General features: G+C 61.6%; 56 protein-coding genes (1 of these 56 running past the window's edge). 24 read left to right on the forward strand and 32 right to left on the reverse strand.

Going from position 1 to position 54,770, the window contains the following annotated elements:
• Positions 1–274: 274 nt before the first annotated feature.
• The 4 genes from bchO to crtA form a co-directional block, all read right to left on the reverse strand.
• On the reverse strand, positions 275–1,147 hold the full coding sequence (gene bchO / locus AC53L6_RS22405) for an alpha/beta fold hydrolase BchO (protein ID WP_496909441.1): 873 nt from the start codon (positions 1,145–1,147) through the stop codon (positions 275–277).
• Between the two features lie 2 nt (positions 1,148–1,149).
• Positions 1,150–2,793 (reverse strand): magnesium chelatase subunit D, encoded by a 1,644-nt coding sequence (locus tag AC53L6_RS22410; protein ID WP_496909442.1) that lies wholly within the window; start codon positions 2,791–2,793, stop codon positions 1,150–1,152.
• Between the two features lie 166 nt (positions 2,794–2,959).
• On the reverse strand, positions 2,960–3,967 hold the full coding sequence (gene bchI / locus AC53L6_RS22415) for a magnesium chelatase ATPase subunit I (protein WP_496909443.1): 1,008 nt from the start codon (positions 3,965–3,967) through the stop codon (positions 2,960–2,962).
• Positions 3,964–4,677 (reverse strand): spheroidene monooxygenase, encoded by a 714-nt coding sequence (gene crtA, locus AC53L6_RS22420; protein WP_496909504.1) that lies wholly within the window; start codon positions 4,675–4,677, stop codon positions 3,964–3,966. Before crtA ends, bchI begins: the two co-directional genes overlap by 4 nt.
• Positions 4,678–4,774: 97 nt before the next feature.
• Here crtA and AC53L6_RS22425 point away from each other — a divergent pair, with 97 nt between their 5' ends.
• The 3 genes from AC53L6_RS22425 to tspO are packed head-to-tail and all read left to right on the forward strand — an operon-like array spanning position 4,775 to position 7,820.
• On the forward strand, positions 4,775–6,301 hold the full coding sequence (locus AC53L6_RS22425; RefSeq protein ID WP_496909444.1) for a phytoene desaturase: 1,527 nt from the start codon (positions 4,775–4,777) through the stop codon (positions 6,299–6,301).
• On the forward strand, positions 6,298–7,332 hold the full coding sequence (crtB, locus tag AC53L6_RS22430) for a 15-cis-phytoene synthase (RefSeq protein WP_496909445.1): 1,035 nt from the start codon (positions 6,298–6,300) through the stop codon (positions 7,330–7,332). Before AC53L6_RS22425 ends, crtB begins: the two co-directional genes overlap by 4 nt.
• 5 nt (positions 7,333–7,337) lie before the next feature.
• A complete protein-coding gene (gene tspO, locus AC53L6_RS22435) occupies positions 7,338–7,820 on the forward strand; it encodes a tryptophan-rich sensory protein TspO (protein ID WP_299606217.1) in 483 nt (160 codons plus the stop codon).
• Positions 7,821–8,168: 348 nt separating this feature from the next.
• On the opposite strand, the gene AC53L6_RS22440 is transcribed toward tspO, so the two are convergent.
• Positions 8,169–8,612: a Dps family protein gene (locus AC53L6_RS22440; RefSeq protein WP_496909446.1), complete on the reverse strand. Its 444-nt coding sequence runs from the start codon at positions 8,610–8,612 to the stop codon at positions 8,169–8,171.
• Positions 8,613–8,737: 125 nt separating this feature from the next.
• Complete coding sequence (locus AC53L6_RS22445; protein WP_496909447.1) at positions 8,738–9,574, reverse strand: cysteine hydrolase family protein; 837 nt, start codon at positions 9,572–9,574, stop codon at positions 8,738–8,740.
• A gap of 128 nt (positions 9,575–9,702) precedes the next feature.
• Here AC53L6_RS22445 and AC53L6_RS22450 point away from each other — a divergent pair, with 128 nt between their 5' ends.
• Entirely contained in the window at positions 9,703–10,623 is a 921-nt protein-coding gene (locus AC53L6_RS22450) for a helix-turn-helix domain-containing protein (RefSeq protein WP_496909448.1), read from the forward strand.
• A gap of 162 nt (positions 10,624–10,785) precedes the next feature.
• Here AC53L6_RS22450 and crtC read toward each other — a convergent pair whose 3' ends face one another.
• Together crtC and crtD are read right to left on the reverse strand one after the other, a co-directional pair.
• Positions 10,786–11,703 (reverse strand): carotenoid 1,2-hydratase, encoded by a 918-nt coding sequence (gene crtC, locus AC53L6_RS22455; RefSeq protein WP_496909505.1) that lies wholly within the window; start codon positions 11,701–11,703, stop codon positions 10,786–10,788.
• On the reverse strand, positions 11,655–13,193 hold the full coding sequence (gene crtD / locus AC53L6_RS22460; RefSeq protein ID WP_496909449.1) for a 1-hydroxycarotenoid 3,4-desaturase CrtD: 1,539 nt from the start codon (positions 13,191–13,193) through the stop codon (positions 11,655–11,657). The genes crtC and crtD overlap by 49 nt, the downstream gene beginning before the upstream one ends.
• Positions 13,194–13,291: 98 nt before the next feature.
• Between crtD and AC53L6_RS22465 the strand changes: the two genes are divergently transcribed.
• The 13 genes from AC53L6_RS22465 (at position 13,292) to dxs (ending at position 26,637) form a co-directional block, all read left to right on the forward strand.
• Positions 13,292–14,173, forward strand: coding sequence for a polyprenyl synthetase family protein (locus AC53L6_RS22465; protein ID WP_496909450.1), 882 nt, complete (start codon positions 13,292–13,294; stop codon positions 14,171–14,173).
• Entirely contained in the window at positions 14,170–15,297 is a 1,128-nt protein-coding gene (locus tag AC53L6_RS22470) for a methyltransferase (protein WP_496909451.1), read from the forward strand. Before AC53L6_RS22465 ends, AC53L6_RS22470 begins: the two co-directional genes overlap by 4 nt.
• A 132-nt stretch (positions 15,298–15,429) precedes the next feature.
• The gene (gene bchC, locus AC53L6_RS22475) at positions 15,430–16,365 is read left to right on the forward strand and encodes a chlorophyll synthesis pathway protein BchC (RefSeq protein ID WP_496909506.1); all 936 of its coding nucleotides are present in this window, start codon (positions 15,430–15,432) and stop codon (positions 16,363–16,365) included.
• 1 nt (position 16,366) lies between these two features.
• Positions 16,367–17,368, forward strand: a complete 1,002-nt coding sequence (locus tag AC53L6_RS22480; RefSeq protein ID WP_496909452.1) for a chlorophyllide a reductase iron protein subunit X — start codon at positions 16,367–16,369, stop codon at positions 17,366–17,368.
• Positions 17,365–18,933 (forward strand): chlorophyllide a reductase subunit Y, encoded by a 1,569-nt coding sequence (gene bchY, locus AC53L6_RS22485; protein WP_496909453.1) that lies wholly within the window; start codon positions 17,365–17,367, stop codon positions 18,931–18,933. The genes AC53L6_RS22480 and bchY overlap by 4 nt, the downstream gene beginning before the upstream one ends.
• A gap of 208 nt (positions 18,934–19,141) precedes the next feature.
• Positions 19,142–20,665 (forward strand): chlorophyllide a reductase subunit Z, encoded by a 1,524-nt coding sequence (gene bchZ, locus AC53L6_RS22490; RefSeq protein ID WP_496909454.1) that lies wholly within the window; start codon positions 19,142–19,144, stop codon positions 20,663–20,665.
• Entirely contained in the window at positions 20,662–20,892 is a 231-nt protein-coding gene (pufQ, locus tag AC53L6_RS22495; RefSeq protein WP_299209948.1) for a cytochrome PufQ, read from the forward strand. Before bchZ ends, pufQ begins: the two co-directional genes overlap by 4 nt.
• 186 nt (positions 20,893–21,078) lie before the next feature.
• Positions 21,079–21,234, forward strand: coding sequence for a light-harvesting antenna LH1, beta subunit (pufB, locus tag AC53L6_RS22500; RefSeq protein ID WP_039688894.1), 156 nt, complete (start codon positions 21,079–21,081; stop codon positions 21,232–21,234).
• A 9-nt stretch (positions 21,235–21,243) separates the two neighbouring features.
• Complete coding sequence (gene pufA, locus AC53L6_RS22505; protein ID WP_189371632.1) at positions 21,244–21,402, forward strand: light-harvesting antenna LH1, alpha subunit; 159 nt, start codon at positions 21,244–21,246, stop codon at positions 21,400–21,402.
• Between the two features lie 142 nt (positions 21,403–21,544).
• A complete protein-coding gene (gene pufL / locus AC53L6_RS22510) occupies positions 21,545–22,408 on the forward strand; it encodes a photosynthetic reaction center subunit L (RefSeq protein WP_299555622.1) in 864 nt (287 codons plus the stop codon).
• Between the two features lie 4 nt (positions 22,409–22,412).
• A complete protein-coding gene (pufM, locus tag AC53L6_RS22515; protein WP_496909455.1) occupies positions 22,413–23,405 on the forward strand; it encodes a photosynthetic reaction center subunit M in 993 nt (330 codons plus the stop codon).
• Between the two features lie 2 nt (positions 23,406–23,407).
• On the forward strand, positions 23,408–24,496 hold the full coding sequence (gene pufC, locus AC53L6_RS22520) for a photosynthetic reaction center cytochrome PufC (RefSeq protein ID WP_496909456.1): 1,089 nt from the start codon (positions 23,408–23,410) through the stop codon (positions 24,494–24,496).
• A 209-nt stretch (positions 24,497–24,705) separates the two neighbouring features.
• Positions 24,706–26,637, forward strand: a complete 1,932-nt coding sequence (gene dxs, locus AC53L6_RS22525) for a 1-deoxy-D-xylulose-5-phosphate synthase (RefSeq protein ID WP_496909457.1) — start codon at positions 24,706–24,708, stop codon at positions 26,635–26,637.
• A 126-nt stretch (positions 26,638–26,763) separates the two neighbouring features.
• Here dxs and AC53L6_RS22530 read toward each other — a convergent pair whose 3' ends face one another.
• The 4 genes from AC53L6_RS22530 to AC53L6_RS22545 are packed head-to-tail and all read right to left on the reverse strand — an operon-like array spanning position 26,764 to position 30,317.
• On the reverse strand, positions 26,764–28,116 hold the full coding sequence (locus AC53L6_RS22530) for a tetratricopeptide repeat protein (RefSeq protein WP_496909458.1): 1,353 nt from the start codon (positions 28,114–28,116) through the stop codon (positions 26,764–26,766).
• Between the two features lie 10 nt (positions 28,117–28,126).
• Complete coding sequence (locus AC53L6_RS22535) at positions 28,127–28,918, reverse strand: alpha/beta fold hydrolase (RefSeq protein WP_496909459.1); 792 nt, start codon at positions 28,916–28,918, stop codon at positions 28,127–28,129.
• Positions 28,905–29,909 carry a P1 family peptidase gene (locus tag AC53L6_RS22540; protein ID WP_496909460.1) on the reverse strand — a complete coding sequence of 335 codons (1,005 nt, stop codon included), beginning with the start codon at positions 29,907–29,909 and terminating at the stop codon, positions 28,905–28,907. Before AC53L6_RS22540 ends, AC53L6_RS22535 begins: the two co-directional genes overlap by 14 nt.
• A gap of 57 nt (positions 29,910–29,966) precedes the next feature.
• Positions 29,967–30,317 (reverse strand): cupin domain-containing protein, encoded by a 351-nt coding sequence (locus AC53L6_RS22545; RefSeq protein WP_496909461.1) that lies wholly within the window; start codon positions 30,315–30,317, stop codon positions 29,967–29,969.
• 189 nt (positions 30,318–30,506) lie between these two features.
• On the opposite strand from AC53L6_RS22545, the gene AC53L6_RS22550 reads away from it, so the two are divergent.
• Positions 30,507–31,433 carry a DMT family transporter gene (locus AC53L6_RS22550; protein ID WP_496909507.1) on the forward strand — a complete coding sequence of 309 codons (927 nt, stop codon included), beginning with the start codon at positions 30,507–30,509 and terminating at the stop codon, positions 31,431–31,433.
• A 100-nt stretch (positions 31,434–31,533) separates the two neighbouring features.
• Here the strand turns inward: AC53L6_RS22550 and AC53L6_RS22555 are convergent, their stop codons facing one another.
• Genes AC53L6_RS22555 through AC53L6_RS22595 form a run of 9 tightly spaced genes read right to left on the reverse strand, consistent with a single transcriptional unit; the run spans position 31,534 to position 39,747 of the window.
• Entirely contained in the window at positions 31,534–32,274 is a 741-nt protein-coding gene (locus AC53L6_RS22555) for an SDR family oxidoreductase (RefSeq protein ID WP_496909462.1), read from the reverse strand.
• The gene (locus AC53L6_RS22560) at positions 32,264–33,121 is read right to left on the reverse strand and encodes an alpha/beta fold hydrolase (RefSeq protein WP_496909463.1); all 858 of its coding nucleotides are present in this window, start codon (positions 33,119–33,121) and stop codon (positions 32,264–32,266) included. Before AC53L6_RS22560 ends, AC53L6_RS22555 begins: the two co-directional genes overlap by 11 nt.
• On the reverse strand, positions 33,121–33,837 hold the full coding sequence (locus tag AC53L6_RS22565; RefSeq protein WP_496909464.1) for an SDR family NAD(P)-dependent oxidoreductase: 717 nt from the start codon (positions 33,835–33,837) through the stop codon (positions 33,121–33,123). The genes AC53L6_RS22560 and AC53L6_RS22565 overlap by 1 nt, the downstream gene beginning before the upstream one ends.
• A gap of 39 nt (positions 33,838–33,876) precedes the next feature.
• Positions 33,877–35,319 (reverse strand): aldehyde dehydrogenase family protein, encoded by a 1,443-nt coding sequence (locus tag AC53L6_RS22570; RefSeq protein WP_496909465.1) that lies wholly within the window; start codon positions 35,317–35,319, stop codon positions 33,877–33,879.
• Between the two features lie 18 nt (positions 35,320–35,337).
• The gene (locus AC53L6_RS22575) at positions 35,338–35,793 is read right to left on the reverse strand and encodes a hypothetical protein (protein ID WP_496909466.1); all 456 of its coding nucleotides are present in this window, start codon (positions 35,791–35,793) and stop codon (positions 35,338–35,340) included.
• Entirely contained in the window at positions 35,790–37,346 is a 1,557-nt protein-coding gene (locus tag AC53L6_RS22580; protein ID WP_496909467.1) for an ABC transporter ATP-binding protein, read from the reverse strand. Before AC53L6_RS22580 ends, AC53L6_RS22575 begins: the two co-directional genes overlap by 4 nt.
• Positions 37,343–38,158 carry an ABC transporter permease gene (locus tag AC53L6_RS22585; protein ID WP_496909468.1) on the reverse strand — a complete coding sequence of 272 codons (816 nt, stop codon included), beginning with the start codon at positions 38,156–38,158 and terminating at the stop codon, positions 37,343–37,345. The genes AC53L6_RS22580 and AC53L6_RS22585 overlap by 4 nt, the downstream gene beginning before the upstream one ends.
• The gene (locus tag AC53L6_RS22590; RefSeq protein ID WP_496909469.1) at positions 38,155–39,102 is read right to left on the reverse strand and encodes an ABC transporter permease; all 948 of its coding nucleotides are present in this window, start codon (positions 39,100–39,102) and stop codon (positions 38,155–38,157) included. Before AC53L6_RS22590 ends, AC53L6_RS22585 begins: the two co-directional genes overlap by 4 nt.
• Before the next feature lie 12 nt (positions 39,103–39,114).
• Positions 39,115–39,747 carry a TetR/AcrR family transcriptional regulator gene (locus tag AC53L6_RS22595; RefSeq protein ID WP_496909470.1) on the reverse strand — a complete coding sequence of 211 codons (633 nt, stop codon included), beginning with the start codon at positions 39,745–39,747 and terminating at the stop codon, positions 39,115–39,117.
• Between the two features lie 68 nt (positions 39,748–39,815).
• Between AC53L6_RS22595 and AC53L6_RS22600 the strand changes: the two genes are divergently transcribed.
• Both AC53L6_RS22600 and AC53L6_RS22605 read left to right on the forward strand, forming a co-directional pair.
• On the forward strand, positions 39,816–40,385 hold the full coding sequence (locus tag AC53L6_RS22600) for an NAD(P)H-dependent oxidoreductase (protein WP_496909471.1): 570 nt from the start codon (positions 39,816–39,818) through the stop codon (positions 40,383–40,385).
• Between the two features lie 38 nt (positions 40,386–40,423).
• Positions 40,424–41,515 (forward strand): acetoin utilization protein AcuC, encoded by a 1,092-nt coding sequence (locus AC53L6_RS22605; RefSeq protein WP_496909472.1) that lies wholly within the window; start codon positions 40,424–40,426, stop codon positions 41,513–41,515.
• 68 nt (positions 41,516–41,583) lie between these two features.
• Here AC53L6_RS22605 and AC53L6_RS22610 read toward each other — a convergent pair whose 3' ends face one another.
• Together AC53L6_RS22610 and AC53L6_RS22615 are read right to left on the reverse strand one after the other, a co-directional pair.
• Entirely contained in the window at positions 41,584–41,979 is a 396-nt protein-coding gene (locus tag AC53L6_RS22610; protein WP_299209788.1) for a (R)-mandelonitrile lyase, read from the reverse strand.
• The gene (locus AC53L6_RS22615) at positions 41,976–43,433 is read right to left on the reverse strand and encodes an ABC transporter substrate-binding protein (RefSeq protein WP_496909508.1); all 1,458 of its coding nucleotides are present in this window, start codon (positions 43,431–43,433) and stop codon (positions 41,976–41,978) included. The genes AC53L6_RS22610 and AC53L6_RS22615 overlap by 4 nt, the downstream gene beginning before the upstream one ends.
• Positions 43,434–43,639: 206 nt before the next feature.
• Between AC53L6_RS22615 and AC53L6_RS22620 the strand changes: the two genes are divergently transcribed.
• The 3 genes from AC53L6_RS22620 to panC all read left to right on the forward strand — a co-directional run bounded on the left by AC53L6_RS22620 (position 43,640) and on the right by panC (position 46,164).
• Positions 43,640–44,395: an SDR family oxidoreductase gene (locus tag AC53L6_RS22620; protein WP_496909473.1), complete on the forward strand. Its 756-nt coding sequence runs from the start codon at positions 43,640–43,642 to the stop codon at positions 44,393–44,395.
• 78 nt (positions 44,396–44,473) lie between these two features.
• Positions 44,474–45,307 carry a 3-methyl-2-oxobutanoate hydroxymethyltransferase gene (panB, locus tag AC53L6_RS22625; RefSeq protein ID WP_496909474.1) on the forward strand — a complete coding sequence of 278 codons (834 nt, stop codon included), beginning with the start codon at positions 44,474–44,476 and terminating at the stop codon, positions 45,305–45,307.
• The gene (panC, locus tag AC53L6_RS22630) at positions 45,304–46,164 is read left to right on the forward strand and encodes a pantoate--beta-alanine ligase (protein WP_496909475.1); all 861 of its coding nucleotides are present in this window, start codon (positions 45,304–45,306) and stop codon (positions 46,162–46,164) included. Before panB ends, panC begins: the two co-directional genes overlap by 4 nt.
• On the opposite strand, the gene AC53L6_RS22635 is transcribed toward panC, so the two are convergent.
• The 4 genes from AC53L6_RS22635 to AC53L6_RS22650 all read right to left on the reverse strand — a co-directional run bounded on the left by AC53L6_RS22635 (position 46,165) and on the right by AC53L6_RS22650 (position 49,434).
• Complete coding sequence (locus tag AC53L6_RS22635) at positions 46,165–46,650, reverse strand: type II toxin-antitoxin system death-on-curing family toxin (protein WP_496909476.1); 486 nt, start codon at positions 46,648–46,650, stop codon at positions 46,165–46,167. It lies immediately after the preceding gene.
• A gap of 153 nt (positions 46,651–46,803) precedes the next feature.
• On the reverse strand, positions 46,804–48,072 hold the full coding sequence (locus AC53L6_RS22640) for an acetylornithine deacetylase/succinyl-diaminopimelate desuccinylase family protein (protein ID WP_496909477.1): 1,269 nt from the start codon (positions 48,070–48,072) through the stop codon (positions 46,804–46,806).
• Positions 48,073–48,163: 91 nt separating this feature from the next.
• Entirely contained in the window at positions 48,164–49,039 is an 876-nt protein-coding gene (locus AC53L6_RS22645; RefSeq protein WP_299209812.1) for an MBL fold metallo-hydrolase, read from the reverse strand.
• Entirely contained in the window at positions 49,036–49,434 is a 399-nt protein-coding gene (locus AC53L6_RS22650) for a rhodanese-like domain-containing protein (RefSeq protein WP_496909478.1), read from the reverse strand. The genes AC53L6_RS22645 and AC53L6_RS22650 overlap by 4 nt, the downstream gene beginning before the upstream one ends.
• 157 nt (positions 49,435–49,591) lie before the next feature.
• Here AC53L6_RS22650 and AC53L6_RS22655 point away from each other — a divergent pair, with 157 nt between their 5' ends.
• The gene (locus AC53L6_RS22655; protein ID WP_496909479.1) at positions 49,592–50,287 is read left to right on the forward strand and encodes a fumarylacetoacetate hydrolase family protein; all 696 of its coding nucleotides are present in this window, start codon (positions 49,592–49,594) and stop codon (positions 50,285–50,287) included.
• Here the strand turns inward: AC53L6_RS22655 and AC53L6_RS22660 are convergent.
• The 5 genes in view from AC53L6_RS22660 to idi are tightly spaced (at most 25 nt apart) and all read right to left on the reverse strand, a layout consistent with a single transcriptional unit that may run on beyond the window.
• A complete protein-coding gene (locus AC53L6_RS22660) occupies positions 50,284–50,895 on the reverse strand; it encodes a cysteine hydrolase family protein (protein WP_496909480.1) in 612 nt (203 codons plus the stop codon). The two genes, AC53L6_RS22655 and AC53L6_RS22660, sit on opposite strands and share 4 nt — an antisense overlap.
• Positions 50,895–52,367, reverse strand: coding sequence for a glycerol kinase GlpK (gene glpK / locus AC53L6_RS22665; RefSeq protein WP_496909481.1), 1,473 nt, complete (start codon positions 52,365–52,367; stop codon positions 50,895–50,897). Before glpK ends, AC53L6_RS22660 begins: the two co-directional genes overlap by 1 nt.
• Positions 52,364–53,941: a glycerol-3-phosphate dehydrogenase gene (gene glpD, locus AC53L6_RS22670; RefSeq protein ID WP_496909482.1), complete on the reverse strand. Its 1,578-nt coding sequence runs from the start codon at positions 53,939–53,941 to the stop codon at positions 52,364–52,366. The genes glpK and glpD overlap by 4 nt, the downstream gene beginning before the upstream one ends.
• Before the next feature lie 25 nt (positions 53,942–53,966).
• A complete protein-coding gene (locus tag AC53L6_RS22675) occupies positions 53,967–54,596 on the reverse strand; it encodes a LysE family translocator (RefSeq protein ID WP_496909483.1) in 630 nt (209 codons plus the stop codon).
• On the reverse strand, positions 54,593–54,770 hold the end of the coding sequence (gene idi / locus AC53L6_RS22680) for an isopentenyl-diphosphate Delta-isomerase (protein WP_496909484.1). 365 nt of this gene lie beyond the right edge of the window; the window shows 178 of its 543 coding nt (coding positions 366–543); its start codon lies beyond the right edge, outside the window — the gene reads right to left on this strand; it ends in the stop codon at positions 54,593–54,595. The genes AC53L6_RS22675 and idi overlap by 4 nt, the downstream gene beginning before the upstream one ends.

Genomic DNA, 54,770 nt, shown 5'->3' on the forward strand with positions numbered 1-54,770 from the left:
GTCATCGGCGCCAAGGGGAAGATCGAATTGCAGATGAACCGCGACTTCGGATCGGTCGACCCCCGCAAGCTTGAAGCCGCAGTGCGCGCCCTTCTCGACCAGCTCGATCTGTAATCTGTCCCCGCGGGGACAAACACACAAAGGGAACCGTTTTCCCAACGATGCGTACGCTGCGTTAACCCACCTGTCCCCGCGGGGACAAAACAGAAAGCCCGCCAATTCGGCGGGCTTTTTTGTTGGTGCCGGCCAACTGTCCCCGCGGGGACAGATCCGATTAACCCAACTCTTTTTCGATGATTTCGTTGATCAACCGGGCAAAACCTTCGGGATCTTCCTCATGAGCAAGATGACCCAATTCGGTAAAGCGATGCAGGGTGGCGTTGCGCATCCGGGATGTCACCTTTTCGGACACCTCGGGCGGCACAGTGGCGTCCTTGTCTCCGACAATGAAGTGCACAGCCGACGGGTGGTTTGGCAATCTGGCCAGAAACGGATCCAAGGCCCATTGCGCCATCATCAACAGTGTCCCATCCACATGGTTCCGGTCGGCGACCAATTGGCGATATAGCTCGAGGCCATCAGCGTCCAGTTGAGAACCCGTTGAACTGATAAGCGCCTTGATCCTGTCCGGTCGGTTGGACGCGCCGGAAAACAAGGATGCTGTGAATGGCACTGCTGCCAGCAACTTGGCCATCATGGGAAAGACAAGCCCGGCAAGCCCAGTGAACTGTGCCAATGCGGCATTGATCCCAATGACCAAGGGCGCTTGTCCCCGCGGGGACAGATCGCTTTCGGCGAGCCTCAAAGCAACGGCTGCGCCCGCGGAATGGCCAATGATGACATCGGGGATCCAGCCTTCTTGGTCGCACAGTTTGGCAATGTCTTCAGCCATCTGCTCAAGTCCGCTGCGATGTCGTGCACCAAGCTGGGTGAATCCCTGTCCTGGCAGGTCCAGAGCGACGATGTGATGACTCTGTGCGAGTATGGGTATGAGGTCGGCATAGGAGTGGGTCGATCCCCCGGCACCGTGCAGCATCAGCAGTGTTTTGCCCGCACCTGTTTCCTGGATATGCCAACGATGCACGGGTCCTTGTCCCCGCCGGGACAGTTCGGAATTGGGCCATGTGTGAATTTGCGCCCAGTCCATTCTTAGCTGTCCAAAGCCGCTTGCACCGCGCCGCTTAGCCGCTGCGCGTCAGCGCGCGGGAGGGCAACGTAGGGAGCGTCCAAAGTGCGGCTCAGATCCTTCAGAGCGGGTTGAGGGCGGTTGGACATGTCGATCACCAAAGCAGCCGTTCCGGAGCTGCGCAATGCCGTTGCCATCGTGGTCGCGTCTTGCGCGGCCTGCGCCCGGTTTGCTTGGCCGTCGAGCGCAATGTTGGCGCGTCCGTCGGTGATCAGAATGACGGTGGGTGTCAGTCCTCGGGCAACGCTTTGCTGCGCGAGCAGGAGGGCGTGTTGCAGGCCGGAGGCCAGGGGGGTGCCGCCTCCGCCGGGCAAGGCAGAGAGCCGCCGTTTGGTCTGGACCAGGGAACGGGTGGGGGGCAGCAGGGTTTCAGCCTCGGTGCCTCTGAACGAGATGAGAGCGACGTGGTCCCGGCTGGCATAGGCGTCGGCGAGCAGGAGTTCGATGGCGCCTTTGGCCTCTCCCAGTCGGGACACAGCGGCGGAGCCGGAGGCATCGACCGTGAAGATCAGGAGGCGGTCGGATTGCTCTGCGTAGCGTTTGAGGCGGATATCGGAGGGTCGGATAAGCAGGCCCGTGCGGTTGGGCTGCTGTTGGCGGCGCAGGGGCTGCCACGGGGCCGCTGCGCGGAGTGTGGCGATCAGGTCGATGCGCGAGGTGCCGTCGAGCCGTCCGGGGCGTGAGGGCAGGGGGCGGCCGCGGCGGTTGCTGGTGCGTTTTTGACCGGCGCCAGCGCCGCCGGATTTTCGAGTTGTCCCCGCGGGGACAAGTCCGTTTAGGAGGTCTGCTGGGAGTAGGGATTTGACGGTTTCGATCAGCATATCTGTGTCCGGGAATGCGTCGTTTTCCTGGTTGTCCCCGCGGGGACAATCATCATTTGAAGGTGGGGGAGGGGGGCTTTCCCGGTCCTCTATGTCCTCTGGGATCATGGTTGCGCGGTGCGGATAAACGAGAGTTGCAGCAACCTCGACGTCGGCGTCTGTGAGGTGCTCTCGGCCCATGTAGTGCGCATGGGCGCGTGCGGTGCGGAGGGCGAGGGTGGGCGCCCTGAGGGATACGATGCCGAAGCGGGTGGCGAGCAGGGTGAGCTGCAAGATCGCGTCTGCCGTTTTTACTGCTGTCCCCGCGGGGACAGATGGGGGTGTCCCCGCGGGGACAGATGGTTTTCGCCCTTCTGGTGACAGGTGGAAGGCGCAACGATCGGCGAGGGGATCGGGGGTGCGTTCGTCGGGTTCGATCCCTTCGTCAAAGAGCAAAAAGCCCTGTGTTAGAGACTGATCCGTGAGTTGAGAGAGTTTGGCTGCGAGGGCTGGCGGGCAGCGTTCGGCCATAGGGAGTTGAGCTATGCAAGATTCGCTAAAAAATGATTTAATTTCAATTACTTGCGCAGATGATAGCGTTGCGCTTAGGTCGATGCCGCCAAAGAGTTGTTCGTCTGAGATGGTGACGGGCAGTTTTCGGATGGGCAGGGAAGGGATGAAGCCTGCCAGTAGCGCGTCGCGGTCGGGGCTGGCGCGCATGCGGATGACTGCGCCGCCAAGGCCTGCGGGGTCGAGGGCCAGGAGGCGCAGGGCGAGGGCCGCGTTATGCCAGCTTTCGGCTGTCATTGCGTGCTGCCTTTGGCGGACGACACGTCCGCCTTACATGTGGGTGGTGATGCAATCGAGCGGTGTAGATCGTGGGATAAGTGGTTTGGCGGGGTGAACCCCGCCCTACGGGATGATGCAAGGGCAGCGCGCAATCGTAAGGCGGACGTGTCGTCCGCCGCGCCCGTCATGCCAGCACAGCGTCGACCGTGCGGGTGACGCGGGTGGTGCTGCCGGCCTCGTCCAGCGGGTCGCGGCGCAGGCGGTGGGACAGGGCGATGGGCGCGATGCGTTTGAGGTGGTCACGGGTGAGCACTTTCTTCTTCTCAAAGGCTGCCAGGGCGCGGGCGGCGCGCAGGAGAGTCAACTCGCCGCGCAACCCGTCGCTGCCGAGTGCGATGCACAGTTCGGCGCAATCATGCAGGATGGCGTCGGGCGTTTCGATCTGGGGCAGGAGCTTGCGCGCGGCGAGGATCTTGCGTCGGATCTTGGCGTCTTCCTTGGTGTAGGTCTCCATGAAGGCGTCGAAATCGCTCTCGAATGCGTCACGGCGTTTGATGACTTCGATCCTTTGGGCCACATCATTGGGGCTGCGCACTTCGACCGACAGGCCGAAACGGTCAAGCAGTTGGGGTCGCAATTCGCCTTCCTCGGGGTTGCCGGAACCCACCAACACAAAGCGGGCAGGGTGGCGGATGCTGAGCCCTTCGCGTTCGACTACGTTTTCGCCGGATTGGGCGACATCGAGCAGGAGGTCGACGATGTGGTCTTCGAGCAGGTTGACCTCGTCAATGTAGAGATAGCCCCGGTTGGCGCGGGCCAGTAGGCCGGGTTCAAAGGCCTTTTCGCCCCGCGTGAGGGCACGTTCGATGTCCAATGCGCCGACCACGCGGTCCTCGGTGGCGCCGAGGGGTAGGTCGATGACCGGAGTAGGGACACGCCGCTTCTTTTTCGTCTCTACATTGGCCCAATCGGGGCAATCGGCGTGTGTTGCGGCGTTGATTGGGCAGCCTTTTACGGCCGTGATCGGGGGCAGGAGGGCGGCAAGCGCGCGCACGGCGGTGGATTTGCCTGTGCCCCGGTCCCCAAACACCAGAACGCCGCCGATCCCGGGGTCAATGGCCGTGAGGATCATGGCCCGTTTCATGTCGTCCTGGCCGACAATAGCGGAGAAGGGGAAGGGCGTTTTCGTCATGCTGCGGTCAGGTCCAGTTGGGCGAGTGGGCTGGTGCCGCCCCATGTGCCGCTGTCGCCAAGGATGGCGAAACGGGCGTAAAGCTCTTCGCGAAACCATGCGCCATCGCGGACGGCCCGGATTGCTTCGGCGTGGGGGCCGTTGGTGCGGGCGAATTGCGCCATTTCCTGTGCGCCCGGCCAGATGGAGAAGGTGACCTGGTGGAGCATGGGGACTTCGCCGATGCCGATCTTGAACACCACGTTGGGGTCACTGCCGATCATGGCAGAAATGTCGGGGACGCGGCGCCAGAATTTCGTCAGGATGCGGGGTTTGATCGTGGCGCGGGTGAGGGCGGCGAGTGGGCCTGATTGCGGCTCTGATACGGGAGAAAACGGTGTTTTGCCGCTCCAAGCCCCGCGGGCCGAGGTGGGGGCGAGGAAGACAGTCCAGTGTTCGGATGCGCGGGCGCGATAGCGTTGGAAGATGCGTGTTGTTTCGATGCGGTGGCGGGCTGTTTCCGGGTCGGGCCACGTGCAGAGGATGGCGTAGACGGCTGTGTTTGGAACCGGCGTGAACCCTTCGCCGGTACCGGAGCCGCAGAGTTTCCAGAACCGCAGGTCCGGCACGCGCGCCATGGCCATCCGTGCGCCACCCATCATTGTCAGCGCCCATGCCCGGTCGCGCCACCGTGGGAAACGGAAGAAGGATATGGAGGTCGTTTGGTTCATCATGTCGCACTGGTAGCGTGCCCTATGGCACAAGATTCAGCCTATCGGTGGAAAAGAAATTGTCAACTAAACTAGACACTCGTATTGTTTTGGAGAGATGACACGCCTTGATCCCATCGAATCGAAGACCCGTGCGGGCAACCGCGCCATCGTCATTGGTGCGGGCTTGGGTGGGTTGGCTGCCGCCATGCGCCTTGGAGCCAAGGGCTATGCCGTCACTGTCGTTGACAAACTGGATGTGCCGGGGGGCCGTGGATCGGCCATTTGGCAGGACGGGCATCGCTTTGATCTGGGGCCGACTATTGTGACCGTGCCGCAGCTCTATCGCGAGCTTTGGGCCGCGTGTGGTCGGCGGTTCGACGACGATGTGGAGCTGCGGTCTTTGGACCCATTCTATGAGATCCGCTGGCCGGATGGCACCAAGTTCGTGGCCCAGCATGACACCGATGCCATGCGGCAAGAGGTGGCGAAGATCGAGCCACATGATGTGGCTGGTTTTGATGCCTTTTTGCGCGACAGTGCCAAGCGGTACTGGTTTGGCTTCGAGGATTTGGGCCGGCGGTCGATGCACCAGCTTTGGGATTTGGTGAAGGTGCTGCCCACCTTCGGGATGCTGCGGGCTGATCGCTCTGTCTATGCCCATGCGGCGCGCCGGTTCCGCAATGAAAAGCTGCGCATGGCGTTTTCGTTTCACCCGCTCTTTATCGGCGGCGATCCGACCCACGTGACCAGCATGTATATTCTGGTGAGCTATCTCGAGAAGCAATTTGGCGTGCATTACGCCATGGGTGGGTTGGCCGGGATGGCCCGGAAGATGGCCGATGTGATCGAGGATCAGGGCGGTACGCTGCTTATGGACACTGTGGTTGACGAGATTGTCGTTGATGACGGGCGTGTGCGTGGGGTGCGGTTGGAGTCGGGGCTGGCACTCGGCGCTGATGTGGTCGTGTCCAATGCCGATGCCGGTCACACCTATGATCGTTTGATGCGGCAGCTGCCCAAGAAGCGGTGGACGCCCGCCAAGTTGAAGCGCACACGCTATTCGATGAGCCTGTTTGTCTGGTATTTCGGGACCAAGGGCACGCGGGGGCAGTGGGGTGATGTGGGGCATCACACCATCCTGAATGGTCCGCGTTATACCGGGTTGCTGAGAGATATCTTTATCAAGGGCACGTTGTCGGAGGACATGAGCCTGTATGTGCATCGTCCGTCTGTCACCGATCCGTCCGTCGCGCCGGAGGGTGATGATACGTTCTATGTCCTGAGCCCTGTGCCGCATCTGGGCCATGGCGGCGTGGATTGGGCAACGGAGGCGGAGGCCTACAAGGCCAAGGTTTTGGCCGTGTTGGAAGACCAGCTTTTGCCCGGATTAGGGTCGAAAATCAGCACGGAACAGGTGTTTACGCCCGAGACATTCCGTGATCGGTACCTGTCGCCGCATGGCGCTGGCTTTTCGATCGAACCGCGCATTCTGCAGTCGGCCTGGTTTCGGCCTCACAATGTGAGTGAAGAGGCTGAGGGCTTGTATCTGGTGGGCGCGGGCACCCATCCCGGCGCTGGTGTGCCGGGGGTGATTTCAACGGCGGAGGTTCTGGCGCAATTGGTGCCGGATGCGGTGCTATGATCGATCCACGTGACCTTGAGGCTTGTACCGAGGCGATCCGCCATGGGTCGTTGTCGTTTCATGCGGCCTCCAAGCTGCTCCCAAAGCGGGTGCGTGACCCGGCGCTGGCGCTTTATGCGTTCTGCCGGTTGGCGGATGACGAGGTGGACCTGAAGGCGGAGAAGGTGGAGGCGGTGCTGCGCCTGCGGGATCGGCTGGATCTGGTCTATGCCGGGACGCCCAAGGATGCGGCGCCGGATCGGGCTTTTGCCGCCGTGGTCGAACAGTTCGAGATGCCGCGTGCCTTGCCTGACGCCCTGTTGGAGGGTTTGGCATGGGATGCGGATGCGCGGACCTATGCAACGCTGTCGGGGGTGAAGGACTACTCAGCGCGGGTGGCCTCTGCTGTTGGGGCCATGATGTGTGTTCTGATGGGCGTGCGTGACGGCGATGCGTTGGCGCGGGCCTGTGATCTGGGCGTGGCCATGCAGCTGACGAATATTGCCCGCGACGTGGGCGAAGACGCGCTAGAGCGCCGTTTGTACCTGCCGACAGAGTGGCTGGAAGAGGCGGGGATGACGCCCGAGGGCTTCTTTGCCGACCCGCGCCCGACCAAGGCGGTGCGGGCGATGGTCAAGCGGTTGGTGATGGAGGCGAACAGGCTCTATTACAGGTCAGAAGCGGGGATTGCCGCGCTGCCGCGCGGGTGCCGTCCGGGGATTTATGCGGCGCGGTTCATCTATGCGGGCATCGGTGGGCGGCTGACGGGGATGGGGTATGACAGCATCTCCGCTCGGGCGCGGACATCGAAGGCACAGAAGCTGGGGTGGCTGGCGCAATCGGTGGCGCTGAGCGGGACCAGCATGGTCATGCCGCAATCGGCCGTCCTTTATGCCAAGCCGCTGCCCGAGGTGCAGTTTCTGGTCGATGCCGCCGCCACCGGGGCGCGGCCTAGCCGCAGTGACAGTCTGTTCGAAGCGCTGGCCGCGCTGGAAGCCAAGCGACAGGCGGATCGGGCAAGCTTGATCGGGACCCGCGCACGGGTTACGTGACCCTCATGTTCTGGCTTTTGTTCTGCATCTTCTTCGCCGCCTGCCTTGGCGCGGGCGTAACCGGTGGGTTGTTCCCGCCGGGCCCATGGTATCGGTCGCTGTCGAAGCCAAGCTGGACGCCGCCCGACTGGGTGTTTCCGGTGACGTGGATGGTGCTTTATGTCTGCATGGCCGTAGCAGGTGCGCGCGCGGCAATGGCCGAGGGCAACGGGATCGCCATGGCGTTCTGGGCGATGCAGATCGCGTTCAACGGGCTGTGGACGCCGGTGTTTTTTGGGTTGCGAAATATCCGGTTGGGCATGGCGATTATCGGGGTGCTGTGGGTGACGGTGCTGAGTGCGATGCTGGCCCTGTGGCAGGTGGATACCCTAGCAGGGCTGCTGTTTGTGCCGTATCTGGTGTGGGTGACGATTGCCGCATCACTGAATTGGGGTGTATGGCGGTTGAACCCGGAAGAGGCGGCGAAGGGATCTGTGCAGGCGGGGTGAAGGGGCTTTCGCCCGACCAACCGCTCGTATTTTCGACGCGCTGACGGGACCGGAACAAGCCGAAGGCGCCGGTCCAACACAAGCCCGTCCCGGCGGGCTGGTGTTTTGACTGCTGCCCCGAACAGAATTTCTGTGGAATGTGTTTGGCTGCCATAAAGTGCTGCCGAAGGGATGGTGCGACACCAGCCCACGGGCCTGTGCTGGACCGGCTTTGGATTGGGTGTGCGGACAAAACGGCCCTTTGGGTCTCGGCGACCAATGACGGCTTTGCCCACATTCGACCTATGCTCTTCCTGGTGACTATTCCGACGCAGGTAGAACTGAAGCTACGTTACGCACCGTTTCAGCCTATTTCATAGTGGCTGACATCATCCAGTGCTCCTTTTCGCTCCATTCGAGAATATCGGACAGAATCCCGACTGTGCCGTCGTCTCGGACATCAGCAAGAACCTGAATTGCATTGCGGAGTACATCAATGAAGCGGTGAAAATCGGCGCAATGGTTCGCAAGCATTTCATCTGTCGTCTGGGCGGTCGCATCCTGGGTTGGATTGGATAAGACAAGCAGCTCATCCAATGATGCGGGTGCTTTGCTCCCCAGCACACGCAACCGTTCTGCGATTGCATCGAGGAACCCGTTGAGCGTCTGGTATTGGGTCTCAAACATGGCGTGCAAGCTGCGGAAGTTTGGACCTTCCACATTCCAATGATAGCAGTGGCTCTGCACATAGAGGCGGAAAACCTTGCCCAAGACCGCATTTATCGTGTCTTCCTTGACTGAGTTTGATTTCATTCTTTGTCCTTTGATTTTTGTCTGCTCGGGCGAACAACGCTGTAATCGTGCCCGCCATCAAAGACGTCGATGGCGGGCACGGCATAGCTTTGACCTTAGGCAGAGCGTCCCGAGTAGGGGTTGGTTTACAGAGCCGCTGCCTTGATCTGTGCCACAGCTTCTTCAGTGCTCCAGACCGCGTTAGCGATGAAGCGGAAGTTGATGAGGGCAGCGAGGTACCCATCCCCCTCCGGCAGTTGCGCCGCAGCCGTCGCATCCCGCACCACGGCCACTTCGAAACCCTTCTCCATCAATTCGCGCATATGCGATTCCGTGCACAGGTTGGCCGACATTCCTGCCAGAATGACTTGATCCACGCCCTGCTTGCGCAGTTGCAGCGACAGGTCGTTGGTGTCGTTGCCATACATCTTGTGGGGCGAGGTCACGATGGTCTTGCCGTCGTTTATGTAGGGTTTGTATTGCTCCAACCAGTCTGCGCCCGAGCCTTCGAAACCTTCAATGTCCAGAGGCCCCTTACGGTCAAACATACCGATATTGTGCATTAGTTTTTCCAACGCGCCTTCGAACTTCCAACCATGGTCAGTTGGATAGTAGTAGTGCGGAGACACGGCGGTGGTGATGTCGTACTCTTTGGCCGTACGGAACAGCGTTTCGATGTTTTCAACCGTGTTGTGTTCAGTGACGGACGCGCCGATCACGCCCCAAGTCACACCATCGGGGCTGAGGAAATCGTTCTGTGGGTCGGTCACGACAAGGGCTGCGCGGCTCAGGTCGAGCTTCATGTCAGAGGGCGGCAATGCAGGTTCGGCCGGTTCAGCATAGGGGTTGGCCTTGACTTGCGCGTGAGCGGTTCCTCCCAGCGCAGTGGCAGCAGCCGCTGCAGTCCCTGCCAGTCCGGTGGTCAACGCCGCGCGACGTGACAGTTTCTTGCCGCCGTGGTCATGGTCATCACAATTGCACATAAGGTCTTTCCTTCTTTGGGTGTATCGAGAAGCCTTGTGTGTGACAGTCGGTGTGCCTTTTCGTCTTGATTTGGACCAGTCAGGAAAATTTTCGTGACGGCAGAGGAGTTTAAGGCCAAAATCATCGGATGAGCTACGACCACATTTTCGATCAACTCGACATCCGTACGGAACCGTTTGCCATCTGTGAGATCCACGGAACCTGCCATGTTGCCCTCAAGCCAGATGCGGCGGTGACCCTGCACTATATCCTGTGCGGCGAGGGCCAGATCACGATGCGGGGGCAGGCCCCGATCAGAATATCCAAGGGCAGTTTGGTTTTGATCCCTTCACTGAACAGCCACGAGGTCTTGAATGACGGCGCGACGGTCGTGCCCGGACCGTCTTGCAAACCAGCAGCGCTGAACTTGGCGCAGGTCCTCAAATCCGCCCCAGATGAAGGTGACGGCAGTGCCAGCCGCCTGGTCGCACTTTGCGCGCACGTTAATATTGGGCTGATGGGGGCCACGGATGTGGTCAACTTAATCCGTGAGCCGTTGGTAACGCGTGCCGAACCCGGCAGCGACCTGATGGTATTGGTCGACACATTAATGCGCGAAGTGTGCGAGCCAAGCGTCGGCAGCCGCGCTTTGATCCGGGTTCTGTTGATGCAGGCTGTGATTGTCATGATGCGCAAGCGAATGACTGAGCAGGCAGGGCCGTTGGATTGGATGGCCGCGCTGCGTGATCCGATGCTGTGGAAAGCGTTGAACGCGATGTTGGACAACCCGGGCAATCCGTTTTCCGTAGAGTCTCTCGCGGATATTGCAGGCATGAGCCGGGCCGCGTTTGCGAAGCGATTTTCTGAAGCGTATGGCGCAGGACCGATGGAGCTACTGCGCAATCTGCGGGTGCGCAAAGCAGGCGACCTACTGCGCAATACAGATTTGCCAATGAAAAGAGTGGCTGAATCTGTTGGGTTTTCCAGCCGCAGTGCCTTTAGCCGCGCTTTCGAAACGACATCCGGCCAAAGCCCCAGTGCATTCCGCAAAGCCGTCAGAAAGCCGTGACACCGGTTATCGCCTTTGTCGCGTTTGGCACTCATTCGTGCATCAGGCAGAACAAATTAGCCCAAAGCCGACATTGGTTCGAACTGCAGCACACAGCACTCTGGGCTCTTACCTGCCGTTCATACAACTCCCCTGAACCCACTGGCGGACGTTGGAGAAGGGTCAGGAGAAGGTCCATTTGCTGCGTCTGGGGACCCGGACTGCAAGCATCGGTTTGATCAGGGGCGAGCGGAAGCGCGTGAGGTCGAGCGCTTCGTGCACGCCGGTAGTCCGTTCGCCGTTCAGGGTCGTTTCCACTGCGGAGCGGGAGTAGAACGGCGCGTCGAGCATGTTTTGCACTTGGCTGGCTTTGGCGCCCGCGTCTCCGCGGGTTTCGCGTTTGACCGCCCAGAGCGAGCGGCGGATGGGGGCTTTGGGCGGGAGCGGGATGCTGGCGGCTTTGCCCGTTTCGTCGAAGTGGAAGCCTGCGGCGAGTTCTGAGCCGTCGAGCCTTGTGGCGTCGTAGAAGCAGGTGGCGCCGTTTCCGGTCGGGTAGCGGCCCCAGGTCCAGTAGCTGAAGTCTTCTTCCAGAGCGCGGGTGCCGAAATTGGCGTCGAAGTAGCCTTCGCCCGACCACTGCCAGCCGGGGCGGTCGATGTCGACTTCGATGCGGCTGCGGGGGGCGAAGGGGCGCCAGATATGGGCGTTGTCATTTGTGAGGGGGAGTTCGACATTGGTGAGCGCCGAGGGGATGACCCGGATTTGGCCCTTGATCCGCGAGATCAGCGGGGGAGATGAGATTTCGTCGATGTCGATGATCAGTGTGTCGTCTTCCCAGCGCATCATGGAGGGGCCAACCTCGAACCTTGAGGCCGTTTGCCGGAGCGCGGAAGTGCCCCGGTCTGTCATCGTGAACCGGCCGCCTTTGCCATAGGTGGCCACGTTGATGCAGACGTGGTTTTGCGGGTTCTTGCGCCCGGACCAGCGGTACCAGGGCGAGAAGACCGAGCCTATGAAGCCGATGACCGAGACGGCGCGGGTGCCGCAATCGCTTAAGCCGTCGACATACCACCACGCATAGCCGTTTGGCCCGACCTCGATGTTGAAGTTTGGTCGCTCAAGATCGCCTCGACCGCGTGCCGGGCGGAGAGGGTGGCCATGGGCACACCCGCCCCCGGGTGCGTCCCGCCCCCCGCGAGATACAGGTTCGGGATCTGCGTTCGGGCCGTGGGGCGCTGGAGCGCCGCTGTCAGCCCGTGCGGCGTCTGGCCGTAGAGCGCGCCGAGACTTGCCGGAAACATCTGCCCGAACGCTTGGGGCGTCGTTATCGTTGTCGTATCCGGTGTCGGGCTGAAAGTCATCCCGTGCTGCGCCATCTGGTGCGTGATCTGATGAAGCCATGGGGAGAGGTCCTCCGAGGTGTCTTCGCCCGTCGCGGGCGCGTTTGTGATGATCTCGAACCGTTCAAGCTGGGGCGGATCGCGGTACTGGCCGCGGTCGAGGGCGCAGATGTAGAAGCTGGGATTTGCGGGCACGCGCCCGGCCATGAGGTCGCGGAATTCGCTGGTTGCGTCTTCGGCGAAGAAGACGTTGTGGTGTGCGAGGTCTGGTCCGTGCGGTTTGGCGGCGAAGCTGAGCACGCGGGCGGAGAAGCTGCGTTTGGCCTTGGCCGTTTGCGGGGCGATATGCGCTGTGTCGGGTCCGAGTGTGCCGGTGGCCAGCGCCCTTGGGTCGCCCGCATGTACCAGCACGTCACAGGGCAGGCGGGTTCCGTCTAGCAGATGGACGGCTGTTGCTTGCCCGTTCTGGACCTCGATCCGCTCCACATGTGCATTGGTCACTGTGTCGACGCCGTTTGCGTCCAGCACATGCAAGAGCGCCCGTGTCAGTTGGTGTATCCCGCCCTTGACCACCCAGACCCCGTTGGCCTCGGCCTGCCAGATCAGCGATAGGATGGCGGGGGCGTGGGTGGGGCTGCCGCCGACATAAGTGGCGTAGCGGCCAAAGAGTTGCCGCAGGCGCGGGTCGCGGAAGCTGCGCTTGAGCAAGGTCTTGAGTGTTGAGAGTGGCGCCATGGCCGGGATGAGGTGGGGCTGTGTCAGCACGTGTTTGGTGAGGGCGCCGAGTTTCGGCTCGGGGGCCTGCATCATGGGCGCGTCGAAGGCCGTGAAGAGCTGGCGCGTGCGTTTGGTGAACTTGAGGAAGCCCGCCACCGCATCGCTGCCGCCAAAGCTGCGGAGCGCGCGGATGTTGCGCTCTTCGTCTGCATAGAGACTGAGTATGCTGCCGTCGGGCCAGAAGTGGCGGGCCAGTTCATCTTGTTTGATCAGGGTTACGTGGTCTTCGAGCGTTGTGCCCAGTTGCGCAAAGAGATCGTCGAAGACGTGCCGCATCGTCAGCACGGTGGGGCCTGCGTCGATGGGGCCTGCCTTGGAAGGGACTGCGCGGATTTTGCCACCGACGGCCGCGTGCCGTTCCAGCAGTGTCACCGCAAAGCCCGCTGCCCGCAGCCGGGCCGCGCAGGCAAGGCCAGCGATGCCCGCGCCGATGATCACGGCGCGTTGCGGGGCGGGGGCTATGACATGGGTCATCGGGTGGAATGTTGACTCGTGACAGGCAATGTGTCCAGTATGATTTACACTTTAGTGTACGCTTAAAGTGACATTTATACCGAAAGGGAGCGACGCGCATGGGCCTGAGCACGCGGATCGAGACGGCGATTGCCGAGGCTGTGGATGTCGGGCGTGGGGCTGGTCGTGCCACCCCGCCGAAGCTGGCGAGCGCCTTGCATTATGCGACGGCCCCCGGTGGAGCGCGCATCCGTCCGACGATCCTCATGTCTGTTGCGATGGCCTGTGGTGATGATCGCCCGGCCGTGTCGAATGCTGCCGCGTCGGCGCTGGAGATGATCCATTGCGCGTCCCTCGTCCATGATGATCTGCCGTGTTTTGACGATGCGGATATGCGCCGCGGCAAGGCGTCGGTGCATCGTGCCTATTCCGAGCCGTTGGCTGTGCTGGCCGGTGACAGCCTGATCGTGCTGGCCTTCGAAACCCTTGCCCGACAGTCGGGGCATGCGCCCGAGCGGGTGGCGCAGTTGATCATGACCCTGGCTCAACGCACCGGCATGCCCGGTGGTATTTGCGCAGGGCAGGGATGGGAGAGCGAGGATCAGGTGGATCTGAAGGCCTACCATCAGGCCAAGACCGGGGCGCTGTTCATTGCCGCCACGCAGATGGGTGCCATTGCGGCAGGGCAGGATGCGGAGCCGTGGTTCGAGCTGGGCGACCGGATCGGCGAGGCGTTCCAGGTGGCCGATGATTTGCGCGATGCGCTGTATGACGAGGCGACGCTTGGCAAGCCTGCGGGTCAGGACGACCTGCACGGGCGGCCCAATGCGGTGGCCTCATTTGGCGTGCAGGGTGCGATCTCTCGCCTCAAGGATATTCTGGGTGGGGCGATCGCGTCGATCCCGAGTTGCCCGGGCGAGGCGCAGCTGGCCGAGATGGTGCGGATGTATGCGGAGCGGCTGACGCCTGTTGTGTCTCCATCCCGCGTGCCGGGCGAATGACAAGCGACGCGCATGACCTGCCGGGTTGGCCCAAGTATAGGGTCAGTGGCTGGGTGAACCGGCTGGTCGCGCGACCCGGGTTTCAAAGTTGGGCGAGCAAGTTTCCACTCACACGATCGCGGGCGCGGGCCGATGGCGCGGCGCTGTTCGATGTGGTGCAGGGGTTTGTGCAAAGCCAGGTTTTGATGGCTTTGGTGGAGCTGGACCTGTTCCGGCGGTTGCGGGCAGGGCCGCAGACAGCCGAGACATTGGGGCGCGCCTGTGATGTGCCTGAGGATCGGATGCGGGTCCTGTTGCAGGCCGGTGCCGCGCTGGGGCTGCTCAAACGCAAGAGGGATCGTTTTGCGCTGGCGCGCAAGGGGGCCGCGCTGATGGGCGTGCCGGGGCTGGAGGCGATGATCCGGCATCACAAAGCATTCTATGATGATTTGCGTGATCCGGTGGCGTTGCTGCGCAAACCGGACGAAACGAAGCTGAGCCAGTTCTGGCCCTATGTCTTTGGCGGCGACGTCGATACCGGCGACGCCGCGATCTATTCCGACCTGATGGCGCAATCGCAGCGCTTGGTGGCAGAGGACACGTTGCGGACCGTATCGCTGAAAGGTGTGCAGCACCTTCTGGATATTGGAGGCGGCACGGGGGCGTTTCTGGAAGCGGCGGGTCAGGCCAACCGGACGATGCAGATGACGCTGTTCGATCTGGCGCCCGTGGTGCCCGATGCGCAGGCGCGGTTTGACGCGGCGGGGATGGCAGACCGGGTGACCATCGCGCCGGGGTCGTTCCGCGAGGATGCCTTGCCCGAGGGCGCGGATGCGATTTCACTGGTCCGCGTTCTTTATGATCATTCCGATGACACAGTGCGCGCTTTATTGGCCAGGGTGCATGATGCCTTGCCCCCCGGCGGGCAGTTGATCGTGTCCGAGCCGATGGGCGGCGGTGCCCGGCCCGAGCGGGCAGGGGACGTGTATTTCGCATTTTACACGATGGCGATGCAGACGGGACGCGCCCGATCTGCGGAGGAGATCAGTGCGCTTTTGGCCGAGGCGGGCTTTGATCAAGTGCGCTGTCCGACGCCTGCGCGCACCTATGTCACGCGCGTTGTGACAGCGGTGCGTCCGATCTGATTTACAGGAAAGTGTCCAATCTAATTGACACAATGATATGTCCAACTAGAATGACACATAACGACAAAGCGTCGCCCTGAGTCTCTTTCAAAGGAAACCGGGCAATTGCGGCGCCCGAACATGGAGATGACCTTGGACACTTCTGCCGTCCTACTGAAAGGTCCCAAAGACCTTGATGTCGACACGCTGGCGCTGACGGCGCCGGGGGCAGGTGATCTGGTTGTTGAAGTCACGCATTCTGGCATTTCGACGGGCACGGAAAAGCTGTTCTGGTCGGGCGACATGCCGCCCTTTCCGGGCATGGGCTATCCACTGGTGCCGGGCTACGAGGCTGCGGGCGAGGTGGTAGAGGCCGGTGTGCTGACCGGGTTCAAACCCGGCGACCGTGTGTTCGTGCCGGGGTCGAATTGTTTCGAAGAGGCCTTTGGCCTGTTTGGTGGGGCGGCGAAAACGCTGGTCACCGGCAGCGAGCGGGTCACGCGCATTGATCCAGAATTGGAGGCCGAGGGCGCATTGCTGGCCTTGGCCGCTACGGCCCGTCACGCAATGGCTGGCATGAACAAGGCCGTGCCGGACCTGATCGTGGGCCACGGTGTGCTTGGCCGGTTGCTGGCTCGGTTGACCATCGCCTCGGGCGCGCCTGCGCCGAAGGTGTGGGAGATTGACCCTGCCCGCCGCGCCGGTGCGCAGGGGTACGAGGTTCTGCATCCCGACGATGACAAGCGCCGCGACTATCGGTCGATCTATGACGCGTCGGGGCAGGGGAGCCTGTTGAACGATCTGGTCGGTCGCATCGCCAAGGGTGGTGAGATCGTGCTGGCCGGTTTCTATTCCGCGCCTTTGAGTTTCGCCTTTCCGCCCGCCTTTATGAAAGAGGCGCGGTTCCGCGTGGCGGCCGAGTGGACTCGCGAAGATCTGGCCGCGACCCGTGCGCTGGTGGAATGCGGCGCGCTGCGACTGGATGGGCTGATCACACATACGCGCCCCGCTGCTGATGCACGCGCGGCGTACGAACAGGCCTTCACTGACGGGGCCTGCCTGAAGATGATTTTGGATTGGGAGCATTAAGATGAAAGACGAGGTTCCTAATCTTAAGGATTTCGATCAGCGCCTGCGCGATGAAGCCAACGAAGATTTGGCCGACGTGCTGCCTGCCGAGGTCACGAAGAAAACCCAGATCATCGCGATCTATGGCAAGGGCGGGATTGGTAAGTCGTTCACCCTCGCCAACCTGAGTCACATGATGGCGGAGCAGGGCAAGCGTGTGCTGCTGATTGGCTGCGATCCGAAGTCTGACACCACCAGCCTGTTGTTTGGTGGCAAGGCGTGCCCGACCATCATCGAAACCTCGACCCGCAAGAAACTGGCGGGCGAAGAGGTGAAGATCGGTGACGTGTGTTTCAAGCGTGGCGGTGTGTTTGCCATGGAGCTTGGTGGCCCGGAAGTGGGTCGCGGCTGCGGTGGGCGCGGCATCATTCATGGTTTCGAGTTGCTCGAGAAGCTGGGCTTTCACGATTGGGATTTCGACTACGTCCTTCTGGACTTCCTCGGCGACGTGGTCTGTGGCGGGTTCGGCCTGCCCATCGCGCGGGACATGGCGCAGAAAGTGATCCTGGTCGCGTCGAACGATTTGCAGTCGCTGTATGTGGCCAACAACGTCTGTTCGGCGGTGGAGTATTTCCGCAAGCTGGGCGGCAATGTCGGTGTGGCCGGGCTGGTCATCAACAAGGACGATGGGTCGGGTGAGGCGCAGGCCTTTGCCGAGGCCGTGGATATTCCGGTGCTTGCCTCGATCCCGCAGGATGATGATCTGCGCAAGAAATCCGCGAATTATCAGATTGTCGGCACGGACACGTCCCAATGGGGTGCCCTGTTTGCTGCCCTGGGAGAGAACGTGGCCGTCGCACCGCCGGTGCGTCCCGCACCCTTGTCGCAGGATGGGCTGCTTGATCTCTTTGATGGGTCAGAGACGGGGGCGGGCATTGAATTGATCCCGGCCACGGACATGGACATGCGCGGCAAGAATGCAGCGCCGAAAGAGTCCCTTGAAGTGGTGTATGACGACGCATGAGCCCCAAGGTCACATATGACGCCGCCGATACGGTGGAGGTGACCAAGGGCCACCCGCGCGAGGCAGAGATGCCTTTGGCGGAGGCGCCCGTGGATGGTCTGGGCTGTCATTCAGGCTCCGAGATGGAAAAGGCCGCGCGGATGGCGGGCAACTCTGAGATGCTGGACAAGTTCGCCGCTGACTATCCGCAAGGACCCCATGACAAACCGCAAAGCATGTGCCCGGCATTCGGGTCGTTGCGTGTGGGTCTGCGGATGCGCCGCGTGGCGACTGTGCTGAGCGGCTCGGCCTGCTGTGTCTATGGACTGACATTCGTGTCCCATTTCTACGGGGCGCGGCGGTCTGTAGGGTACGTGCCCTTCAACTCCGAAACGCTGGTGACCGGCAAGCTGTTCGAGGACATTCGCGAGTCTGTTCACGATCTGGCGGACCCAGACAAATATGACGCCATTGTCGTGACGAACCTGTGTGTGCCGACGGCCTCTGGCGTGCCGCTGCGGCTGTTGCCGGACGAGATCAATGGGGTTCGGATCGTCGGGATCGACGTGCCCGGGTTTGGGATTCCCACCCATGCCGAGGCCAAGGATGTTCTGGCTGGGGCGATGTTGAAATACGCCCGCGCCGAAGTGGAGGCCGGGCCGGTCGCTGCGCCCGTGGGTGGAAAATCTGATCGCCCGACCGTGGCGCTGCTGGGAGAGATGTTCCCAGCGGATCCCATGATGATCGGGCAAATGCTGGCACCCTTGGGTCTGGCTGCGGGGCCTGTGGTGCCGTGCCGGGAGTGGCGCGAGCTTTACGCAGCTCTGGATGCGTCCGTCGTGGCGGCGGTGCATCCGTTCTATACCGCTGCCGTGCGTGAGTTCGAGGCTGCTGGTCGGCCTATTGTTGGCTCGGCCCCCGTGGGGCGTGATGGCACGGCCGCTTGGTTGAAGACCATTGGCGAGGCGCATGGCTGTTCAACTGAACAGATTGCCGAGGCGCAGAATGCTGTTTTGCCTGCGATTTCCGGCGCGTTGGCCGCGACGCCGATCAAGGGAACAATCACCCTATCAGGCTATGAAGGGTCCGAATTGCTGGTGGCCCGGCTGCTGATCGAGAGCGGGGCGGAGGTGCCTTATGTGGGCACCGCGTGTCCGCGCACGCCGTGGAACGCGGATGATCAGGCGTGGCTTGAAGCCAAGGGTGTGAAGGTGAAGTTCCGTGCGTCGCTGGAAGATGATTGCGCTGCCATGGAAGCGGTGCAGCCGGACCTCGCCATTGGCACGACGCCGGTTGTGCAGAAAGCCAAGGAGCTGGGTATTCCCGGGCTCTACTTCACCAACCTGATTTCGGCGCGGCCCCTGATGGGTGTGGCCGGGGCTGGATCGCTGGCCGAGGTCATCAATGCTGCCATCGCCAACAAAGGGCGCATGGATCACATGAAGGCCTTCTTTGAAGGTGTGGGCGAGGGCGATACGGCCGGTGTCTGGGAAGGTGCGCCGAACACGCGGCCTGATTTCCGGGCGCAGAATCTGAAGAAGCTTGAGCGTCAGAAGAAGGCCGCGAAGGCGGCGGAGATGATTTAGTGCGCGGATATGGAACATATGCGCGCAACGGCGCGAGGCAGCGTTTGGCACAAGCCGAACGCGTTCGCGCACCGTTGTATGAAAGCGGATCGGTTGCCACGTTCCGCCCGGCGGGCACCGCCGGGCAGCGCCCGTCCGCCCCCCTGGGCGGGCGCTATGCGCCCACCCGCGGACGTGCGATGCCCTCAGCTCGATGCGGAGGTGCCTCATGCTGATCATGGATCACGACAGGGCCGGGGGATACTGGGGCGCAGTGTACGCGTTCTGCGCCGTGAAGGGTTTGCAATGTGTGATCGACGGCCCGGTGGGCTGCGAGAACCTGCCGGTGACGTCTGTTCTGCACTACACCGACGCGCTGCCGCCGCATGAGTTGCCCATCGTGACCACTGGGCTAGGCGAGGAAGAGCTGGGCCGCGACGGCACCGAGGGTGCCATGAAGCGGGCCTGGGGCACGCTGGACCCTGCACTGCCTGCCGTCGTTGTGACCGGTTCCATTGCCGAGATGATCGGCGGGGGTGTCACCCCCCAAGGCACGAATATTCAGAGATTTCTGCCGCGCACCATTGATGAGGATCAGTGGGAAGCGGCGGATCGGGCGATGACCTGGATCTTTACCGAGTTCGGTATGACCAAGGGTCGGATGCCGCCCGAGAAGAAACGCGAGGAAGGTGCGCGTCCTCGCGTGAATATCCTCGGTCCGATGTACGGCACGTTCAACATGCCGTCCGATCTGGCCGAGATCCGCAGGCTGGTCGAAGGGATCGGCTGCGAGGTCAACATGGTGATGCCCCTGGGTGCCCATGTGGCCGACATGCGAAATCTGGTGAATGCGGATGTGAACATCTGCATGTACCGCGAGTTCGGGCGCGGGTTGAGCGAGCTTCTTGCCAAGCCGTATCTACAAGCCCCGATAGGGGTCGAGAGTACCACCAAGTTCCTGCGCGCACTGGGGAACCTGGTGGGCCTCGACCCCGAACCTTTTATCGAGCGCGAGAAACACTCGACGCTCAAACCTGTGTGGGACCTGTGGCGGTCTGTCACGCAGGATTTCTTTGCCACCGCATCTTTTGCGGTGGTGGCAAACGAGACCTATGCACGCGGCCTGCGTCTGTTCCTTGAGGAGGACATGGGTCTGCCCTGTGCCTTTGCCACCGCTCGCGTGGCCGGCAAGAAGACCAACAACGAGGAAGTGCGCGCCTGGATGGGCCAGAAGCGCCCCTTGGTGGTCTTTGGGTCCATCAATGAAAAAATGTATCTGGCGGAGTTGAAGGGTGGGCATGGCCCGAGCCCCGCATTCATTCCTGCGTCTTTTCCCGGCGCTGCCATTCGCCGGGCCACGGGTACCCCATTTATGGGATATGCCGGCGCAACCTACGTCATTCAAGAAGTCTGTAATGGCCTCTTTGACGCACTCTTTCACATTCTGCCTTTGGCCACCGACATGGATGCGGCCGAGGCGACCCCGACGACCCTGCGCCGCGACTTCCCATGGGATGAAGACGCGCAGGCCATGCTGGACCGGATCGTGGCCCAGCACCCCATCCTGACCCGAATTTCCGCGGCAAAGACCCTGCGCGATGCGGCTGAGCAAGCAGCCCTCGCACAAGGTGCGGACCGGGTTGTGATTGAAACTGTGCGCGCTCTCGATCCCGCTTTGGCGGGGTCGTCCGACATGAAGGATCCGGCGCTTGCCGGGTCGTCAGACAACGTTTCCGAGGGAGGAACAGCATGACTGACATGACATCGAACATGGCGACCGAGGCACCCGCCAGAAAGCGCAACGGCGAGAAGACCGAGTTCATGGTCTATTTCGCGATCATCTTTGTGGCGACCTTGCCGCTGGCCTGCCTGACCTGGGCGCTGGCCGCGATCAAGTCGCGCAGCTTTACCGACAAGGGCCCGATGGCCCGGGCCTGGACCCAGGCGCGGATCATCACGCCGATGATCTTCAACGCGTGAGCCGCGTCACAAACATAACTTCGGGTCTGCGTTTGCGTAGACCAAGAGACGTCCTCGGCCTGTGTGCGCCTGCCGAGACACGAGACTGGACGCCTGCCTGCAGGTGGACAGAGCCCGGAGGGGGTGACCCCAAAGGACCCGGCCGCGGGGTGCGCGGCGTCAGCATTGATTTCCGGAGGAATGACTATGGCTGAAAACCTGTCTTTTACAGGTCTTACAGACGAGCAGGCGCAAGAATTGCACGCTGTCTACATGAGCGGGCTCTGGCTTTTCACAGCCGTGGCCGTTGTCGCTCACTTGGCAACGTACATCTGGCGTCCCTGGTTCGCGAACGGTTGGTAAGGACAAGACATGGCAAAGTTCTACAAGATCTGGCTCATTTTTGATCCTCGCCGCGTGTTCGTTGCGCAAGGCGTCTTTCTGTTCCTGCTGGCAGCGATGATTCACCTCGTCCTGCTGAGCACGGAGCACTTCAACTGGTTCGAGCTGGCTGCCCAAGGCGCCCAGTAAGGACTGGTCTGAAGGGATCATCAAGATCGCTGCGGGCGGGGCAACAGTGCGCCCCCGCCTGCCCGCAGCAAACCCATTCTGACACTACCAAGACGGCTGACGACCCGACCCGGGCCGCGCCGCCAAACGCGGAGATAGAGAGATGGCCTTGCTGTCCTTCGAACGAAAGTATCGCGTCCGCGGAGGGACGCTGATCGGCGGCGATCTGTTCGACTTCTGGGTTGGCCCTTTCTACGTGGGCTTTTTCGGGGTCACGACCGCCTTTTTCGCCCTTCTGGGCACTATCCTGATTTTCTGGGGCGCATCCCAACAGGGTACCTTCAATCCATGGCTGATCAACATCGCGCCGCCGGACCTGAGCTATGGTCTGGGCATGGCGCCCCTGCTGGAAGGCGGGCTGTGGCAGATCATCACGATCTGTGCCACGGGCGCATTCATCAGCTGGGCCCTGCGCGAGGTTGAGATTTGCCGCAAGCTGGGCATGGGGTATCATGTGCCCATCGGTTTCAGCTTTGCTATTCTGGCCTACATGACGCTGGTCATCTTCCGCCCCTTCCTGATGGGCGCGTGGGGGCATGGGTTTCCGTACGGGATCTTCAGCCACCTCGATTGGGTGAGCAACACCGGCTACGCCTATCTGCATTTCCACTACAACCCGGCGCATATGCTGGCCGTGACGCTGTTCTTCACGACCACGCTGGCGCTGGCGCTGCACGGGGCGCTGATCCTGTCCGCGGCAAACCCCGAAGAGGGCGAGTTGGCCAAGACACCGGATCACGAGGACACGTTCTTTCGCGACTTCATCGGCTATTCGATCGGGACGCTCGGCATTCACCGTCTGGGCTGGCTTCTGGCCATCAACGCGGTGTTCTTCAGTGCGGTCTGCATCATCATCTCTGGCCCGGTCTGGACGTCCGGCTGGCCCGAGTGGTGGAACTGGTGGCTGAACCTGCCGATCTGGGGCGCTGATCCGCTGCCCGTCTATCAATCCGGCTTTGGAGGGTAAGGGTATGTTCAATATCGAATATCAAAACATCTTCACCCAGGTCCAAGTTCAGGGGAACCCGGAATGGGGTATGGACGACGGCGGCGAGATGATGGCTGAGCGGGGCGGAAAGCCCTGGTTCTCGACCCTCGCTGGCTGGATCGGCAATGCGCAGATCGGACCCATTTACCTCGGCTGGACCGGCATGGTGTCGCTGGCGACGGGCCTGATCTGGTTCGTAATGGTCGGCATCAACATGCTGAGCCAGGTTGGATTCAGCATCCCCGAGTTCATCCGGCAGCTGTTCTGGCTGGCGCTTGAGCCGCCTTCGCCCGAATACGGGTTGTCCATGCCGCCACTGGACGAGGGAGGCTGGTACATCATCGCCTCGTTCTTCCTGCTGGTGTCGGTGATGACGTGGCTGTTGCGGTCCTACCTGCTGGCGGCTGAGCACAAGATGGGCAAGCACGTGTTCTGGGCTTTTGCGGCTGCGGTGTGGTTGTTCCTGGTGCTGGGTCTGTTCCGTCCGGTCCTGATGGGATCGTGGAGCGAGGCGGTGCCTTATGGCATCTTCCCGCACCTTGATTGGACGACCGCATTCTCGATCCGGTACGGCAACCTTTACTACAACCCGTTCCACTGTCTTTCGATTGTGTTCCTGTATGGCTCTGTCCTGCTGTTCTGTATGCATGGCGGCACCATTCTGGCCGTGACCCGCTATGGCGGTGACCGCGAGTTGGAGCAGATCTATGACCGCGGCACGGCGACCGAGCGGGCGGCCCTGTTCTGGCGCTGGACCATGGGGTTCAACGCCACGATGGAGGGCATTCACCGCTGGGCCTGGTGGTTCGCGGTGCTAACCCCGATCACGGGTGGCATCGGCATCCTGCTGACCGGCACGGTGGTCGACAACTGGTTCATCTGGGCGCAGGAGCACAACTTTGCCCCCGCCTATGACGGTGCATATGGCTACGAGGACTACGGGTCGTACGAAGCCTTCATCGGGAAGGAGAACTGATCATGCTGCCCAAGTGGTTCAATGAATGGAACAAGGCCAACCCGACCAATGTGTTCGGGCCGGCCATCGCCATCGGCATTGTCGGGAGCGCTGTCTTTGTCGCCGCCTTGTTGGTGACATGGGGCAACCCGGTCCAGACTGACAGCATGCAGACGGGTCCACGTGGCACGGGCATGTCGGTGCCGGAATACAACGTGGCCCGCAAGGCCGAGGATCCGACGGTGGCGGGCTACAGCTCGGCCCCGCCGGTTGTCCCGGGTGCTGGTGCTGCTCGCGCTGGTGATGTCATCGACAATGCCGAACCGTTGCTGGCCGATCTGACACCTGAAAACTACGAACGCATCGTGAATGCGATGCGGACATGGACGGGCATCAGCGTGCTGTTTGATGGCGAGGAAAACTACCAGACTGTGGTGGCGCGGCGCATGATCCAGATGACCCAGAACCTGAACGAGAACTGGGCGGGCCATGTCAATGTGAACGGGGATGCAGGTGTGAACTGCTATACCTGTCACCGGGGCGAGGCTGTTCCAAGCGACGTCTGGTTCAATGTCACGCCGGTCAATGAGAATGTCGGTGGTTGGGCTGCGGATCAGAACCGCGCCACGTCGATGAGTTCATCGACCTCGCTGCCCTCAACAGCGTTGGAGGTCTATCTGACCGACTATGACAGCCAGGTGAATGTACATGATCTGGAAAGCCGGGTGGCCGGTGTGCCGGGTCTGGATGACGATGTTCACACGATCCAGAAGACCGAGATGACGTTCAGCCTGATGAACTATTTCTCGAACTCGTTGGGTGTGAACTGTGTCTTCTGCCACAACAGCCGGGCGTTCTATGACGGGGCGCAGGTGACGCCGCAGTGGTCGACGGCCCAGCAGGGCCGCCAGATGGTCATCGAGCTGAACCAGGAATACCTGATCCCGCTCAAGGACACGTACCCTGCCGAGCGCCTTGGCCCGATCTATGCCGATGCGCCCAAGGTGGGCTGCCGCACCTGCCACAAGGGGTATCAGAAACCCCTGCAAGGCATGAACATGGTGGCAGATTGGCCTGAACTCGCGTCGACCGAGGCGCCTGTTTACGAGTGATGTGGCGGGGGTGGGCTTACGCCTGCCCCCGTGACGCCAGGCGCGGGTCGGTGGCTTCCTTGACCCACGCGCGGGATCATCTGGTCCCGGTTCCCTTCCTGTTGGCTACAGGAACCTGGCGTCGTGCTTGAACCCTCAGGCGCGACGCCTTTTTGCCCCAAGGGTCTGCTTGGCAAGGCGGGTGGGGCGAGTTGAAAGGATGTGCGCCCATGACCGAGAACATTGCAAAGACACCTCTGTTGGATGCCGTGGCTGGACCCGCTGATTTGAAGCGGCTGAGCGACGATGAGCTGTCCCGTTTGGCCGTCGAGTTGCGCGGGGATGTGATCGATGCCGTCAGCCGGACGGGCGGGCATCTGGGGTCATCGCTGGGCGTGGTTGAATTGACCGTGGGCATTCATGCCGTGTTCGACACCCCGCGTGACAAGTTGATCTGGGATGTGGGCCACCAGTGTTACCCGCACAAGATCCTGACTGGGCGCCGTCATCGTATGGGCAGCTTGCGTCAGAAGGACGGTATCAGCGGGTTTACGAAGCGGGCCGAGAGCGATTTCGATCCCTTTGGGGCGGCGCATTCCTCGACCTCGATCTCTGCCGCGTTGGGCTTCACCGTGGGTCGGGATATGGGTATGCCGACGGGCGATGCGATTGCCGTGATTGGCGACGGGTCCATCAGCGCGGGCATGGCTTATGAGGCGTTGAACAATGCCGGGCACGAGGGGCGGCGGTTGTTCGTGATCCTGAATGACAACGAGATGTCGATTGCCCCGCCTACGGGTGCGATGAGCACATATTTGTCGAACCTGTCCCGCAATTCTCCCTTTGCACCACTGCATGCGATTGCCGAGGGGATGGAGGCTGCGCTGCCCAAACCCATGCGCGACGGGGCGCGGCGGGCGCGCGAGATGGTGACGGGCGTTGAAAGCCGGGGCACGTTCTTTGAAGAGCTGGGATTTGACTATATCGGCCCGATTGATGGGCATGACATGGGGCAGGTATTGAGCGTGTTGCGTGCGGCGCGCACCCGGGCGACCGGGCCGGTGCTGATCCATGCCTGCACGGTCAAGGGCAAAGGCTATGCCCCCGCCGAAGGGTCCGCCGACAAGTATCATGGCGTGTCTAAGTTCGATGTGGAGACAGGCGAACAGTCCAAGGGCAAGAGCAATGCGCCGTCTTATACATCCGTGTTCGGCGAGACATTGGCCGATCTCGCGGCGAAGGACCCTTCGATCGTTGCGGTGACGGCGGCGATGCCGTCGGGCACTGGCGTCAACAAGATGGCGGATCGGTTTCCGGGTCGCGTGTTTGACGTGGGAATTGCAGAGCAGCATGGCGTGACCTTTGCCGCCGGGATGGCGGCCAGCGGTTTGAAGCCGTTTTGCGCGATCTATTCGACCTTCCTGCAGCGTGGATACGATCAGGTCGTGCATGACGTGGTGTTGCAAGGTCTGCCGGTGCGGTTTGCCATTGATCGGGCCGGTTTGGTCGGGGCCGATGGAGCCACCCATGCGGGGTCATTTGACGTCGGGTACCTAGCATCTTTGCCGGGGATCGTGGTGATGGCCGCCGCGGACGAGGCGGAGTTGGTGCATATGGTCACGACGGCGGCCGCGCATGACAGCGGCCCGATTGCCTTCCGCTACCCGCGTGGCAACGGGCGTGGGGTCGAGATGCCTTCCGAAGGCGAGCTGCTGGAGATCGGCAAAGGCCGGATGATCCAGGAGGGGTCGGACGTGGCGCTGTTGTCGCTGGGTACGCATCTGGATGCCTGCGAGCGTGCCGCCGCGCGGCTTGAGGCGGAGGGGGTGTCGGTGTCCATTGCCGATGCGCGTTTTGCCAAGCCCCTGGATATCGAGATGATCCGCAACCTTGCCGCGCGACATGAGCTGCTGGTGACGGTGGAGCAGGGGGCCATGGGTGGATTTGGGGCGATGGTGTTGCAGGCCATGGCGGCCGAAGGGCTGCTGGATCAGGGCCTGAAGGTGCGCACGATGCATCTGCCTGACCGGTTCATTGATCAGGCCAGCCCGGATGAGATGTACGAGGATGCCGGTCTGACGGCGGCGGATATTGTGAACACCGTGCGCGATGCCGTGAGGCGGGCCGAGAGCAATGTGGTTGATCTGATCGCGGGGGAGTAAGGCCTCGCTCATTCGACCTTCAAGCGCCGCTCGACGCCTTTGCCGGAGCGTCCGAATTCCCTGTTTCAAAAAAATCCCCGCCGGAGGCTCCGACGTCAACTGTTGGAGCCTCCGGCGGTCGTATTTTCAGTCAGAAGAAACACGCGCCCGGGCTGCGGCCGCCTGCTCAGGCAGTCCGGACTTTTCGTAAACCCCTGCCAGCATGGTGTTGAGCGGAATGCCATCGGGATCGAAGGTGCGGCGCATTTCAAGGACTTGTTGCGCCTGTGATGTGCGGCCCGCGCGGATCAGCGCATCGAGGTGGATCTGTTCAAAGAGGTCACGTTGGGCATGGCTGCCGCCGCATTCGGCGAGGCGTGGCAGGGCCTTGCCCAGAAAGCGGATGCAATCGTCGTAATCCTCAGCCGCATGCGCGGCGATGCCGTGCGCGGCCCAAAGGGCCACGTCGCGCCAGACGGGCCAATCGTGTTTTTTCTCATCCTCGGCGCGGGCTTCGATAGCCTTGAGTAGGGTCTCTCCCTCGGGGCGGTGGGTGCGGCCAAGCGCGTAGAGGTATTGCAGGGTGAGGAAGGCGCTGACTGTGTCGGCGCCCCGCTTTGCCACATGGTCAGCCACGTCCTGCCAGCGGTTGCCGACATTGACCCCGGCAAATTCGATCCGGGCGAGCAGCGACACAGCACCGACCTGATCCTGCGAGTAGTCCTTGTTCACGCCCCAGACATGGGTGTCGTAGGCTGCCAGCAAATCGTCGGTGCGCCCGGCGGATATATAGAACAGCGCCAGATGCCACCAGTTGTGGGTGTGCATGAAGCTGTTGAGGTCGGCCCAATGGTGGGCGACGGATTCTAGAAACGCGGTGCCCTCGGCCACCTGGCCACGGGTGAGGTAGATGTGTGCCAGCGCGTGGTGTGCCCACGGTTCACTTTCGTCCAATGACAGTGCGTGGCGGGCGGCGGCTTCGGCGTCATCCAGCAGGTGGCATTCCTCGAACCCGAAGGCGCGCATGCCGTGGGCATAGGCGATATCGGCTGCCCCGGGTTGGGCTTTTTGCGCCACCCGTAACATGGCGGGGAAGTCGCCGATGTTGAACGTGTGGTATTGGCCCAGTTTCAGCATGACCATATCACGGGGATAGGCGCTTACCGTGGCCTCGCACAGTTCGATCAGCTTGGGGATGTCGCCAGTCACGAAGAGGCGGGCCGCTTCCACTGCGGCCTCTTCTCGTGGAGTCAGATCCGTCGCCGCCAGCGCGTTGTCGAGGAAGGGTTGCGCGAGTTTCGGCGCCACCGGCGCTTCGAGCAGCATGTAGAGGATCGCGGCATAGGCGTTGGCGAGGCCGTTGCCTGGGTCGGCCTTGGCGGCTTTCAGCACATTCACGGCCTTGGTCTGAAAGCTGATGAAGCCATGTACGAAATCGTCGATCCCTTGGCGGGTCGCGTCATTGGTGCAAGTGATGGGCAGTCCGTAGAGGTCTTGCATGATGTCCCCCTCAGATCGGATGTTTGGCGGCATAGGCGCACAGCAGTTCGGCCACCTGGTCGGGCGCGTCCCAGTGGATGGAGTGTCCGGCCCCTTCGAGGATGTGGTGGGGCAGGTGGCTGAGCACGGCGAGGATGTGATCGGGCGGCACGATCAGGTCAAGCGCGCCGATGAGTATCTGCGTGGGGCAGTTTGGGCTGGCGAGTGCTGTTCCATCGAAGCCGCGCAGGGCGGTCAGTTGGTGTTCCATGGCATCGGCAGACTGGGCGTGCGGGTAGGCGAGGCTGTCGGCGACCGCCTGATCCACCGCTGCCGGGTCGTGGTAGACGCGCGGGTTGAAGAGCCATGGGAACAAGGCGCGCAACCATGTATCCTCGGGCGCTTCGCTGCGGCGTATCGCGATGAGGTTAGCGAACAGAGCGGTGTTGCGCGGCAGGCGTACGGGGGCGGACGCTGCGATATGGGTCGAGGCCATCCGGTCGGGCACCTCTTGTGCCATGTGCAGGGCAATGATCCCGCCCATTGAATGCCCGATCGTGTGATACCGTTCAAAGCCCAGATGACCCATCAGCGCCAGTGCGTCCTTGCACATCAGGTCGATGCTGACCGGTGCGTTCCAAGGGGTTGTTTGCCCTGTCGTCCGGTTGTCAGGTGTGATGCAGGTGAAGTGGTTTTGCAGGAGCGGGACCAGGGGCATCCAGCTCGCATGGTCCGACATGAAGCCCGCCAGCATCAACAGCGGTGGTCCGCTGCCCGTCACCTTGTAGTGCAGGGCGATGTCGTCGTGCTTAAATGTTGGCATTGAGCTGTCCCCATGTTGGCAGCAGGTCGCCCGATGCTGGTGTCGCGGCATACACACCGCGTGCGATGGCGCGGCTGAGGCACAATGCAGCGGCGTGGCCGATCAGCGCCAAATCCCGTGGTGTTGTCATGGGCCTCGCGCTGGTCGAGACGCTGAACACGAGGTCCCCGTCACTGGGACTGTGCGCCGGGACGCAGGCGCGGGCTATGCCGTCATGTGCGGCGATGGCAACCCGTTGGCATTGCGCCTTGTCGAGTGTCGCATCGGTCGCAACGATTGCGATGGTGGTGTTGGCCCGTTCCAGCATTGCCGTCAGTTTGCGGCTGTCATGGGTGCGTCCGAGCCCCGTGTGTGCGTCGGGGCCAAGGCCGCCGAACTCACCGTCGATCTCGAATGGTGCGGCCCAGAAGTGCTTGTCGCCCGGCGTCGTCACACTGCCCATGGGGTTGGCCGCGACGAGCGCGCCGACCGTGATCCCGCTGTCGAGGGTAAGCGACGCGGTTCCGAGGCCGCCTTTCATCATGGCGGTCATGGCGCCCGTGCCAGCGCCGATTGTGCCGATGGGTGTGCTGTGTGTTGCCGCCTCAAACGCGGCCCGTCCGAGCGCGGGGTAGGGCGTGTCGGTCCAGGTCTGATCGCCCCCGGACAAAAGGTCAAAGATGATCGCCCCCGGCACAAGCGGGATGATCGTGTTGCCCACCCGGTAGCCGCGCCCCCTGGCCCGCAGCCCTTCGACCACGCCGGAACAGGCGTCGAGGCCAAAGGCGCTGCCACCCGACAACACCAAAGCATCTACTTGCGCCACGGATTTGTCTGGCGCCAACAGGTCTGTTTCGCGTGTGCCTGGCGCGCCGCCCTGGACTGAGACCGAGGCCGTGAAGGGCGTGTCTGCCGTCAGCACTGTGACGCCGGATTTAAGCCTGTCGTCTTGCGCGTGGCCGACCTTGAGCCCTTCGATGTCCGTGATCGCGTTTTGCGGCCCTGGGGTCATTTTGATTTCGTGCCTCCGGCGGGGATTTTGAAACAGGGAAGGAGTGACCCGTTCGCTCTAGATGCGGGGCTTTGGCGCCGCTGTGGCTGGATCGCCGGTGTTGGGCACACCTTTGGGTTCGATCAGCAGGACCTTGCATTCTTGTTCCGCGCGGGGGCGGTGGGTGACGCCTTTGGGGACGATGAACAACTCGCCTGCTTTGACGGGATGGCTTTTATCTTCGATGTCCATGACCATCTCGCCCTTAAGCACGAGGAAGAAATCATCGGTGTCTTCGTGCAGGTGGAAGGGGAATTCGCCCTGGAACTTGACCACCATGACGTCGTTGTCGTTGTAGTCGGCGATGACGTGCGGGTCCCAATGGGTGTTGAATTGGGCCAGCTTGGCGTTGAGATTGATTGGATTCATCAGTGGCTCCTGTCTTGGACACATCATGCCCGAACGCGGGCCACCCACAAGAGGGGTTTGGGCAACGGTGGAGTTCAGTGCCCCATTGTTCGTTTTACGGGACAGACTTGCCGTTCCATCCTGAAGTTTGAATGTCTGGTTCCGCTTGATCGGCTCTTTCGTTACGTTGTTCAGAGAGAGATATCATCCATGGCCATAACAGACGTTGCAGTTTTTTCTTCCAGCCCCGAACCTGGCACCGTCGATCCTGGCGGGCGCGGCCAGCCAGCGGCGACACTCATCGGATCGACATCGATCTTCCTCTGGGCGGTTTGGCCTGCATTGGCGGTGTATTCCAGTCCCGCGCCGACCTTTCAGATTCTAGCAACGGGAATGACTATCGGCTTCCTCGCACTCGCAGCGCTGCGGATTGGTCGGGGCGAACCGCTCTCAGGAATGTTGCCGAAGTCGTGGGGCTTGCTCTTGGCGGGTGTGGTCGGGATTTTGGGAACCAACACCTTTAACTTTATTGCAGTGACGCGGATTTCACCCGCGCAGGCCAGCGTGATCGCATATTTATGGCCGATTATAGCTCTCGTCCTGGCCGGGGCGCTCGGCCTCAAAAGGCTGCAATCGAAGCATTATGTCGCCGTGGTTCTTGGTTTTGTCGGGGCGGTCTTTGTCATCAATCCTTTCACGGGCATGGAACTGGACTTCATCGGCATTCTCTGTGCCTTCCTCGCTGGCCTGTCTTTCGCCGCCTATACGACCTATCGGCTTGTCGACAGCAGGTCCGCTTCTGACGCCGTTGGCATCTACGGGCTGATTTCCGCGATTATCTGCGCTGCATTGCACTTCGGGATAGAGACAACACAGAGCCTGAACGCCACCCAAATTGCGGCGGTTGTCGTCCTTGGCCTGGCGCCGATGGGGTTGGCAAATGCGGTTTGGGATTACGGCGTGGCTCGAGGAGATGCGCGGGCATTGTCGGTGCTAGCCTACGGTACACCGCTGGTCGCGACGTTTCTGCTAGTGTTCTTGGGTCTCGCGGATATCACGCCGACGCTGATTATTGGGGCGCTCCTCATAGTGGGCGCAGCAGCCATCGGCACTTGGCCATCGGGGTCCGAACAATAGGTGAGTACCACATAAGCAGCCGTTCGTGCGTTACGCAGCACTCGACACTATGGGCTCATTTCGAACGTTGAGCCATCAACGCATAGCCACCAAGGCGGTTTCAGATACACCGCCCACCGTCGATCTCAAGCGCCACGCCGGTGATCATTGACGCGGCATCAGAGCAGAGGAAGGTGGCAGCGGCGCCCATATCTTGCGGGGTGGAGAAGCGGCCGAGGGGAATGGTAGACAGGAATTTGGCGCGGGTTTCGGGCGTGTCTTCGCCCATGAATGACTTGAGCAGAGGTGTTTCACCTGCCACCGGGTTGATCGCGTTCACGCGCACGCCATGGGGCGCAAGTTCAACCGCCATCGCCTTGGTTGCCGTGATCATCCACCCTTTGGATGCGTTGTACCAGTTGAGCCGGGGCCGGGGGCTGACCCCCGCGGTGGAAGCCACGTTGAGAATGGCACCCGTCCCGCGGTCTTTGAAATGTGGGACCAGGCTGCGGGCGGTGAGGTAGACGGACTTGGCGTTGACCGCCAGCACGCGGTCGAAATCCTCTTCCGTCACATCCTCGAGCGCTTGGGGCAGGTGGGTGATGCCTGCGTTGTTCACGAGGATGTCCAAATTGCCGAAAGTCTTGAGTGCGTGGTCGGCAAGGGCCTGCACGGATGCGCCAATGGACACATCGACTTCGAAGGCACTGCCGCCAATGTCCTGCGCAATTGCTTTTGCACCATCGCCGTCGATATCCGCGACCATGACTTGCGACCCTTCAGCAGCAAAGGCGCGCGCGATCCCTTCGCCAAAGCCGCTGGCCCCACCTGTGACGATGGCCGTTTTGCCCTCAAGCTGCATGTAACACCTCTCCGATGAAATCTCGCATGAGGGTATAGAACGCCTCTGCCGCGTCAAAGTCGACCGTGTGGCCCGCGTTGTCCAGCAGGTGGTAGCGGGCGTCAGGCAGGTGTTGTGCGATTTCAGCGCCGAAAGGATGGGGCATGATGGGGTCTTGTTTGCCCGAGATGACGAGGGCGGGGCAGGTGATCTTTGCAAGCCCGGGGCGGAAGTCGAACCGCCCATGTTCGTTTTTTGGTCCGTTGAAGTGCATGGCAACCGGGTTCTTGACGATCATGCGCGCGACCATGTCCTGGTCCAGACCCTTGACCGAATAGAGCGGGAAACAGGTGTCGAAATAGGCTTGCCTGCGCTCTGGCGTGGGGTCGGACCAGTAGGTGCGCGCGACCTTACCGGCCTTCGCTCCGCCGATGCGTGTGAAAGCGTCGAACACAGCTTCGAAATCCACGTGAGCCGCTGTGACTGACAGAATGAGCCCCGACAGCCGGCCGGGGTGCCGCGTGGCAAAGGATTGCGCAACGTAGCCGCCGAAAGACGCGCCGTAGATGATGGGTTTCTCGATCTCCAGAACGTCGCACAGCCCGGCAATATCATCGCCCCACTGCGCGAGGGTCCATGTTTCGGGATCGCCATCGTCTGATCGTCCGTTTCCACGATGATCGACATAGACGATCTGGCACAGGTCGGCGAGTTGGCTCAGATGCGGTTTGTAGATCGAATGATCCGCCCCCGGACCGCCATGCAGGGCGATGAGCGTGGGCTTTTCGCGCATGGTGGGTCCGTCTGGGACAAGGCCTGCGCCCTCTATGTCAACATAGAGCCGAACGCCGTTTACCTCGATCCGCATTACGCCGTCGCCCTCCCGCCCGATTGGTCGAAACAGAACCCGGTGGTGAAACTGGCCTCATCCGAGGCGAGCCAGCAGGCCATGGACGCAATCTCGTCCACTGTCCCGAAGCGGCCCATGGGAATCTTGGACTGCATAAAGTCGATATGCTCTTGCGTCATCTGGTCGAAGATCGCCGTGCGCACCGCCGCCGGAGCGATGGCGTTGCAGGTCACGCCGCTGGTCGCCAACTCCTTGCCCAGTGATTTGGTCAGGCCGATGACGCCTGCCTTCGAGGCCGAGTATGCAGGGGCGTTCGGGTTGCCTTCCTTCCCTGCGATCGAGGCGATGTTGATGATCCGCCCCCACCCTTTGGCCCGCATGATCGGGGCAGCGGCGCGATTGCAGTAGAAAACGGCGTTCAGGTTCAGGTCATGCACTTTTAGCCAATCTTCGACGGGATAGTCCCATGTGGTTGTGTTTGGCCCGGTGATCCCGGCAGAGCAGACGAGGATGTCCGGGTTAGCGTCTTGCATGGCCAGTGCCACGGCGTCTGCATCCGTCACGTCGATTTGGCGGCTGTCCATGTCCAACGCGTCAAGGGCATCGGCATTGATGTCCCAAATCTCGACCGTTCCACCTTCGGCTGTGATCCGTTTTGCGATGCCGTGACCCAGCCCGGCGGCGCCCCCGGTGATCACAGCCTTGCGGCCCTGAAAGCGGTTTTTGAAGATCATGGCATGTCCTTTCCGATTGTCTGGCTGTCCGCGCCAGTTTCAGCCGTGATGCGCCGCCACGGTTTTCAGGGTTGAGAAGCCATAGAGCGCCTCGAACCCTTTTTCGCGCCCATGGCCGGATTTGCCGATGCCGCCGAACGGCAGTTCAACGCCGCCCCCCGCGCCGTAATTGTTGATGAAAACCTGGCCGGAGCGCAGCGCTTTCGCCAGCCGCATCTGACGGGCGCCGTCGCGTGTCCAGACACTGGCAACAAGGCCGTAATCTGTGCTGTTGGCGATGCGCAGAGCGTCTTCTTCCGTGTCGAAGGGGATCAGCACCTGGACCGGGCCAAAGATTTCATTGCGGGCAAGCCTGTGATCTGGGGGCACGTTGTCAAACAGTGTGGGGAGGACATAGGCGCCGCTCTCGGGTGCGTTTTGCAAGTGTCCTTGGGCGGCGATGGTCAGGTCCGCACCTTGTGCCAGGAACCCTTCGACAATCTGTTTTTGACGGGCCGAGATCAGGGGGCCGATGCGGAGGTCATCGAGCGCAGGGCCAACGCTGAGGTCGGAGTAGGCAGAAGACATACGGCTGCGTACTTCCTCGTAAACCCCGCGCTGCATAAGGATGCGGGATGAGGCAGAACAGGTCTGTCCCGCGTTCTGTATCCCTGCATTCACAAGGAAGGGCAGGGCGGCATCCAGGTCGGCATCGTCGAATACCAGTTGCGGAGATTTGCCGCCCAGTTCCAGTGTGACTGGTACCACGTTGGCCCCTGCCGCTTGTTGAACCAATGCGCCGGTGCGCACCGAGCCGGTGAAACTGATATGCTGCACGCCTAGATGCGATGCCAGCGCCGCGCCCGCCTCGGCCCCCAGCCCGGGGACCACGTTCAGTGCGCCATCTGGCAGGCCAGCCTCGGCCGCGATATGCGCAAAGGCGAGGGCGGTCAGGCACGCCTCTTCCGCTGGTTTGAGGACACAGGCGTTGCCCATGGCAAGGGCGGCCCCCACGCTGCGCCCGATGATCTGCATCGGGTAGTTCCACGGCACGATGTGTCCGGTCACCCCATGTGGCTCGCGCAGGGTATAGACGATGTAGCCGTCCAGATATGGAATGGTGTCGCCCATCACCTTGTCGGCGGCACCACCATAGAATTCCATGTAGCGGGCCAGAGCGACGGCATCGGCCCGCGCCTGTGTCAACGGTTTACCCACATCCAGCGCTTCGAGCGTGGCGAGGTCGTCGACCCGCTCCAGCACTTTGCGCCCGATCTCGGTGAGGATACGCCCCCGTTCGGTCGCCGTCATGCGACCCCAGTCGCCGTTGCGCGCTGTGTGAGCGGCGGCGACGGCTGCGTCGATATCCGAGGCTTGCCCACGCCCGATCCGAGCCAGATCGCTACCGTCAGACGGGTTGACCAGGGGCAGCGTTTCATGTGTGTCGCGCCACGTTCCGCCAACAAGGACCAGAGATGGATCGAACCAAAGCGGTGGTGTCATCTGGGTATTCTCCTGTCCCTAAAACCCGAACATTCCCCGCCAGCCGGCGGTGGTCATGTTGCGACGGTAATCTTCCGTCATGTTAGGGTCGAGCGCTTCGATCAGCACACGGTTTTCAAGCCAGATTTCAACGCATTCGAATGGGCCGCGATTGCAGGTGCGGGCGGTCCAGTCGTTTTGCTTGCCAATGTCCAGAAGCTGGTTTTCTGTCAGTGGCGATGCAAGACAGATATGCGTGGCTATCGGGTGGGCGTTTGCCGCGCTTTGCACAAACGCGATCTGGTCCGGCCCCTGCTGCACTGTTGTGCCGAGTGGGTAGACCTCGATCGCCGTGCCATCATCAGCCGCACCAAAGACGATGAAAGCGCCGGAACAGGGTGGGAAAGGCAGCGCTGCCCCGCCCATGATCTGGGCAAGGATATCTGCCACGTGCTTTGGGTCTTGGGCATCAATGGAGAGGTGGGCAAGTGTCACGTCATGGCCTCCGGTAAGGTCGGTGCGGCGTTGATGAGTTGCTGAGTGTACGGATGCCGGGCCTGCGTAAACACATCCTCGGTCAGGCCGTGCTCCACGATCTTTCCCTTTTGCATAACCATCACCCTGTCTGTGATCGTGCGCACGACGCTCAGGTCGTGGCTGATGAACAGGTAGGTGAGGTCGTATTGACGGCACAGGTCCGCAATCAGGTCGAGGATCTGGGCGCGGACGGAGACATCGAGGGCGCTGACAGCCTCGTCAAAGATCACCAGTTCCGGTCGAATGATCAGGGCGCGCGCAATGGCAAGGCGTTGCCGCTGTCCGCCCGAGAATTGGTGGGGGTACTTCTGCGCATCGTCAGGGGACAGGCCGACATCCGTCAGGGCTGAGGCAATGCGGTCATCGTGATCGTTGGGCGGGCTGTCCAACAGGTGAAAAGGCTCCGTGATCAGACGGGCGACGCGGTGGCGGGGGTTGAAGCTGCCGTAAGGGTCCTGAAACACCACCTGCATCTTGCGCCTGACGGACGGGTCCGTGACGGGCGTGCCGTCAAGCGTGATCGACCCGTCCTGCACCGGTTCAAGCCCGAGGATGGCGCGCGTGAGGGTGGACTTGCCGCAGCCGCTTTCCCCCACAAGGCCCAGTCGTTCGCCGCGCTTGATGTCAAAGCTGACAGCATCCACGGCCCGATGTGTCCCCGCGGGGACAAACAGTTTCGTGCGGGGCAGGGTGTAGTCGCGCACGACGTTTTGCACCCGTAACAGCGGAGCTTGCTCCGCCCCGCCCGGCAGATCAACGCGGTGGTTGGAGGCGGCCAGCAGGGCTTGGGTATAGGGGTGCTGCGGGTTGGCCAGTAAGGCGGGCGTGCCGCCCGCCTCGACCACTTCACCATGGCGCATGACCACAATCCGGTCGGCCATCTCGGCCACGACGGCAAGGTCATGGGTGATCATCAACAGGCCCATACCATCCTCGGCGGCAAGACGTTTGAGCAGCGTCAGGATTTGCGCTTGCGTGGTGACATCAAGCGCAGTCGTGGGCTCGTCCGCAATCAACAGCTTGGGTCCGCAGGCGATGGCAATTGCAATAACAACGCGCTGGCGTTGCCCACCTGACAGTTCATGCGGATAGCGGGACAGGGGGATATTCTCCAGACCCACGCGGTCCAAGACCTCGCGCGCGTGACCTCGCGGCTCAAGGTCGGGTCTGTGCAGGCGCACCGTTTCGGAAACTTGTGCACCGATGGTCTGCACCGGGTTGAGCGCTGTCATCGGCTCCTGAAACACCATCCCGGCGAGATTGCCGCGCAAGGTGCAGAGCGTGGTTTCATCCAGCTCCAGCATCTCGTGGCCGTCGAGAGTGATGGCCCCCGTGGCCTCAGACCGCGCGGGCAGCAATTGCATCACGGCCAGCGCTGTCATGGATTTGCCTGATCCACTTTCTCCGGTGACAGCGACAACCTCGCCCGGTGCCAGCGACAGCGACACGTCACGCAGGATCGGAGCGCCCGCGATGGACAGGGACAGGTTGGTGATGGACAGAAGGCTCATACCCGCGCCACACGCAGTTTCGGATCAAGCGCGTCCCGCAGCCCATCGCCCAGCAGGTTCAACCCAAGCACCGTCACGATGATCGCCATGCCGGGCACCAGCGCCATATGTGGCGCAATGCTGACCAGCGTTTGCGCATCTGCCAGCATCCGCCCCCAGCTTGGGGTGGGGGGCTGTGCACCAAGACCAACATAGGACAGCGCAGCCTCGGCCAGAATACCAAGCGAGAATTGGATGGTGGCCTGTACGATCAGCAGGTTCGCGATGTTGGGCAGGATATGTTCGACGCTGATCCGTGCGGCCCCTTTGCCCGACACGCGCGCCGCAAGGATGAACTCCCGCGCCCAGAGGGGCAGCGCCCCGCCGCGTGTGACCCGGGCAAAGACAGGAATATTGAAGATGCCGATGGCGATGATGGCGTTGATTGCACCTGCGCCGAAGACGGCCGTGATCAGGATGGCGATGACCAGCGATGGGAAGGCAAAGATCAGGTCATTGCCGCGCATGATGACCTCGTCCACCCAGCCGCCTTGCCGCGCGGCTGCCCACAGGCCCAAGGGAACACCCAACCCGATGCCGATGCCCACCGCGACGCAGGCCACGGCGATGGATGTGCGTGCACCCACCATGATCATCGAAAACATATCACGCCCGAAATGGTCCGTGCCGAACCAATGGGTCCCGTTCGGTGTTTGCAGCTTGTCGGGGATGTTCATCGCGCCGTGATCAAACGGAGTCCAGACAAAGGACAAAAGCGCTGCGATGACCATGAGCGCCGACAGCGCCCCGCCAAGGATCAAGGCCCGGTTCATGTGCGCGCCCTCAGCCTTGGATCGACGGCGGCATAGGCCAGATCGACGAGGAAGTTCACCATGATCACCGCAAAGACGAGCAGCATTGTCACGCTCTCCACCACGATCAGATCGCGGGCCGAGATGCTTTGAAAGATCAGGCGTCCGAGGCCCGGCAAGTAAAACACCTGTTCGATGATGATCCCACCCGCGAGCAGGAACGAGAATTGCAGGCCGAGGATCGTCAGCACCGGGATCATTGCATTGCGCAAGCCATGGCGGCGCAGGGCGGCACCACGGCTCAGCCCCTTGGCGCGGGCGGTGCGCATGAAATCCTCATCCAGCACATCCAGCAGCGAGGACCGCATGACGCGCGCAAGGATCGCTGCTTGCGGCAGTGCAAGCGCGATGGCGGGCAGGGTGAGCGATTTCATCGCCGCCCAGCCCCCTTTATCCCAACCCGCGAACCCTCCGGCGCTGAACCAGCGCAGGTTGATGGCAAAGATCAGGACCAGCATCATTGCAAACCAGAAATTCGGGATGGCGATGCCCACCTGGGTCGCGCTCATCACTCCCACATCGCCTGCCTTGCCCCGACGGGACGCGGCGTAGATGCCTGCCGGGAAGGCGATGATCGTCGACAAAGTCAGAGCATAGAGCGCGAGCGGCAATGACACCCAAAGCCGGTCAGCAATCATTTCTGCCACGGGGGTGCGGTACTGGTAGGACGTCCCGAAATCGCCCTGCACCATGCCGCCAACCCAAGACAGGTATCGCTGCCATTTCGGTTGATCGAGGCCCAGCTCGGCCCGCAGGGCAGCCAGCGTATCCTCCTGCGCATTGATGCCCAGCATGAAGGATGCCGGATCGCCGGGCGCCACTTCGATCACCGCAAAGATCAGCAGCGACGCGATGGCGAGGCTGATGGCGAGTGAAACGAGCCGTTTGAGAGTGTAGCGCAGCATATGGCTGCGACGTTAGGCGGGCGGATCAGTGCAGGCAAGCACGTCGGTGAGCGCCCCCAGATCGCGGGCGAGCGTGGCCATGGCCATCCCTCGGATCGTGGCGATGTAGCAGTCCTGCGACCAGCCGCAGGTTTGTGTCAGGTTTTCCCAGTTGCGAACCGAAAGGAGGGTCCAGAGCAGATCGGTGGCCTGTTCCATGTCGGTGCCGGGGGGCAGGGTGCCGTCCTCGGCCAGCGCCGCGATGGCGGCGGCGCATCCTTCGCGCATGTCCTGCATACGGGTGTTCCAGGCGGCAGCCGCTTCGGAATCCGTGTCCGTGACGGCCATAATGGCACGGGCCACGCCATAGATCTTCGGGATGTAGTTGCCCCACGCCGTGACAAAGGCATCAAGCCGTTCGGCGCCAGACCGCGCGCCCCGGCTGGGGGCAAGGCCGGTATCGATGTTGTTCTGCTGATCCTGATAGCGCGTTGCCGCCACCAGCAGGTCCGTTCGGCTGGGAAAATGCAGATAGACCGCCTGTCGGCTGATCCCCGTTGCCCGCGCGATGTCGGACATCGTTGGCAGTTTTGCATCGGGCGCTTCCAGCAGCTTCAGGGTCGCCTGCAGAATTTTTGTCGGGGTATCGGTTTGCTCACTTGACATGCTGTCAAGAAGCACATAGTTGACACGATGTCAATTTACACAGTGTCAAGCAATAACGGAGACATCTCATGACCAAAAAGGTTTTCATCTGGGTGGCACATCCCAAACCCGGATCGCTGAACGCAGCCTTGGCGGAACGCTATGCGCAAGGGGCCCGGGCCAAGGGGGCCGAAGTGCGGATCATGCACTTGTCGGACATGGACACCGAACACGGCTATGATGCGGATACACCCGTGTCAGCGGATGTGCAGGCGTGGCAGGACAACGTCCGCTGGGCCGATCACGTGATGATTGTGCATCCCTATTGGTGGGGCGCGATGCCGGCGCAGGCCAAGGCGGTGATGGATGCGGGGCTGCAATCGGGATTTGCCTACAAATATCACGGGCGCGGTCTGGGCTGGGACAAGCTGCTTGAGGGCCGGACGGGCGATGCGATCATCACGGCCGATACACCGCCATGGGTCGATACGCTGCTCTACCGCAGTCCGGGCCGCCGCGTGATGCGCAACCAGGTCATGAAGTTCGTTGGTGTGAAGCCCCGCAACGTTGTGATGCTGGGATCGGTCAAACTGGCCAAGCCCGAAAAGATCGCAAATTGGCTGAAGCGGGCCGAGGCGATGGGCGCTGCGGCGGCCTGACCCCTCGCCGCCGGGAGCAGGGCGGTTATGTATGGGGCATGAAACGCCCCTTGTTCATTGGCTCCGAGATCTACCGCGGATCGTCCTACGGAACGTGGCACCCTTTGCGGGTGCCGCGCGTATCCACCGTCATCGACCTGAGCCGCGCGATGGGGTGGTTGCCAAACGAAGCCTATGTTCCCAGCCCACGTGCCAAGCCAAACGCACTGACCATCTGGCACACACAGGCGTACCTGTCGGCCTTGCACGCGGCCGAAACAGCGCAGCATGTGAGTGATGACGTAAGAACCCGGCACGGTTTGGGTACGTCCAACAACCCGGTCTTTCCCGAGATGTACCGCCGTCCTGCCACGGCAGCGGGGGGATCGCTGTTGGCAGGTGAACTGCTTCGTGACGGAGGCATCGTCTATCACCCAGCAGGCGGCACACATCACGCGATGCCGGATCGGGCCGGGGGGTTCTGCTATCTCAATGATCCGGTGCTTGCGATCCTTGCCCTGCAGCGGAACGGGGCTGCGCGTGTCGCATATGTGGATATTGACGCGCACCACCCGGATGGGGTCGAGGTCGCCTTTGGCGATGACCCGGATGTGCTGATGATCTCGGTGCATGAGGATGGGTTGTGGCCGCGTACAGGCGCGCTTGGAGCGATGGATACCTTGGTCAACATACCTGTTCCACGACATCTCAACGATGACGAAATGGCCCTGATCCGGGATCAGGTCATTTTGCCCCGTGTTGAGGCATTTCGACCGGACGCCATCGTCATTCAGTGTGGCGCCGACGGGGTCGAGGAAGACCCCCAAGCGCATTTGTCCCTCTCCAACACGGCGCATTGGGCCATCGTCCGCGCCCTGATGAACCTCGCCCCGCGGCTGTTGGTGCTAGGTGGCGGTGGCTACAACCCTTGGTCCGTGGGACGTCTGTGGACTGGCGTTTGGGCCACGTTGAACGGGTACGGCATTCCCGACCGCGTCACCCCCGACGGCGAGGACGTGCTGCGTGGATTACGCTTTGATGGCAACCGGCGCGGCAAAAACCCACCAGAGCACTGGTTTACGTCGCTACAAGACACCCCCCGCAACGGCCCGATCCGGGAAGAGGTGCGACACCGTCTCGCGCAACTCTGATCCCCATTCACTTGGCCAGATAAACTTCGGGGGGAGGCCGCAGGCCGGGGGGCTGGCCCCCCTTCGACCTATCCGCCGTAATCCGCGTCGCTGACCTGTTCCAGCCATGTGGCGGCTGACCCGTCCAGCGCCTCTTGCATGGCGATATGGGTCATGGCGGTGTCCGGCGCTGCACCATGCCAATGCTCGGCATCTGCAGGAATCCAAACCGTGTCACCCGGGCGGATTTCTTGCGGTGTCTCGCCCCGCATACAGATCAACCCGGCCCCTTGGGTCACATGAAGCGTCTGGCCCAGCGGATGCGTGTGCCATGCCGTCCGGGCTCCCGGTGCGAAATGTACGGTAAGCGCATGCAGCCGCGCCGGCGCTTCGGCCGAGATGATCGGATCCTGCCACACTTCACCAGTGAAGTACTCCGGGTTCGCGCGCTGGCTTGGGCGGCTGCCCGCCCTGTGTAGGATCATTCTGCCCAACTCACACCCGTGAGGTCCGTGGCCTGCGTGGGTGCGTTGGTCCAGAGACCCTGTACCTCGGCCTTGGCGACGGACAGCTGTGCCAGTTGGAACAGGTAGCCGTTGACCGCATCATTCGCGATCATTTCCTGCGCCTTGGCCATCAGGTTCGTGCGCTTGTCGGGATCCGTGGTGCTGTTCAGCGTGCCGACCAGTTCCTGGAACGCCGGGTTGTCGTATTGGAAGTAGTAGTCGGGGTTGGCGTAAATCCCGATGTCCATAGGTTCAGTATGGCTGACGATGGTCAGGCCGAAATTCTTGCCCCGAAACACGGTTTCCAACCATTGTGCCCATTCGACATTGATGATCTCGGCTTTGATGCCAACATCGGCCAGTTGCGCGGCAATGATCTCGCCCCCGCGACGGGCATAAGAGGGCGGCGGCAGGTGCAAGGTTGTTTCAAACCCGCCTTCCATCCCGGCCTCGGCCAGAAGGGCGCGGGCCTTTTCAGGATCAAAGGCAGACCCACCGGTCAGATCGACGTAAGCCGGGTTGTGCGGCGCAAAGTGCGTCCCGATCGGGGTGCCATAGCCGAACATGGCCCCGTCGATGATGGCTTGGCGGTCGATGGCGTGAGCGACGGCCTGCCGCACACGCAGATCATCAAAGGGGGGCTGTGCGTTGTTGGTCGACAGGATCGTCTCGCCTTCGGTTGACCCGACAAGCACCTGAAAGCGTGGATCAGCTTCGAATTGCGGCAGGTTCTCGGGCGCGGGGAAGCCGGTGAACACGTCGACATCCTCGGCCATCACGGCGGCAAAGGCGGCCGTTGGGTCCGAGATGAATTTGAACGTGGCTTCGGTCAGGGCAGGTGCATCGCCCCAATACCCGTCGTATTGGCTGATGCTGATGCTGTCGCCCTGTGTCCAGCTGTCAAACTTGAACGGGCCGGTGCCGATGGGTTGCTGCTTGATGTTCTCAATGCTTTCCGGGGCCACGATCACGGCATCACCCCATGCGAGGTTGAACAGCAGGTTACCATTGGGCTCGCTCAGCGTCATGCGCACGGTTTGCGGGTCGACCACCTCGACCAAGGCGATGGCAGCATAAAGCGCCTTTTGCGCATTGGCGCTGTCTTCGGCAAGGATGCGGTCGAAGGTGAATTTCACATCCTCGGCGTCCATGCCAGTGCCGTCGTGGAAAGTGACGCCGTCGCGTAGGGTGAATGTATATGTCAGCCCGTCATCCGAGATTTCCCAGCTTGCCGCCAGACCCGGCACAACCGACCCATCGCCCATGAAGCGGGTCAGCCCCTCGAACACGTTGGAATAAAGCACCTGGTCGATGGCCCCCGCGGCGGCCGAGGTGGGATCAAGGTGCGGGGGCTCCAATTGCATGGCCACAGTGATATCTGTTTTTGCCCAGGCCCCCGTCGCGGCAAGGGCGATGGCAGCGGTGGTCATCATCAGTCGGTTGAACATGGCGGTCTCCCCATCGGTGCGTTTCCCCCAGCTTTCCCGCAAACCGGGCACCGTGCAAGCCTTCTGTGCCTTTGACCCGTTTCTTGCGGGTTATGCCGCGGCGCCGACGCCTGCGCAGGAAACGGGTCGGCGCGCGGTCGCATGGTGCGTAGAGCGGGCGCATGAACACAGATTTCCGAAAGGCAGAAAACATGCGACTGAAAGACAAAACGATCATAATCACCGGTGCAAGCAGCGGGATCGGCGCGGCGGCGGCCCGGCTGTTTGCGCAAGAAGGCGCAAACGTGGTTCTGGGCGCCCGACGGGTCGACAAGTTGCAGGAGATCGCAGGCGAGATCGAAGCCTTTGGCGGGCACGCCGCCTATGCTGCCGGAGATGTGGGCGACCCATCTGTTGCCAAGGCACTTGTCGATGCGGCCATTGCGCAATTTGGCGGCCTGGGTGGTGCATTCAATAATGCCGGTATGGTGGGTGACATGGGTCCGGTCACGGACATGACGGATCAGACATGGTCCGATGTCATCCAGACCAATCTGACAAGCGCATTCCTGTCGGCCCGCGCCCAAATCCCCGCGCTGGTCAAGCAGGGTGGGGGCGCTTTGGTGTTCACGGGATCATTTGTCGGGGTCAGCAATGGCGGGATGCCCGGCATGGCGGCCTATGCCGCGTCCAAGGCGGGGTTGATGGGCCTTGTCCAATCGCTGGCCAGCGACTGGGCCGGGCAGGGCATCAGGGTGAATACGGTTTTACCCGGTGGTACACGTACGGCTATGGCGGGTGACGACCCTGACACCATCGATTTCGTAGCGGGATTGCACCCGATGAAACGGCTGGCGGACCCGGAGGAAATTGCGCGCGCCGCCCTGTTCCTGCTGTCAGATGAGGCGTCCTTTGTCACGGGCGCGCCGTTGATTGCAGATGGCGGAATGTCCGTGCGTATGCTGTGACGTCACGGCCCGGAGTGGTGACATTGCGGCCCCGGGCCTGCTATGGGCGCGCAACGACATTATGCGAAGGACATGGACATGAGCGCCACAGCCCGCAAAACCGCCCCCTTGCCCGACGATATCCGGGCCATGAAAGGGGGCACGCCGATTGTCAGCCTGACGGCCTATACCACCCCCATGGCACAGATGATGGACGCCCATTGCGACTTTGTCCTTGTGGGTGACAGCGTGGGCATGGTGCTGCATGGGCTGCCTTCGACCCTTGGCGTGACGATGGACATGATGGTGATGCACGGCAAGGCAGTCGCGCGCGGTCTGACATCCGCCATGATGGTGATCGATATGCCCTTTGGCAGCTACGAAGAAGGGCCGCAACAAGCGTTCCGCAATGCCGCGCGCCTGATGGCCGAGACGGATGCAGGCGCGGTGAAACTGGAAGGCGGCGTGGCGATGGCCGACACCATCGCGTTTCTTGTTGCACGCGGTATCCCGGTCATGGCGCATATCGGTCTGACGCCCCAGTCGATCAACACGCTGGGTGGCTACAAGGTACAGGGCCGGGGCGACGCGGGGGCGGCCCTGATGGCTGATGCCAAGGCGGTGGCAGAGGCCGGTGCCTTTGCCGTCGTGCTTGAGAAGGTGCCGGAAAACCTTGCCAATGACATCACAGGTGCGGTTGATATCCCAACCATCGGGATTGGTGCGTCGGCTGGATGCGATGGGCAAATCCTTGTTGTCGACGACATGCTGGGCCTCTTCACCACCTTCAAGGCCAAGTTCGTGAAACGCTATGCGGAATTGGGCGGGGATGGCGAAGCCGCCATCGCGGCCTATGCCGAGGATGTGCGCGCGCGCCGCTTCCCCGGGCCGGAACATGTGTTTGGTGATGCAGTGCCCGGAGCCAAGACATGACAGCGCCGATCGTGCGCACCTTGGCTGAGTTGCGCGAGATGACCCGCGGGTGGCAGCGGGCCGAAGAGTCAATTGGCGTTGTCCCCACCATGGGCGCGCTGCATGACGGCCACCTGAGCCTCGTGGCGCGCGCCAAGGAGATGTCCGATCGGGTGATCGTGACGATCTTTGTGAACCCGAAGCAGTTCAACAATCCCGAAGACTTGGAGAACTATCCACGCACCGAACACGAGGATGCCCGCAAGCTGGAACGCTTTGCAGTCGATGCGATCTATGTCCCTGATGGACCGCAGATGTACCCGGAGGGGTTTGCAACGAATATCAGTGTCAATGGTCTCACCAACGTATTGTGCGGTGCACATCGGCCCGGTCACTTTGACGGGGTGGCAACAGTGGTGACCAAGTTGTTCACCCAGACTTCGGCCGATTTTGCGTTCTTTGGCGAAAAGGACTTTCAGCAATTGCAGGTCGTGCGTCGGTTGGCCCGCGATCTGGATCTGGGGGTCGAAGTGGTGGGTTGCCCGACCATTCGCGAGATCGACGGGCTGGCCATGTCCTCCCGCAACCTGTTGCTCTCTGATCAGGCCCGCAGTCGGGCTGCTGCGCTGAACGACGTCATGGAAGAGATGGCCGAGGCGTTGGGGCAAGGCGCGCGAATTACCGACCTGTTGCCTGATGCGCAGGCGCGGCTGGCAGCAGCCGGGTTTGGCGAGATCGACTATCTTGAGATGCGCACCAATGACACGCTGAGCATGATCGAGCAGGCCAGCCAACCCGCGCGGCTGTTTGCCGCCGCGTGGATGGCCGGTGTCCGTTTGATCGACAATATCGACGTGCCGGTGATCGCCAAACGCTAACTAGTCATCGAGCTTGGACAGCCGCGCACGAAACCAGGTTTCGAGCGCGGTTTGCGACATGGCCCCGGTCACCACATCGACCACCACGTCATCGATCCTGTCCCCGGCGTGGATGGCAAGGTCGTAGCCGCTGTTGAGGCACAGCACTTCTGTCGTCAGCCACGCCGTGCGCTTGTTGGCATCGTTAAACCCATGAGAGGTCGCTAGGCCGTGCAGCAAAGCTGCGGCCTTCTTGTGGATGGGCAGGTGATAGCCGTGATAGGGGCGGCCAATCGCGCCAAGGATGCTGTCGAGATTACAGATACCCGGCAGTCCGCCAAACGCCTCAAGCGACTGCTCATGCGCTTCGAGAACATCGCCAAGCTTGATACGGTAGTGCCGCTTACCGATTGGCCAGCCGCTGCAGGGCGTCCCTGTTCTTGCTAATCGAACTGCGCACGACTTTGGGAGTCTTCTTGCCCGAGGCGTGCTCGGACGTGTCCCCACCTTCCTTGCGGATGGTGAACCTTCCGGTGGTTGCACTGCGGGCAACGGTTGCGCTGTTTGTCTTGGCCATATCTACGGTGTCCTTCTGCACCAGAAAATGCACATCCCGTATCAACATATCAAGGGATCATGAACCGACCCTTGCCGTTTGGTTTAAGGTAACAACAGGGTTTCCAGCGCCCGTCCCATCACCTTGGCACTGTCGAGCATATCGGTGATCCCCACCCATTCATCGGGCTTGTGGGCCAGTTCCAATTCGCCCGGACCATAGGCGATGCAATTGCGCAGCTTGCCGATCCGGTCGATATGTTTTTGATCATAAGACCCGGGGGAGGCGACATAGGTGGGTTCGACCCCCAGTACGCTTTCAATGGCGGCATGGACTGTTTCTACAACGGGTGCGGATTTGTCCGTCATAGATGGCAAGACCACGTTCAACTCGCGCATTTCGTATTCAAACCGGTCTCGTGAGGCTTTCAGCCCTTCAAGTAGCTCGACCACTTCACCGCGCACCTGTTCCACGTTTTCTTCGACCAGAAAGCGGCGGTCGATCACGATGCGGCAGCTATCTGGCACGCAGTGGGCGGGCAGGCCGTCATAGTCTTCGGCCTGTTCGGGCTGGCCGCCATGGATGGAATTGATGTTCATCGTGGATTGCCGGGCACCATCCGGCACCACGGGCATTTCGGTGTGGCGCGCCGCCATAGCCGGGTAAAGGTCACTTTCGAACTTGTCCAGCACGGCCCCCATGTGCCGCACCGCGCAATCACCGAGAAATGGCATGGAACCATGAGCAATCTCGCCCTTCGTCTCGATCTCGGCCCACCAGCCGCCGCGATGACCCAGGCAGATGCGGTCCTTGTTCAACGGTTCGGGGATAATGACATGCTGGACGCGTTCCGGCGCAAACAGACCTTTCTCTGCAAGATAGGCGACACCACCATAGCCACCCGATTCTTCGTCCGCTGTTGCACTGATTTCAATCGCACCGGCGTAGTCGGGGTGTTCTTCGATAAACGCCTCCGCCGCGATGACCGAGGCGGCCAGCCCGCCTTTCATGTCACAGGCACCCCGGCCATAGATCTTGTCGCTCTCAACCTCGGCCCCGAACGGATCGCGGGTCCATCCGTGGCCCACCTCGACCACATCGTGGTGGCTGTTGAAATGCACACACTCCCCGGCGCGCGTCCCTTCGCGCCGCGCCACCACGTTCCAGCGCGGGTAGGTGTCGCTGTCACCCGGTGTGCCATGGGCGCGGATCATCTGCACCTCGAACCCGTGCCCCTTCAGCCGATCCCCGACCAATGCGCAGATGTCGTGATAGTGCCGTCCCGGCGGGTTCAGCGTGGGAATGCGGATCAAATCCTGTGTCAACGCGATCAAAGCGTCGCGGTGACCGTCGATGCGAGCGGACAGGGTCATGGCCCGAGTGTCGAACCGCAGACATCAAATGGCAAGGGACGTCCCAACGCAACCGGGCCCTTCGGGGAGGATTTTTTAAAACAGGGAAGTGTCAGAGTTTGCCCAATGGGACCTTGAGCGCCATATCTCCCTCGTCATCACGCGGGATTTCACCGGCACGCATGTTCACCTGTAGCGCGGGAATGATCAGGCTTGGCATCGCGAGCTGTTTGTCCCGTTCCGTGCGAAACTTGATGAAATCCTCGCGCGTTTTGCCGCCACCCACGTGAATGTTCTTTTCCCGCTCTTCCGCCACTGTCGTCTCCCACGCGATCGCCCGCCCGCCGGGGCCGTAATCGTGGCAGATGAACAAGCGCATGGCATCGGGCAGGGCCAGAACGCGCATGATACTGTCGTAGAGCTGTCCGGCATCTCCACCCGGAAAATCCGCGCGGGCCGAGCCACCGTCAGGCATGAATAGCGTATCGCCGACAAAAGCAGCATCCCCAATGACATGCACCATGCAGGCCGGGGTATGGCCGGGCGTGTGCATGGCAAAGCAGGTCATTCCGCCAACCTCGTAGCTGTCGCCGTCTTCGAACAGCGCATCGAATTGCGACCCGTCGCGTTGGAACTCGGTCCCTTCGTTGAACACTTTCCCAAAGGTGTCCTGCACATCGGTGATCTTGGCACCGATGCCGATCTTCCCACCCAAAGCCTGCTGGATGTAAGGTGCCCCCGACAGGTGATCGGCGTGGACATGGGTTTCGATGATCCAGTCGAGCCGGAGGTCATTGGCGCGTATGTGGGCGATGATCTTATCGGCACCATCGAAATTCAAAGCACCCGCGGCATAGTCTATGTCCATCACAGCATCGATGACCGCACAGGCCCGCCCGCTTGGTTCCTGCACGACATAGGAAATCGTATTCGACCGCTCATCAAAGAACGGGGTGACTTTCGGGTGACAATTCATATCGGGTGTCATGCCCTGTCCTCCTTTTCCACCGGGCCGCCTTGCGCTTCCCAGGTCGAGAAACCTTCGCGCAGATGCCCCGCCTCAAATCCCATGTCCTTCAATGTGGCGACGGTCAGCGCCGATCGCCAGCCCGAGGCACAATGAAACAGGTATGTTTTGTCAGCCTGACCGAACACGTCCTTGAAGTAGGGGCTGTCGGGGTCGACCCAAAACTCGATCATGCCGCGCGGCGCATGGACCGATCCGGGGATGTATCCACTGCGCTGACGTTCGCGAATGTCCCGGATATCGACGATAACGACGTCAGGATTATCCACTGACTTGATGGCATCCACCGTCTCAACCTCTTTGATGCGGGCGCGCGCATCGGCGACCATTTTCGCGGCAGTTGTCTTCAGGCCCATCGGCACCTCCGTTTGAATGTGTGAACTGTGCCAGCAGGTTTCGGCCACAGCAAGGCCGGTAAGCGCCCTGTAATGTGGATTATGTGAAATTATGTGGCTAGGGTAGACGCCCAAGCCTCGTTCGGGTCATGTGCCTTTAACAAGGAAAGGGCCAGACATGGGCTTTGTCATACCGCCTCCACAGCAAGCCTCTGTTGCCATTGCAGGGTTAGAAGACAGGTTCCCGGTCCGCCGCATCTTTTGCGTCGGCCGCAACTATGCCGCACATGCGCGCGAGATGGGCAATGATCCCGACCGTGAGCCACCCTTCTTCTTTACCAAACCCGCGGACGCCGTTGCGGACAGCCCCTGCACCATTCCTTATCCGCCGCTGACGGCAGACCTGCACCACGAGATCGAACTGGTCATCGCCATCGGTACCGGAGGCGCAAACATCTCGGCCGATGCCGTCATGGATCACGTCTGGGGCGCCGGTGTGGGCATCGACATGACACGCCGCGATCTGCAGGCCGAAGCCAAGAAGATGGGCCGTCCGTGGGACTGGGCCAAAGCGTTTGATTTTTCCGCCCCGATGTCGCCGCTTGTGCCGCTGGCGGATGTGCCCAGCCTGACAGCCGGGCGCATCTGGCTCGCCGTGAACGGAGAGGTGCGGCAGGACGCAGACATTTCAGACCTGATCTGGCCTGTCCGCGATCACGTGGCTTACCTGTCGCAAGCGGTGACCTTGGCCCCCGGTGACTTGATCATGACCGGAACACCTGCCGGTGTTGGCGCTGTCCAAACTGGTGACGTGATGACCGGCGGCGTCGAAGGGATCGCAGAAATCGAGGTGACCGTCGGGCCGCAAGGCTAAAGCGCGGCCAACACTTCTTCTAAACTGCGGCGTGCGCCTGTTTGAAGATACTCCATGGCACGCAAGGACGCTTCGTGCGCTTCCAGGCTAGATCCAGCAACGCAATCCTCGATCACGCGGCAGAAATAGTCGTGCTGATGCCCGTCAACAAAAGTGTAGTGCACACAGACATCGGTCAGGCCACCGACCAGCAGCAAGGTGTCAACCTTGAGACCTTTCAGCAGGATCTCGAAATCCGTCCCGAAAAAGGCCGAATAGCGCCGCTTGCGGATCACGTAGTCATCCGGACGCACATCCATTTCCTTGACCGCCAGCGCCGTGGCCGGGTTGTTATCAAGACAGTGCACATCCTCGTCCCCGTCCAGTTCGCGGCCAAAATCAACCATGGACGGATGGTGGACCTCTTGGATGAAAATCACTGGCACGTCTGCGGCGCGCGCGGCGTCAATCGCGGTACGTGCAGCCAGCATGCGATCCTTGTAGCCTGGCATATTGTCGATCGACCGCACTTCGCTGTCGTCGATAAATGTACTGGCCTGAATGTCGATCACGATCAGAGCCGCACGGCCCTCGATCAAAGCACGCGGTGTCTTGCTTGCGTTTGCCATCAAACGGCCTGCGTTGCATCGATTGCGCGTTTCCAACTGCCATAGCCCGCTTCACGCGCATCTTCCGACATCTGCGGATCAAACCGTGCTTCGCGTGCCCATGTGGCAGCGAACCCTTCGGTATCCGGGTAGATGCCAGCACGCATGCCGGCCAGCCATGCCGCCCCCAGTGCCGTTGTCTCAAGCCCGGCAGGCCGATCTACCGGCGCGCCCAGCATGTCAGACAGGAATTGCATGGCCCAGTCATTGGCGCTCAGCCCGCCATCAACGCGCAGCACTGCATCGCCCGCATCGGGCCAATCCGCCCGCATCGCTTCCCAAAGGTCGCGTGTCTGGAAGCCGATGCTCTCCAATGCCGCGCGCGCCATGTCGGCAGGCCCCGTATCCCGGGTCAAACCGAAGGTGGCGCCGCGGCAATCCGGGTTCCAGTACGGGGCGCCCAGACCTGTGAAGGCGGGCACAAGCGTCACGTTCCCGCTGCCCTTCTCGGCCAGCGCTTGCGTTTCGGCAGCACTGGCGATGACGCCCAACCCGTCACGCAACCATTGCACCACGGCGCCAGCGATAAAGATTGACCCTTCAAGCGCATAGGTCGGTTTTCCATCCAGCTGATACGCCACGGTGGTCAACAAACGGTTGTTCGATGTCACAGGCGCGTCGCCTGTGTTCAGAAGCGCAAAACAGCCCGTGCCATAGGTCGATTTCAGCATCCCCGGTTCGAAACAGGCCTGTCCAATGGTTGCCGCCTGCTGGTCGCCCGCGACGCCATAAATCGGGGTCTCACCGCCCAGCAAATCCGTCACACCAAAATCAGACGCGCAATCGCGGACCTCGGGCAACATCTCTATCGGGATGTCTAGCATGGTACACATCTCGGGGCTCCACGCCCCTTTGTGGATGTCATAGAGCATCGTGCGCGCAGCGTTGGTCGCATCGGTGACATGGGCCGTGCGCCCGGTCATGTGCCAGATCAGGAAGCTGTCGACGGTGCCAAACAGCAGCTTGCCCGCCTTGGCCCGATCCCGCGATCCCCCATGCTGATCAAGGATCCATTTCACCTTGGTTGCACTGAAGTACGGGTCTAGCAGCAAACCGGTGATCGCCGTCACCTGATCGCCATGCCCATCGGCCCGCAGCCCTTCGCACATCTGCGCCGTGCGCCGGTCCTGCCAGACAATGGCATTGTGCAGCGGCTCACCTGTTTCAGCGTCCCAGATCACAGTCGTTTCGCGCTGGTTGGTGATCCCAATCGCTGCAATGTCGCTTGCCCCCAATCCCGCCTGGTCCATCGCAGACTTGCACGTCGATTGCACAGTCGCCCACAAGTCGGCGGGTTCGTGTTCGACCCAGCCACTGTTCGGGAAATGCTGCGTGAATTCTTCCTGCGCCGAGGCGACAGGCTGCATGTCCCCGTCAAACACAATCGCACGCGAGGACGTGGTGCCCTGATCGATGGCAAGAATATGGGTCATGCAGCGTTTTCCTTCATCCAGTCGTCCACGGCAGTGCGCTCTTCTGCACTCAGGCGCAAACCAAGTTTGGTCCGCCGCCACAATGCGTCATCGCCAGCCACCGCGTATTCGCGGGTCATCATCCATTTGAGTTCGGCGCCGGTCAATGTCGCACCGAAAGCGGGCCCAAGATCCTCTGCCGATTTGGCGTCGCCCAGCACGTCCCACGCTTCGGTGCCGTATGCCCGGATCAGGCGCGCGGCCCATTTCTGGTCGAGGAACGGGTAGTCGGCCATCAGCTTCGATGTCAGTGAGCCAACTTCGGCCACTTTGAAATCCCCGCCGGGCAGCGCAACACCAGCGGTCCATGCCTCGCCCAACCCCATCTTGGCCAGCGCCTTTTCTGCCAGCTTGCGATAGGTGGTGATCTTGCCGCCAAAGACGCTCAGCACGGGTGGGCCGTTGTCATCCAGCGCCAGCACATAATCCCGCGTCGCCGCCGTGGCCGAGGATGCGCCATCGTCATAGAGAGGCCGCACACCGGAATAGGTCCAAACCACATCTTCCGGCGTCACCGGCTTCTCGAAATACTCGGTGGCAAAGGCGCACAGGTAATCCCGCTCTTCATCGGTGATCGCGGGCTTTGTATCCGCATCCGTATGTTCGGCATCAGTCGTGCCAATCAGGGTGAAATCCTGCTCATAGGGAATGGCAAAGATGATCCGGCCATCGGTGCCCTGGAAGAAATACGCCTTGTCATGGTCATAGAGCTGCTTGGTCACGATATGCGAACCGCGCACCAACCGTATGTTGTGCTGCGAGTTTTGCCGCATCACGCCGGTCAGAATGTCGGCGACCCAAGGGCCACCCGCGTTGACCAGGGCCTTGGCGCGATAGGTGCCCTTCTCGGTCTCGATCCGCCACGTATCGCCGTCCCGCGTGGCCTCCTTGACCGCGCAACGGGTCAGGATCGTGGCACCCCGCGCTTCGGCATCGCGGGCGTTCAGCATGACAAGCCGTGAATCCTCGACCCAGCAGTCACTATATTCATAGGCCATCTTGAACCGTGACTTCAGGCCCTTGCCCTCGGGCGCGGTGGTCAGGTCCAGCGTCTTGGTGCCCGGCAGAATCTCCCGACCGCCCAGATTGTCATAGAGAAACAGGCCCAAACGGACGAGCCACGCGGGGCGCCGCCCCTTCTCGATCCAGGGCATTGTCATACGCAGCAAACGCGAGGTCGGCGTATCGCTGTCGAACCGCATGTCGGGGGCGTAGGGCAGGACAAAACGCATGGGCCAGCTGATATGCGGCATCGCCTTCAGCAGCACCTCGCGCTCTTTCAGCGCGGATTTCACCAGCCCGAATTCGAAGAACTCAAGATAGCGCAGCCCACCATGAAACAGCTTGGTCGACGCAGACGAGGTTGCACCCCCCAGATCACCGGCCTCGGCCAAGGCAACACTCAGGCCACGGCCCGACGCGTCACGGGCAATCCCGGCCCCGTTGATACCTCCACCAATCACAAACAGATCATAGATTTTGTCGTCCGACACGCCCGCGTCCTCCGGATGGGTACGGAGTCCTCTTAAAACCATAGTAGGCAGTGATCAATCGTTAGCGTTAACGTTGCGGCGTGATGTCCTTGAGACCCAACAGAACGGCCGCCCCGATCATTAGGCCGCCACAGACGCGATTGATGGCCGTCATGGATCGCTGTGCAAAACGGGTAGCCACCCGGTCCCCGGCCCAGCCCCACAACAGCAGCGTGGCACCGTCCACGACAAGATACGTGGCCCCAAGGATCAACAGCTGCGGCAGGATTGGCGCATTGACCGTGATAAATTGCGGGAAAAGAGCTGCAAAGAAGACAACGGCGAACGGGTTGGTCATCGAGGTTATGAACCCAAGGCGAAACAGTCGAACGGGATGGGCAGCGCCATCCGCACGCCCCCGCGCACCGTCGCCTCGGGACATCATCATGCGCAGCCCGATCCACACCAGATAGGCTACGCCCAACCATTTGATGACACCAAAGGCCGCCGCAGACGTGGCTATCACCGCAGCAAGACCAAAAGCGGCAGCCGTCATCTGGATCACGTTCGCACTCAAATCACCGGCAATCACCCAGACAGAGCGGCGCAACCCGTGCTTCATCGCATTTGCAATGATCAAAAGCTGGCTGGTATCGGGTGGCGTGGCAAAAAACACCGCAACAGCCGCGAGGTACAAAAGATAGATCTCGACACTCACACCCGCGCGGCCTGCGCCAGGTCAGCGCCAAAGATCGTGTCGGCATGGTCCGCCAGGTAGATGCGCAGCCATGGCGTAAAACGATCAGGATGACGGGCCACCGTGGCCATCAGATCGTGGTAGTCGACCCACTCGTAGGCCATGACTTCATCCGGGTTTGGCGCCACGCGCAGA

This window comes from Tateyamaria sp. LSS28 (assembly GCF_059611725.1).

What these genes read in the sequence shown, in the direction of transcription:
- bchO (WP_496909441.1), bottom strand. Translation starts at nt 1,147, where the DNA reads ATGGACTGGGCGCAAATTCACACATGGCCCAATTCCGAACTGTCCCGG.
- AC53L6_RS22410 (WP_496909442.1), bottom strand. Translation starts at nt 2,793, where the DNA reads ATGACAGCCGAAAGCTGGCATAACGCGGCCCTCGCCCTGCGCCTCCTG.
- bchI (WP_496909443.1), bottom strand. Translation starts at nt 3,967, where the DNA reads ATGACGAAAACGCCCTTCCCCTTCTCCGCTATTGTCGGCCAGGACGAC.
- crtA (WP_496909504.1), bottom strand. Translation starts at nt 4,677, where the DNA reads ATGAACCAAACGACCTCCATATCCTTCTTCCGTTTCCCACGGTGGCGC.
- AC53L6_RS22425 (WP_496909444.1), top strand. Translation starts at nt 4,775, where the DNA reads ATGACACGCCTTGATCCCATCGAATCGAAGACCCGTGCGGGCAACCGC.
- crtB (WP_496909445.1), top strand. Translation starts at nt 6,298, where the DNA reads ATGATCGATCCACGTGACCTTGAGGCTTGTACCGAGGCGATCCGCCAT.
- tspO (WP_299606217.1), top strand. Translation starts at nt 7,338, where the DNA reads ATGTTCTGGCTTTTGTTCTGCATCTTCTTCGCCGCCTGCCTTGGCGCG.
- AC53L6_RS22440 (WP_496909446.1), bottom strand. Translation starts at nt 8,612, where the DNA reads ATGAAATCAAACTCAGTCAAGGAAGACACGATAAATGCGGTCTTGGGC.
- AC53L6_RS22445 (WP_496909447.1), bottom strand. Translation starts at nt 9,574, where the DNA reads ATGTGCAATTGTGATGACCATGACCACGGCGGCAAGAAACTGTCACGT.
- AC53L6_RS22450 (WP_496909448.1), top strand. Translation starts at nt 9,703, where the DNA reads ATGAGCTACGACCACATTTTCGATCAACTCGACATCCGTACGGAACCG.
- crtD (WP_496909449.1), bottom strand. Translation starts at nt 13,193, where the DNA reads ATGACCCATGTCATAGCCCCCGCCCCGCAACGCGCCGTGATCATCGGC.
- AC53L6_RS22465 (WP_496909450.1), top strand. Translation starts at nt 13,292, where the DNA reads ATGGGCCTGAGCACGCGGATCGAGACGGCGATTGCCGAGGCTGTGGAT.
- AC53L6_RS22470 (WP_496909451.1), top strand. Translation starts at nt 14,170, where the DNA reads ATGACAAGCGACGCGCATGACCTGCCGGGTTGGCCCAAGTATAGGGTC.
- AC53L6_RS22480 (WP_496909452.1), top strand. Translation starts at nt 16,367, where the DNA reads ATGAAAGACGAGGTTCCTAATCTTAAGGATTTCGATCAGCGCCTGCGC.
- bchY (WP_496909453.1), top strand. Translation starts at nt 17,365, where the DNA reads ATGAGCCCCAAGGTCACATATGACGCCGCCGATACGGTGGAGGTGACC.
- bchZ (WP_496909454.1), top strand. Translation starts at nt 19,142, where the DNA reads ATGCTGATCATGGATCACGACAGGGCCGGGGGATACTGGGGCGCAGTG.
- pufQ (WP_299209948.1), top strand. Translation starts at nt 20,662, where the DNA reads ATGACTGACATGACATCGAACATGGCGACCGAGGCACCCGCCAGAAAG.
- pufB (WP_039688894.1), top strand. Translation starts at nt 21,079, where the DNA reads ATGGCTGAAAACCTGTCTTTTACAGGTCTTACAGACGAGCAGGCGCAA.
- pufA (WP_189371632.1), top strand. Translation starts at nt 21,244, where the DNA reads ATGGCAAAGTTCTACAAGATCTGGCTCATTTTTGATCCTCGCCGCGTG.
- pufL (WP_299555622.1), top strand. Translation starts at nt 21,545, where the DNA reads ATGGCCTTGCTGTCCTTCGAACGAAAGTATCGCGTCCGCGGAGGGACG.
- pufM (WP_496909455.1), top strand. Translation starts at nt 22,413, where the DNA reads ATGTTCAATATCGAATATCAAAACATCTTCACCCAGGTCCAAGTTCAG.
- pufC (WP_496909456.1), top strand. Translation starts at nt 23,408, where the DNA reads ATGCTGCCCAAGTGGTTCAATGAATGGAACAAGGCCAACCCGACCAAT.
- dxs (WP_496909457.1), top strand. Translation starts at nt 24,706, where the DNA reads ATGACCGAGAACATTGCAAAGACACCTCTGTTGGATGCCGTGGCTGGA.
- AC53L6_RS22530 (WP_496909458.1), bottom strand. Translation starts at nt 28,116, where the DNA reads ATGCAAGACCTCTACGGACTGCCCATCACTTGCACCAATGACGCGACC.
- AC53L6_RS22535 (WP_496909459.1), bottom strand. Translation starts at nt 28,918, where the DNA reads ATGCCAACATTTAAGCACGACGACATCGCCCTGCACTACAAGGTGACG.
- AC53L6_RS22540 (WP_496909460.1), bottom strand. Translation starts at nt 29,909, where the DNA reads ATGACCCCAGGGCCGCAAAACGCGATCACGGACATCGAAGGGCTCAAG.
- AC53L6_RS22545 (WP_496909461.1), bottom strand. Translation starts at nt 30,317, where the DNA reads ATGAATCCAATCAATCTCAACGCCAAGCTGGCCCAATTCAACACCCAT.
- AC53L6_RS22550 (WP_496909507.1), top strand. Translation starts at nt 30,507, where the DNA reads ATGGCCATAACAGACGTTGCAGTTTTTTCTTCCAGCCCCGAACCTGGC.
- AC53L6_RS22555 (WP_496909462.1), bottom strand. Translation starts at nt 32,274, where the DNA reads ATGCAGCTTGAGGGCAAAACGGCCATCGTCACAGGTGGGGCCAGCGGC.
- AC53L6_RS22560 (WP_496909463.1), bottom strand. Translation starts at nt 33,121, where the DNA reads ATGCGGATCGAGGTAAACGGCGTTCGGCTCTATGTTGACATAGAGGGC.
- AC53L6_RS22565 (WP_496909464.1), bottom strand. Translation starts at nt 33,837, where the DNA reads ATGATCTTCAAAAACCGCTTTCAGGGCCGCAAGGCTGTGATCACCGGG.
- AC53L6_RS22570 (WP_496909465.1), bottom strand. Translation starts at nt 35,319, where the DNA reads ATGACACCACCGCTTTGGTTCGATCCATCTCTGGTCCTTGTTGGCGGA.
- AC53L6_RS22580 (WP_496909467.1), bottom strand. Translation starts at nt 37,346, where the DNA reads ATGAGCCTTCTGTCCATCACCAACCTGTCCCTGTCCATCGCGGGCGCT.
- AC53L6_RS22585 (WP_496909468.1), bottom strand. Translation starts at nt 38,158, where the DNA reads ATGAACCGGGCCTTGATCCTTGGCGGGGCGCTGTCGGCGCTCATGGTC.
- AC53L6_RS22590 (WP_496909469.1), bottom strand. Translation starts at nt 39,102, where the DNA reads ATGCTGCGCTACACTCTCAAACGGCTCGTTTCACTCGCCATCAGCCTC.
- AC53L6_RS22595 (WP_496909470.1), bottom strand. Translation starts at nt 39,747, where the DNA reads ATGTCAAGTGAGCAAACCGATACCCCGACAAAAATTCTGCAGGCGACC.
- AC53L6_RS22600 (WP_496909471.1), top strand. Translation starts at nt 39,816, where the DNA reads ATGACCAAAAAGGTTTTCATCTGGGTGGCACATCCCAAACCCGGATCG.
- AC53L6_RS22605 (WP_496909472.1), top strand. Translation starts at nt 40,424, where the DNA reads ATGAAACGCCCCTTGTTCATTGGCTCCGAGATCTACCGCGGATCGTCC.
- AC53L6_RS22610 (WP_299209788.1), bottom strand. Translation starts at nt 41,979, where the DNA reads ATGATCCTACACAGGGCGGGCAGCCGCCCAAGCCAGCGCGCGAACCCG.
- AC53L6_RS22615 (WP_496909508.1), bottom strand. Translation starts at nt 43,433, where the DNA reads ATGATGACCACCGCTGCCATCGCCCTTGCCGCGACGGGGGCCTGGGCA.
- AC53L6_RS22620 (WP_496909473.1), top strand. Translation starts at nt 43,640, where the DNA reads ATGCGACTGAAAGACAAAACGATCATAATCACCGGTGCAAGCAGCGGG.
- panB (WP_496909474.1), top strand. Translation starts at nt 44,474, where the DNA reads ATGAGCGCCACAGCCCGCAAAACCGCCCCCTTGCCCGACGATATCCGG.
- panC (WP_496909475.1), top strand. Translation starts at nt 45,304, where the DNA reads ATGACAGCGCCGATCGTGCGCACCTTGGCTGAGTTGCGCGAGATGACC.
- AC53L6_RS22640 (WP_496909477.1), bottom strand. Translation starts at nt 48,072, where the DNA reads ATGACCCTGTCCGCTCGCATCGACGGTCACCGCGACGCTTTGATCGCG.
- AC53L6_RS22645 (WP_299209812.1), bottom strand. Translation starts at nt 49,039, where the DNA reads ATGACACCCGATATGAATTGTCACCCGAAAGTCACCCCGTTCTTTGAT.
- AC53L6_RS22650 (WP_496909478.1), bottom strand. Translation starts at nt 49,434, where the DNA reads ATGGGCCTGAAGACAACTGCCGCGAAAATGGTCGCCGATGCGCGCGCC.
- AC53L6_RS22655 (WP_496909479.1), top strand. Translation starts at nt 49,592, where the DNA reads ATGGGCTTTGTCATACCGCCTCCACAGCAAGCCTCTGTTGCCATTGCA.
- AC53L6_RS22660 (WP_496909480.1), bottom strand. Translation starts at nt 50,895, where the DNA reads ATGGCAAACGCAAGCAAGACACCGCGTGCTTTGATCGAGGGCCGTGCG.
- glpK (WP_496909481.1), bottom strand. Translation starts at nt 52,367, where the DNA reads ATGACCCATATTCTTGCCATCGATCAGGGCACCACGTCCTCGCGTGCG.
- glpD (WP_496909482.1), bottom strand. Translation starts at nt 53,941, where the DNA reads ATGGTTTTAAGAGGACTCCGTACCCATCCGGAGGACGCGGGCGTGTCG.